General features: G+C 50.0%; 51 protein-coding genes (1 of these 51 running past the window's edge). 13 read left to right on the plus strand and 38 right to left on the minus strand.

What is annotated here, in order from left to right; all coding sequences use genetic code 11:
* The 27 genes from VFS25_RS23795 to VFS25_RS23925 all read right to left on the minus strand — a co-directional run.
* Window positions 1-216, minus strand: a 216-nt coding sequence (locus tag VFS25_RS23795; RefSeq protein ID WP_326464683.1) for an NAD(P)-binding protein, incomplete at its 3' end; no start/stop codon positions are given.
* Between the two features lie 179 nt (window positions 217-395).
* A complete protein-coding gene (locus VFS25_RS23800; protein WP_326464684.1) occupies window positions 396-4,262 on the minus strand; it encodes a 1-acyl-sn-glycerol-3-phosphate acyltransferase in 3,867 nt (1,288 codons plus the stop codon).
* Window positions 4,255-5,424, minus strand: coding sequence for a DUF2062 domain-containing protein (locus VFS25_RS23805; RefSeq protein WP_326464685.1), 1,170 nt, complete (start codon window positions 5,422-5,424; stop codon window positions 4,255-4,257). The genes VFS25_RS23800 and VFS25_RS23805 overlap by 8 nt, the downstream gene beginning before the upstream one ends.
* Window positions 5,424-5,795, minus strand: coding sequence for a 3-hydroxyacyl-ACP dehydratase (locus VFS25_RS23810; protein ID WP_326464686.1), 372 nt, complete (start codon window positions 5,793-5,795; stop codon window positions 5,424-5,426). Before VFS25_RS23810 ends, VFS25_RS23805 begins: the two co-directional genes overlap by 1 nt.
* Complete coding sequence (locus VFS25_RS23815) at window positions 5,795-6,475, minus strand: hypothetical protein (RefSeq protein ID WP_326464687.1); 681 nt, start codon at window positions 6,473-6,475, stop codon at window positions 5,795-5,797. Before VFS25_RS23815 ends, VFS25_RS23810 begins: the two co-directional genes overlap by 1 nt.
* Window positions 6,453-7,082, minus strand: a complete 630-nt coding sequence (locus VFS25_RS23820; RefSeq protein WP_326464688.1) for an outer membrane lipoprotein carrier protein LolA — start codon at window positions 7,080-7,082, stop codon at window positions 6,453-6,455. The genes VFS25_RS23815 and VFS25_RS23820 overlap by 23 nt, the downstream gene beginning before the upstream one ends.
* Entirely contained in the window at window positions 7,075-7,848 is a 774-nt protein-coding gene (locus VFS25_RS23825) for a polysaccharide deacetylase family protein (RefSeq protein ID WP_326464689.1), read from the minus strand. The genes VFS25_RS23820 and VFS25_RS23825 overlap by 8 nt, the downstream gene beginning before the upstream one ends.
* A gap of 5 nt (window positions 7,849-7,853) precedes the next feature.
* Window positions 7,854-8,921 carry a beta-ketoacyl synthase N-terminal-like domain-containing protein gene (locus tag VFS25_RS23830; RefSeq protein ID WP_326464690.1) on the minus strand — a complete coding sequence of 356 codons (1,068 nt, stop codon included), beginning with the start codon at window positions 8,919-8,921 and terminating at the stop codon, window positions 7,854-7,856.
* 30 nt (window positions 8,922-8,951) lie between these two features.
* On the minus strand, window positions 8,952-10,151 hold the full coding sequence (locus VFS25_RS23835; protein WP_326464691.1) for a beta-ketoacyl-[acyl-carrier-protein] synthase family protein: 1,200 nt from the start codon (window positions 10,149-10,151) through the stop codon (window positions 8,952-8,954).
* A complete protein-coding gene (locus VFS25_RS23840; protein ID WP_326464756.1) occupies window positions 10,148-10,462 on the minus strand; it encodes a phosphopantetheine-binding protein in 315 nt (104 codons plus the stop codon). Before VFS25_RS23840 ends, VFS25_RS23835 begins: the two co-directional genes overlap by 4 nt.
* Entirely contained in the window at window positions 10,431-11,030 is a 600-nt protein-coding gene (locus VFS25_RS23845; protein WP_326464692.1) for a hypothetical protein, read from the minus strand. Before VFS25_RS23845 ends, VFS25_RS23840 begins: the two co-directional genes overlap by 32 nt.
* A 22-nt stretch (window positions 11,031-11,052) precedes the next feature.
* Window positions 11,053-12,318 (minus strand): NAD(P)/FAD-dependent oxidoreductase, encoded by a 1,266-nt coding sequence (locus VFS25_RS23850; protein WP_326464693.1) that lies wholly within the window; start codon window positions 12,316-12,318, stop codon window positions 11,053-11,055.
* A 10-nt stretch (window positions 12,319-12,328) separates the two neighbouring features.
* Complete coding sequence (locus VFS25_RS23855; RefSeq protein ID WP_326464694.1) at window positions 12,329-13,396, minus strand: class I SAM-dependent methyltransferase; 1,068 nt, start codon at window positions 13,394-13,396, stop codon at window positions 12,329-12,331.
* Window positions 13,397-13,436: 40 nt separating this feature from the next.
* The gene (locus tag VFS25_RS23860; protein WP_326464695.1) at window positions 13,437-14,606 is read right to left on the minus strand and encodes a beta-ketoacyl-[acyl-carrier-protein] synthase family protein; all 1,170 of its coding nucleotides are present in this window, start codon (window positions 14,604-14,606) and stop codon (window positions 13,437-13,439) included.
* Complete coding sequence (locus tag VFS25_RS23865) at window positions 14,579-14,998, minus strand: acyl-CoA thioesterase (protein WP_326464696.1); 420 nt, start codon at window positions 14,996-14,998, stop codon at window positions 14,579-14,581. The genes VFS25_RS23860 and VFS25_RS23865 overlap by 28 nt, the downstream gene beginning before the upstream one ends.
* Before the next feature lie 18 nt (window positions 14,999-15,016).
* A complete protein-coding gene (locus VFS25_RS23870; protein ID WP_326464697.1) occupies window positions 15,017-15,658 on the minus strand; it encodes a hypothetical protein in 642 nt (213 codons plus the stop codon).
* 14 nt (window positions 15,659-15,672) lie between these two features.
* A complete protein-coding gene (locus tag VFS25_RS23875; RefSeq protein WP_326464698.1) occupies window positions 15,673-16,110 on the minus strand; it encodes a 3-hydroxyacyl-ACP dehydratase in 438 nt (145 codons plus the stop codon).
* Window positions 16,111-16,133: 23 nt separating this feature from the next.
* The gene (locus VFS25_RS23880) at window positions 16,134-17,009 is read right to left on the minus strand and encodes a lipid A biosynthesis acyltransferase (protein ID WP_326464699.1); all 876 of its coding nucleotides are present in this window, start codon (window positions 17,007-17,009) and stop codon (window positions 16,134-16,136) included.
* Complete coding sequence (locus tag VFS25_RS23885; protein ID WP_326464700.1) at window positions 17,009-17,266, minus strand: acyl carrier protein; 258 nt, start codon at window positions 17,264-17,266, stop codon at window positions 17,009-17,011. Before VFS25_RS23885 ends, VFS25_RS23880 begins: the two co-directional genes overlap by 1 nt.
* Before the next feature lie 195 nt (window positions 17,267-17,461).
* Window positions 17,462-18,688: a beta-ketoacyl-[acyl-carrier-protein] synthase family protein gene (locus VFS25_RS23890; protein WP_326464701.1), complete on the minus strand. Its 1,227-nt coding sequence runs from the start codon at window positions 18,686-18,688 to the stop codon at window positions 17,462-17,464.
* Window positions 18,689-18,694: 6 nt separating this feature from the next.
* On the minus strand, window positions 18,695-19,423 hold the full coding sequence (fabG, locus tag VFS25_RS23895; RefSeq protein WP_326464702.1) for a 3-oxoacyl-ACP reductase FabG: 729 nt from the start codon (window positions 19,421-19,423) through the stop codon (window positions 18,695-18,697).
* A gap of 160 nt (window positions 19,424-19,583) precedes the next feature.
* On the minus strand, window positions 19,584-21,119 hold the full coding sequence (locus VFS25_RS23900) for an aromatic amino acid ammonia-lyase (RefSeq protein WP_326464703.1): 1,536 nt from the start codon (window positions 21,117-21,119) through the stop codon (window positions 19,584-19,586).
* 135 nt (window positions 21,120-21,254) lie between these two features.
* On the minus strand, window positions 21,255-22,553 hold the full coding sequence (locus VFS25_RS23905) for a hemolysin family protein (protein WP_326464704.1): 1,299 nt from the start codon (window positions 22,551-22,553) through the stop codon (window positions 21,255-21,257).
* Window positions 22,554-22,580: 27 nt separating this feature from the next.
* Window positions 22,581-23,321, minus strand: coding sequence for a ZIP family metal transporter (locus VFS25_RS23910; protein WP_326464705.1), 741 nt, complete (start codon window positions 23,319-23,321; stop codon window positions 22,581-22,583).
* Entirely contained in the window at window positions 23,318-23,893 is a 576-nt protein-coding gene (locus VFS25_RS23915) for a phosphatase PAP2 family protein (protein ID WP_326464706.1), read from the minus strand. The genes VFS25_RS23910 and VFS25_RS23915 overlap by 4 nt, the downstream gene beginning before the upstream one ends.
* Window positions 23,894-24,005: 112 nt before the next feature.
* Complete coding sequence (locus VFS25_RS23920; protein WP_326464707.1) at window positions 24,006-24,749, minus strand: class I SAM-dependent methyltransferase; 744 nt, start codon at window positions 24,747-24,749, stop codon at window positions 24,006-24,008.
* Between the two features lie 53 nt (window positions 24,750-24,802).
* A complete protein-coding gene (locus VFS25_RS23925; protein ID WP_326464708.1) occupies window positions 24,803-26,815 on the minus strand; it encodes an LTA synthase family protein in 2,013 nt (670 codons plus the stop codon).
* 437 nt (window positions 26,816-27,252) lie between these two features.
* On the opposite strand from VFS25_RS23925, the gene glmM reads away from it, so the two are divergent.
* Both glmM and VFS25_RS23935 read left to right on the plus strand, forming a co-directional pair.
* Complete coding sequence (glmM, locus tag VFS25_RS23930; protein WP_326464709.1) at window positions 27,253-28,638, plus strand: phosphoglucosamine mutase; 1,386 nt, start codon at window positions 27,253-27,255, stop codon at window positions 28,636-28,638.
* Window positions 28,639-28,786: 148 nt separating this feature from the next.
* Window positions 28,787-29,914 (plus strand): cysteine desulfurase family protein, encoded by a 1,128-nt coding sequence (locus VFS25_RS23935; protein WP_326464710.1) that lies wholly within the window; start codon window positions 28,787-28,789, stop codon window positions 29,912-29,914.
* Window positions 29,915-30,065: 151 nt separating this feature from the next.
* Here the strand turns inward: VFS25_RS23935 and VFS25_RS23940 are convergent, their stop codons facing one another.
* Window positions 30,066-31,103, minus strand: a complete 1,038-nt coding sequence (locus VFS25_RS23940) for a hypothetical protein (RefSeq protein ID WP_326464711.1) — start codon at window positions 31,101-31,103, stop codon at window positions 30,066-30,068.
* Between the two features lie 56 nt (window positions 31,104-31,159).
* Between VFS25_RS23940 and VFS25_RS23945 the strand changes: the two genes are divergently transcribed.
* Both VFS25_RS23945 and VFS25_RS23950 read left to right on the plus strand, forming a co-directional pair.
* The gene (locus tag VFS25_RS23945) at window positions 31,160-32,386 is read left to right on the plus strand and encodes a parallel beta-helix domain-containing protein (protein ID WP_326464712.1); all 1,227 of its coding nucleotides are present in this window, start codon (window positions 31,160-31,162) and stop codon (window positions 32,384-32,386) included.
* Window positions 32,386-33,450, plus strand: coding sequence for an SO2930 family diheme c-type cytochrome (locus VFS25_RS23950; protein WP_326464713.1), 1,065 nt, complete (start codon window positions 32,386-32,388; stop codon window positions 33,448-33,450). The genes VFS25_RS23945 and VFS25_RS23950 overlap by 1 nt, the downstream gene beginning before the upstream one ends.
* 226 nt (window positions 33,451-33,676) lie before the next feature.
* Here the strand turns inward: VFS25_RS23950 and VFS25_RS23955 are convergent, their stop codons facing one another.
* The 4 genes from VFS25_RS23955 to VFS25_RS23970 form a co-directional block, all read right to left on the minus strand.
* Window positions 33,677-34,384, minus strand: a complete 708-nt coding sequence (locus VFS25_RS23955) for a LytTR family DNA-binding domain-containing protein (RefSeq protein WP_326464714.1) — start codon at window positions 34,382-34,384, stop codon at window positions 33,677-33,679.
* Entirely contained in the window at window positions 34,377-35,657 is a 1,281-nt protein-coding gene (locus VFS25_RS23960; protein ID WP_326464715.1) for a sensor histidine kinase, read from the minus strand. Before VFS25_RS23960 ends, VFS25_RS23955 begins: the two co-directional genes overlap by 8 nt.
* Window positions 35,658-35,838: 181 nt before the next feature.
* The gene (locus tag VFS25_RS23965; protein ID WP_326464716.1) at window positions 35,839-36,192 is read right to left on the minus strand and encodes a DUF4907 domain-containing protein; all 354 of its coding nucleotides are present in this window, start codon (window positions 36,190-36,192) and stop codon (window positions 35,839-35,841) included.
* On the minus strand, window positions 36,185-37,162 hold the full coding sequence (locus VFS25_RS23970) for a Kelch repeat-containing protein (protein WP_326464717.1): 978 nt from the start codon (window positions 37,160-37,162) through the stop codon (window positions 36,185-36,187). The genes VFS25_RS23965 and VFS25_RS23970 overlap by 8 nt, the downstream gene beginning before the upstream one ends.
* A 281-nt stretch (window positions 37,163-37,443) precedes the next feature.
* On the opposite strand from VFS25_RS23970, the gene VFS25_RS23975 reads away from it, so the two are divergent.
* The 6 genes from VFS25_RS23975 (at window position 37,444) to VFS25_RS24000 (ending at window position 46,934) form a co-directional block, all read left to right on the plus strand.
* Window positions 37,444-38,802, plus strand: coding sequence for a DUF4270 family protein (locus tag VFS25_RS23975; RefSeq protein WP_326464718.1), 1,359 nt, complete (start codon window positions 37,444-37,446; stop codon window positions 38,800-38,802).
* A 50-nt stretch (window positions 38,803-38,852) separates the two neighbouring features.
* Window positions 38,853-40,094, plus strand: coding sequence for a hypothetical protein (locus VFS25_RS23980; protein ID WP_326464719.1), 1,242 nt, complete (start codon window positions 38,853-38,855; stop codon window positions 40,092-40,094).
* Between the two features lie 176 nt (window positions 40,095-40,270).
* Window positions 40,271-40,822, plus strand: coding sequence for an RNA polymerase sigma-70 factor (locus tag VFS25_RS23985; protein WP_326464720.1), 552 nt, complete (start codon window positions 40,271-40,273; stop codon window positions 40,820-40,822).
* Window positions 40,823-40,903: 81 nt separating this feature from the next.
* Window positions 40,904-41,893: a FecR family protein gene (locus VFS25_RS23990; protein WP_326464721.1), complete on the plus strand. Its 990-nt coding sequence runs from the start codon at window positions 40,904-40,906 to the stop codon at window positions 41,891-41,893.
* 28 nt (window positions 41,894-41,921) lie between these two features.
* A complete protein-coding gene (locus VFS25_RS23995) occupies window positions 41,922-45,338 on the plus strand; it encodes a SusC/RagA family TonB-linked outer membrane protein (protein ID WP_326464722.1) in 3,417 nt (1,138 codons plus the stop codon).
* Window positions 45,339-45,350: 12 nt separating this feature from the next.
* Window positions 45,351-46,934, plus strand: a complete 1,584-nt coding sequence (locus VFS25_RS24000) for a RagB/SusD family nutrient uptake outer membrane protein (RefSeq protein WP_326464723.1) — start codon at window positions 45,351-45,353, stop codon at window positions 46,932-46,934.
* A 93-nt stretch (window positions 46,935-47,027) separates the two neighbouring features.
* Here the strand turns inward: VFS25_RS24000 and VFS25_RS24005 are convergent, their stop codons facing one another.
* On the minus strand, window positions 47,028-48,389 hold the full coding sequence (locus VFS25_RS24005; protein ID WP_326464724.1) for a GH1 family beta-glucosidase: 1,362 nt from the start codon (window positions 48,387-48,389) through the stop codon (window positions 47,028-47,030).
* A gap of 75 nt (window positions 48,390-48,464) precedes the next feature.
* Here VFS25_RS24005 and VFS25_RS24010 point away from each other — a divergent pair, with 75 nt between their 5' ends.
* Complete coding sequence (locus VFS25_RS24010; RefSeq protein WP_326464725.1) at window positions 48,465-49,529, plus strand: formylglycine-generating enzyme family protein; 1,065 nt, start codon at window positions 48,465-48,467, stop codon at window positions 49,527-49,529.
* A 170-nt stretch (window positions 49,530-49,699) separates the two neighbouring features.
* Here the strand turns inward: VFS25_RS24010 and VFS25_RS24015 are convergent, their stop codons facing one another.
* The 5 genes from VFS25_RS24015 to VFS25_RS24035 form a co-directional block, all read right to left on the minus strand.
* Window positions 49,700-51,283 carry a M56 family metallopeptidase gene (locus VFS25_RS24015; protein ID WP_326464726.1) on the minus strand — a complete coding sequence of 528 codons (1,584 nt, stop codon included), beginning with the start codon at window positions 51,281-51,283 and terminating at the stop codon, window positions 49,700-49,702.
* 6 nt (window positions 51,284-51,289) lie between these two features.
* Window positions 51,290-51,655 carry a BlaI/MecI/CopY family transcriptional regulator gene (locus VFS25_RS24020; RefSeq protein WP_326464727.1) on the minus strand — a complete coding sequence of 122 codons (366 nt, stop codon included), beginning with the start codon at window positions 51,653-51,655 and terminating at the stop codon, window positions 51,290-51,292.
* A 351-nt stretch (window positions 51,656-52,006) separates the two neighbouring features.
* On the minus strand, window positions 52,007-52,789 hold the full coding sequence (locus tag VFS25_RS24025) for a hypothetical protein (RefSeq protein ID WP_326464728.1): 783 nt from the start codon (window positions 52,787-52,789) through the stop codon (window positions 52,007-52,009).
* A gap of 30 nt (window positions 52,790-52,819) precedes the next feature.
* Window positions 52,820-54,100, minus strand: coding sequence for a hypothetical protein (locus VFS25_RS24030; RefSeq protein WP_326464729.1), 1,281 nt, complete (start codon window positions 54,098-54,100; stop codon window positions 52,820-52,822).
* 10 nt (window positions 54,101-54,110) lie between these two features.
* Window positions 54,111-55,286 carry an OmpA family protein gene (locus VFS25_RS24035; protein WP_326464730.1) on the minus strand — a complete coding sequence of 392 codons (1,176 nt, stop codon included), beginning with the start codon at window positions 55,284-55,286 and terminating at the stop codon, window positions 54,111-54,113.
* Between the two features lie 325 nt (window positions 55,287-55,611).
* Between VFS25_RS24035 and VFS25_RS24040 the strand changes: the two genes are divergently transcribed.
* On the plus strand, window positions 55,612-57,627 hold the full coding sequence (locus VFS25_RS24040; protein ID WP_326464731.1) for a sensor histidine kinase: 2,016 nt from the start codon (window positions 55,612-55,614) through the stop codon (window positions 57,625-57,627).
* Between the two features lie 11 nt (window positions 57,628-57,638).
* Window positions 57,639-57,671, plus strand: the start of a protein-coding gene (locus tag VFS25_RS24045; protein WP_326464732.1) for a response regulator transcription factor. Its footprint extends 609 nt past the window's final position; 33 of the gene's 642 nt are visible here — the first part of the coding sequence; its start codon is at window positions 57,639-57,641; its stop codon lies off the right edge, out of view.

A 57,671-nucleotide genomic window follows, 5' to 3' on the forward strand; every position in this document is an offset into this window, starting at 1 on the left:
GTGGAATATGCGGTTCAGCGCGCGTCCTTCGCCCAGGCCACCTATATAATGTACGCCGGAGTCAAAGATCACGCGGTTACGTACATAGGTTTGCAGGCAGCCGCCGATCTGTTTGTTCTTTTCAAACACTGCAACACGATACCCGTTACGGCTTAATAAAGCGCCGCAAACCAGGCCTCCGAGCCCGCTACCGATTATGGCTACATCGTATTGCATAAGACTTTGTTTAATTACGGATTACTCAATTACGAATTACGAATTAAGAGCGATGGGATTGCAGGTTAGTGGCGAAAGCAATTAGCAGTTAGCAATTAGCTTTTAGCGTTACGCATTAAACACTTTGCGTTAAACGTTCTGCATTAAGCCGCTGCATCCCATTCGTAATCCGTAATTAACTAATCCGTAATTCCATTTTGTTTGATCACAAATATTACGTTAGACGTGTACTTCGTATTGTCTATCTGTTCCAGGCTGGCTCCCATTTGCTCAATCAACTGTTTCAGGCGCTGGCCGGAGAAAAAGGACAGCTGTTGTTTTGTTTTATTAAATCCCAGTAAACGTGTGCTGAAAAACTCCGTGAGCCGGGTGCCTTCATGGCGCTTACCCATGTCGGCATCGCCGTCCCGCACAATAATGACCCCGCCCGGCTCCAGCTGCTGCAGGCAGCGCCGCAGCAGCTGCTCCTGCTCCTGTGGCTGCAGGTAATGCAGCACATCGCTGATAATAAAGGCGTCGTGCCTGTCAAATGTGTAGTTCGTCACATCTGCATGCACAAAATTCACCTTATCATTTTTCAGGTAGCAATGGTTGGCAGTGGTTATTTTATCCTCATCATAATCCACGCCGGTAATGGCGCGTGCCGGCGAAAGAAAGTGCAGCATATAGCTCATAAAGCCATAACCGCAGCCAATGTCCAGTACACACCCCTTTTCCGGCACCAGGTGGTGAAACAGGGCGTAATTGTTTTCCATGCGGGTTTTAATGCGCATGTACCATTCCAGCACCGGGCCTTTATAAATGTAATTATAGACCAGTTGCTCGCGGAAGTAAGCAGGCGTTTCTATAGAATGGCGCAGCTGCTCATACTGTTGTTTAAAATAGCGGCTTATTTGTTTGGTGCGCGCCGCATATCCTTCTCCCCAGGTTTTATCCTGCGGGGTAATACGGGGCAGGTATTGCGCGGTAAGCACACCGTTCTTTAACAGGAAATCGCTTTTGCTCATCGTATAGGCGGTACCGTGAATAAGCACCGGCAGTATATCCAGCTGCAGCTGCTCGGCCAGGTAAAAGGCGCCTTTATGAAAACGCTTGATCACCGGATCGGGTGAGCGGGTGCCTTCGGGGTATACTACTATGGAATATCCCTGCGCTACCAGGCCGCGCAGCTTATCCACACTGGCCTCCGCCCCTTCTGCTACCGGGTAATAATCGGCCAGCCGCACCACGGCGCCAAACACCGGGGAGCGCCATACCCATTCATTGGTAAGCAGTATTACCTTGGGATGCAGTGAAATAGAGATGAGTATATCCAGGAAAGATTGATGGTTGCTGATAATTACCGCTGGTTTCTCCAGCTTTTCATGCAGCGGGTTCACCACGCGTTTTTTTACATTGCCCATAATGTGCAGCTGCGACCAGGTGAACCACGAAAGGCATACATGATACAGGTATTTGCCCTTTTGTTTGTTAAAAGGGTTCAGGCGTATGCATATAAAACCTACTGCAGTGAGCAAAAAGCTGCCCAGGGTAAAGTAGGTGAATGCAAATACAGATATGCACCAGCCGCTTAACGTCCAGGGCGCCCGGCCGCGGCGGGTACGGGCTGTTATGAGCCAGTTGAAAAGCAGCGGTATCAGCACCTGTGATATGAGCACCACACAGCCAATACCGATCATGGAAATGAGCGCAATGGAACGCAGCGACGGATGTTTGGCAAATATGAGCACGCCCAGCCCCAGTATGGTGGTAATGGCAGAGAGGAAGATGGAGGAACGGAAAGAGGACAGCTGCTCTTTACCGGTACGGTATTGCTGCAGCAGCCCATCCATTGTAAAGATGCTGTAATCATCACCCAGGCCGAATATAAAGGTGCTGAGAATAATGTTTACAATGTTAAACTCTATGCCAAACATGCCCATGATACCCAATATCCATACCCAGCTCACGAGCATGGGAATAAAGGTGATCAGCGCCAGCTCTATACGGCCGTAGGAGATCAGCAGCGCAAAAAACACCAGCAGGGAGGTCATCCAGGCAATGCTGTTAAACTCGTTGCGGATCACCTGCACCAGGCGGTTGGCGGCATATTGCTTATCCAGCACAGTAGTATGCGGCTGCCCGGCCAGCGCCTTGTACACGGCTGCTTTATGCTGCGGATCTACTTTCAGTAAGGTTACCAGTGATACGCGGTCTTTCTTTTCCGTAATATAATCGCCCAGGGAGCTGTTGCGCAGGGCTGCCATATCTGCGGCAGACATTACGCTAAAGCCCTGTTGCAGCCATTGCGTGAAAGGCGCAAAGGCCGCGGCTTTAAAACCGAGCGCAGGGCCCTGTTGCTGCAGGTTGCTGATCAGCTGCTGTTTTTTTTCTGTTGTCCAGTATTGCCGCCAGCGCCGTATGCGGGCCTGCTGCTCCTGCTGCGACAGCAGCAGGCTGCCAACGCCTGCATATCTTTTTACAATGCCCTGCCGCTGTAATTGCTGCACTACCGGCAGCATTTGCTCATTGGCCTGCAGCGCTGCTTCCAGGGTGCGGCCTTCTGTTACCACGTATACCGACTGCGCCGCATAGGCGCTCAGGCGGTTCAGCTTTGCTTCTGCGACTTTCAGCTCCGGCGTCATGAAGTTCATGCGCATCATGTCGCTTTCAAAGCCTACTTTGCCTGCGGTAAAGAAAAATATGATGGTAAGCAGCACAATACCTGCTACCAGGTATTTATTCTTCTCGGGCCGGTACGCCGCCAGCTTATCCACCCAGGTACGGGAATGCGCGGCGGCGGCAGCGGGCTGCTTTGTTAATATCCAGTGCGGCAAAAAAATGAGCGAGAACAAGGCGGCGCCTACCAGGCTTAGCGCGGCAAACAGCCCTACATCTTTCAGCATGGGCGACTCTACAAACTGCAAACACAAAAAACCGCCAATAGTAGTGAAGCTGCCAATGGTCATTGGCGTGGCCAGGTCGCGTATGGTTTCCCGTATATCGCCCAAATGGCGGTAGTGGTTAAATACGTGCAGCGAATAGTTCACTGCTATGCCCAGCACCACTGCGCCTGCCCCCAGTGCAATAACAGACAGGCTGCCTTTCAGCAGGTAAATGCAGGCCAGTGAAAACAGGGCGCCAAAAACCACGGGTAACATTACCAGTACAGGCGCCCGTTTTTTACGGAAGAACAGGGCTATGAGCACCACCAGCAGCACCACTGCAATGCCCTGTGTAAACAGGGTGTCTTTGCGCAGCTGCTGTGCATTACCTTCTGATACGGCAGTAGCGCCAAAGAAAGCGGCGGTTGTGTAAGCATGCTGCTGCTCCATGGCCGCCAGCTGTTGCTGCAATAGCTTCAGAAATGTTGCATTTTTTCCTGTTGCATTGGGCGGATAGGCGGGCGACAGGAACATGAGCAGGTGCCGGTGGTCTTTGGTCATGATATAACCATCATACAGCTCATACTGCTCATCTATCTGCAGCTGCTGCAGCTTTTTAACGCCCTGCCACGACATGCCCACCGGATCGGCCTGTATCATTTTCTTGAGCACCAGGCCGGCGGGCGATATTAAGGTTTGATAATTATGTTCCAGGGTTTGGTGCAGGCGCCGGGGCTGTATCAGCGAGTCAATGGTGCGGTAATCTTTTTCGTCCAGGAATACCGGCAGGTGCGCCTGTATGGTGCCTATCAGCCCCAGTATGGCGGTATCTTCCACGCGGCCCTGCACCTGTTTGATATAGGGCTGTAAGGGGTTGGCGGTATCTGCAAAACCGGCGGAAAGCGCTGCCGCAAACCCGGTAAGGCTATCGGGCTGCGCTGCGGCTGTAGTATCGCGCTGGCCGATCATGAGCACCAGCTTGTCTGCAAAACGCGAGTCGTTAAATACCTGCTGCAGCTTATCCAGCGTTTTATCCTGCGGCAGTATTTTGGTAATATCCTCCTCCAGCCGTATGCGCGACGCAAAATAGCCGGTAAGCGCGAAAACAGCCACCACGCTGATCCACAGCCAGGCTTTACGCGCTGCAAAAAAGTTATAGATATGTACAAAAAAACTACCCATGCTTTTGTTTTCTGAAGATGGCCAGCAATACATAAGCCGCCAATCCAAATATCAGCCCCGCAGCTACTGCCAGGGTTACGCTGCCGTATAAATACTGTAAAATGTTCTGCCGTACATCTTCCTGGGTAATGTGCTTACTGAATACCAGGAATGTGGCGCCCGTACGTACCCATACACGGCCCATCAGAAAGCTCAGGAACACAATTACCGGTATCATGGGCGGTATGCTGATGTTGGCGGCAATCAGCACCAATGCCTTGTTTAAACGGAAGTAAGCTGCCAGCGCCAACGCCACCAGCATCTGGAAACCCCAGATGGGCACAATGCCCATAAAAACGCCTAACCCGATAGCGCATGCTTTTTTAGCATTGGACTCCCGCGGGTTCAGCAGCACCTCTTTCCACAACCATTGCCAGCTTTCTTTTTTTAAAAGAAAACGGATGAAGTCACGCGGCTTAATGTACAGCAGGGTAATAAGCACCAGCACTGTATTCAGCACGCTGATGCGGGAAAAATCGCGGAAAGGACGGAAATGCGATACCCGCTCCTCTGCCGGCGGGTAATATACCTGTACCGGCAGCCAGTTTATTTTAATACCGCGCCAGGCGCTGCGCACCAGCACCTCTACCTCAAACTCATAACGGGTACACCAGAAACGGATAGGCTCCAGCAGCCGTACCGGGTATAAGCGGTAGCCCGATTGTGTATCGGGAGCCCTTATGCCTGTTTCAACCCAAAACCAGAAGTTGGAAAATTTATTGGCAAAAGAGTTTTTGCCGGGCATATTTTCCTGCTGCAAATTGCGGGCGCCAATAAGTATAGCGTCTTTTTCGGTTTCCAGCCTGTTCATGAACGCCTGCAGGTCGGAGGCGAAATGCTGCCCGTCCGCATCCATGGTGATCACATATTCATACCCCTGCTGCCGGGCGTACTGAAAGCCCCTGCGCAGGGCAATACCTTTACCACGGTTAGGATTATACGTTACCTGCTGTACCGCCGGAAACCGGTCCAGCACTCCGGTAGTATTATCTGTGCTGCCGTCATTCACCACAATCACATGCGGGGTACAGGACAGCACATCTTCCAACACCTGCCCCAGGGTAGCGGCGTTATTGTAAGTGGGAATGAGAACAGCGATATGTGGTGCGGTGTTGTAATTCACTAATCCGTAATTAAAAATGTTCCCTGGAACTTCATGAAAATGGTGCTGTCATGCTTAATGCTTGCATTCACCTTCACTATATTATCCGGCAGCAAGGTATATTGCAGGGCAACGGTTACCTGCGGCTGCACCACGGGATTTATCATTACCAGGAACTTCATGTTAGTGGCCTTTTGCAGCAATACTTTCTGCTGCAGGCTTTTTTCCAGCAGCTCCTGTATGGTTTGCATCATACATACGCCCGGCACTACCGGCTGGCCGGGAAAATGCCCTTCAAACACCGGGTGTGCTGCGTTCAGCGCCAGCACCGCTTCAAATGAGGCGCCTGTTTGCGCTGATTGTGTAATTGTATAAAAGCTTCCTTCCAACATTATTTTTGAACACGTTGTAGTGAAATATTGAATTTAAAGTGCTGGTGCTGTATCAGGATAGTATCCGGCACATTCTGCACGTAATGCCGCATCCACACCTTTACAACAGGTTTGCGCTTCGATGATTTTTCTATCCGCTCCAACCGGGTGCAGGCCGCATCTGTAATATAATAATTGTTGCCTTTGGCGGTGGGAATGGCAACATACCGGTACCCGCTGTCCTGCAAAACCCTGGCCTGTGAAAGGCTGGCGCGCATCAGCACCAGCTCAAAATCGTTGCGCAGCGTTTTAACAACTGCTTTCTTATCCATTTTGGGCAGCATGTAATGTTTTACAAAACCGCTGTCTTTGGTAAACTCAAAATCAAAAAACTTAAACCCCATTTCATTGGCAAATACTACCCGGAGGCTGCTGTCGGGCATTTGCTTAAAGAACAGCAGCCCGCTAAGGTGATGTTTCAGCACGTTTACCTGCGTGCTGTACAGCGTATTGGTGAATTGCGGGCGGAACTGTGTAATACAATCCGCGCTGCCGCTGCCCGGCTGCAGGTGCCGGTAGGCAGATGCGCACCCGCCCAGCAACAGCGTGCAAACCAGCAACACGTAAAAGCCGCCGGCCGGCAGCTTTGCTTTGCCATGGCCCGGGCATTTGCGCACACTATTTAACAGCAAATACAGCATCCGGTATATTTATATTTACCTGTTTATGCAAAAAGCGGATAATGGTATTATCCCCGCCAGCCTCCAGCATTTCAATGGAGGAAACAGAAAAATCTTTCTTATCCACCAGCAGCTCAATGGTTGTAAAGTACTGCTGCAGGGCTTTTGATACAGGTGTCATTTCCAGCTTGTAATACTGGCTATTTTCCAGCACTTTGGTGGTAAAGTCGGGGTTGTTAAACACATTGCCCTGTACACAATCCACGGTGATGCGGTTAATCTGCTCAAACAGCTTATTGCCCCTGGTGCTTACCCGGTTTTGCTTTTGCCCGTCTTTGGTAATAATGTCTTTACCATTCATCACCATCAGGTAGTACGATGGCTGCAGGTACTCCATACGCACCTTGTTCTCTTTACGGAACCAGAATTTTCCCTTGGAAACAATCTTGTCCGCCAGCATGCTGAGGTTCTTTTCCTGTACAAAATCCGCCTGTATGGATTGCGTATTTTGCGAGGTTTTGGCAAACTGCTGTTTAAAGGCAACTGCATCCGCCACTGGTTTAAAACCGGTTTGCGCATATACATGCAGCACACTCACACAACAAGCCAGTAACATCCATCTACGCATAAGCAGGTATATTTAACATTTTATCAACTCTTTCAATAGTATAGCCGCTGTTGTGCAGGTACGCTATTAACGCAGGTAATACCTGCACGGTTACCGCAGCGCTATCGTGCAGCAAAATAATGCTGCCGGGCTTCAGTTGGCTGGTAATGCGCTCCAGCAGCGGGCTTTCTTCCTTAATCACGGTGTCCAGTGAGCGTATGTTCCAGCCCAGCGGAAAATAGCCGCCCCTTTGCACTGCTTTTTTCAGATTAGGATTGGTAACGCCGTATGGGGGGCGAAAGAACCGCGGGCGCAGGCCTGTTACCTGCTGCACCGCATCGTCTGTTTGCCGCAGCTCTGCCAGCATACGGGCCGGCCCAAACAGGTCGAACCAGAAATGATGGGTATAGCTGTGGTTGCCCAGCAGATGGCCCTCTTCGTGTGCCCGTTGCAGTATGGCGGCATTGCCCGGTATGTTTTTTCCAATGCAGAAAAAGGCTGCCGGCACTTTATGGGCCTGCAGTATATCCAGCACCTGCGGCGTAAAGTCCCGCAGGGGGCCATCATCAAAGGTGAGGGCCACCACCTTTTGCCGCGTTTGCACGCTGCAGGTAACCGGCATATAAAACCCGGCGGCAATATCCATGGAGCCCCATACTAACAGTAAGGTATATACGACCAGTAATACCGCAAATATCCACCAGGCCACGGGCTGCCATAAGTTGTGCAGGCAAAGCAGCCCTGCCAGCAGTAAAAAAGTGGTGATATTGGTAACGCGGTATAACAAGATATCTATGCTTTTTCCAACAATGCCATGGCATGGTGCGTGCCCTGGTACCGGTTATAAATTAATATCCTGTTCAGCTGCCGCGGCGCGGCGCCGCTGTACAGCACACCGGCCGGTACCTGTTGCTGCCGCAGCATGCCGGCCGCCAGCCAGGTAGCAAATGCGCTGGCAGTAGGGTACTCGCCGCACAGGTGCTTAAAGGCAGCCACGGGTGTTTGCGGAAACAAAGTTGCCGCCAGGCGGGTATAGCCCGCGTCTTCCCGCACATTGCCGTTACGCCCGGCCACCAGCAGGTCAATATCTGCAGCGCTTAGCCCGTGCGTTGCCAGAAAATCCTGTATGGCGCCGCTTACCTCCTGTTCGGATGCCGGTTTGTATACCGTGGCCAGGCCGGTTAGGCGGGCTACGGTACGCGCGCCCTTTTCAGCACCCAGCACAAAAAAGGCAGCGCCTTCCCCTGCAATGGTGCCGTGCGTGCTGCTTTGCAGCAGCGTGGTATTACTTATGGCCTCCTGCTTGTATAATCCAAAGCGGGATAAAATGGCATGGCTGTGATCTGTAATCTCATCCACACCGCCGGTTAGTACCTGCTGCGCGGCGTTTTCCCGTAGTATCATGATGCTGTCGAGCAGCGCGCTTTCAAAAGAAAAGCCCTTATGCACAAATGTGCTGTTGTAGGCATGGCAGCCGAGCAACAGCGCTATCTGCCCGCTCACGGTGTTATGTGTTGACTGTATGAACGGTGTGGGCGACAGTGATTTTTCCGCTCCCTGTATCATGCGGGTGAGGAAAACACCGGTATCGGCCAGGCAGCCGTATGCGGTGCCGGTGATAATGGCATCCGGCATGGCTATTCCCGCCTGCTGCATGCTTAGCCGGGCCGCTGCAATGCCCATTTTCACAACGCGGCCCATGCGGCGCATCATATTGGCATCGGCTATCCACTGCTTATAATCCGGGTCAACCACTTTGAGGCGGTTGCCTTCATACCCGCGTACCGGCGCCAGGAACGGGCCTTCCCCCGCAGTTTGCTGCGGTGATACACAACCCATACCCTGGATATATATGTTCATACTAAGTGTTAATAATTATTAATTCTGTTACTACTCCTTTGAAAATACCAGGCTGGAACAATTGCCTGCAAACCCAAAGGAGTTAGACATTACATGCGCCAGCCTGTTACCGCTTGAAAACGTGGTAACAGGCGCTACCGGCCACTCCTTCATGGGCGTGGTAAACCGTGCATTGGGATAGATAATGCCCTGCTGCGCGGCCAGCGCTGTAAACACCGCCTCTATGCCGCCGCTGGCGCCCAGCGTATGGCCGGTGAATGATTTGGTGGAGCTAACCACCGGGTAATGCGGCGCAAACAAACGTTCAATAGCTTTTGCTTCGGACGAGTCATTGTTTTGTGTGCCGGTGCCGTGCAGGTTAATGTAGGCAATATCCGCCGGCTGCAGCCCGCTCATATCCAGCGCGCCTTTCATGGCCAGGTAATTACCGGTGCCCTCCGGTGAAGAAGCGGTTTGATGGTACGCATCGCTGGTATTGGCATAACCGCTTAGCCGGCACCAGGGCCCATTGGGCAGGCGCTTAGCAACGGCGTCGCTTACCAGCACCACGTAACCTGCGCCTTCGCCCAGGTTAAGGCCCGCACGGGTATCGTCAAACGGCCGGCAGGGCTGCTGGTCCAGTATCATAAGCGTGTTAAAGCCATTGAGCGTAAAACGTGTAAGCGCGTCCGTGCCGCCTGCTAATACAATATCCACGATGTTATTACGGATCAGGCGCGCGCCATACATTAACGCATTGGCGCCGGATGAGCAGGCGGTGCTGATCGTAGATACATGATGCCGGATGCCCATGCTGTCTGCTACCAGCTCTGTAACGCTGCCGCATTCATGATGCACTACCTGCTGTAAACGGCCTTTACGCGGGTCCTGCAGGTAGGCGGCAAAAAAATCTTCTGTTTTGTCCATGCCGCCAACGGTGTTGGCAGACACAAAGCCTGCACGGTATTGCGCAATATTTCCCAGGCCGGTGCTGTCCCAGGCTTCCCGGGCAGCAATTTTACTCAACAAAGCTGTTCTGCTGATGTGTGCGGGCATGCCAGCCCGCGCTGCCAGCGCAGCATTATCAGCCTTCACTTCCGCTACGGGAAATACGCCGCGGTGCGCGGTATGCAGGTACTGCACATCATCCATACCGGGCTGCATACGGCGAAAAGCCTCCAGGCAGTCCGGCAGGCTGGCGCCTATACCGCAAATAACGCCGCCACCCGCTATCCATACCGGCTCACTCATCCCGGTTGCTTTTGATTAGCGGTGATATATTCGGCCATGCTGCGCACGGAATAAAATATTTCCGGTCCCTGCTCGGGGTTGGCAATGCGGATGCCGTAGTGCTGCTGCAGCAGTACAATCAGCTCCAGGGCGTCAATGGAGTCGAGCCCCAGCCCTTCTTTGAACAAAGGCTGATCATTTCCTATATCTTCAGGCTTTACTTCCTGCAGGTTCAGCTGCTCAATGATCTGCGTTTTCAGATCCGCCATCAATTTTTCCATAGTATAAACACAAGTAATTTTAAATTTTAACCGCCGGCTGCCGGTAAATATCCATTATCGCATCTGCAGTAAAAAGGGCGCTGCCCTCCCGCTGCTGCCGCTCTATCATGAACAATGCCGCCTCATACTGCTGGTCCATCACCTCTACCCAACCGCAAATGCAGGCGGTAGCCAGTCCGCCGCTCAGCAGCAGGCCGGCATAGCTGCTTACCAGCTGTGCATCAAAGCTGCCGGTGGTAAAAAAAATATGCTCTCCCTTAAAGCCGTGCCGTATGCATATTTCGCCTATTACAATATTGGGCAAAGTATATACAAACAGCGCGGGACTGGGAATATCCTTTACAGTATTATAGTAACGCAGGTCCGTATCAAGGCTGGCGCTGCGGTTGCTGAGCACCACTGCTACCTGCTCCGGCAAGTGATCCTCTACCGGCGCGGCGTTCAGCAGCACTTCTGCCGCCAGCCATCCCAGCTTGCTGAGCGGGTCCATTTTATGGAACTTGGGGTACTGGCCGGAAAAACGGTCGTAGCCCCTGCGCAGGAAATCCTGCAGCTCCACAGCCGGCGTGTGCTGCCACAGCAGGCTGCCGTTGCGGTACACCTGCTGATCCCTGATCACACAGCTTGCGGTAATATATGCGTTACTGTTGTTCAAGCTCGCTATTCAGTTTATCTATTTTTGTTCTCAGCTCAATGGTGCGCGCCAGCCTTTTCAAAGCCGTATCATGCTCCTTTACAAACGGATTGCTCATATCCCATACGTACCCTGCCAGCACAGAGCATATCTGCTGCTTTACCTTCGGGTCCGGATTTTCCTTAAAGAAAATGGTATCAAGCGTACCCTCATACCAGGCCATTACATAGGAACGGAAGGTATTAACCCCCTGCAGGGTAGGCGCCATGTACCCGGCCTCCCAGTCTACCGCCTCTCCTTTCAGCTTGCGGATAACCAGCTTGGCGGCTGTTTGGCTGGAAACACAGGCCAAAGTTACGCCGGATGAAAAAATGGGGTCCAGGAATTCCGTTACGTTGCCGGTAAGCACAAAACCATCACCATAAAATTTATCTGTGGTAGCGGACCATGACTGCAGCACGCGGGGCTCAAATACCAGCTCCACATCGCGGAAACGTTCGCGCGTATAAGGTTCCGCCTCCAGCAGGGCGCGGTACTGCTGCTCGGGCGTACCCGGGTATTGATCAAAAAACTCAGGATTGCCTACAAAGCCAAGGGAAGTTATGCCGGTGGCAAATGGGATGATCCAGATCCATACGCCTTTCTGGTGCACTACGGCTGTAATGCGGTTAGGCTCGTCGGCCATGGAGCGGCGTACATCATTGGTATGTGCAAACAGCGCTCTGCGCGGCTGCATCATGGAATGTTTTTCCAGGTTGAACAGGCGGGGTATTACCCGGCCGTAACCGCTGCCATCCACTATAAAGCGGGCCTGTATTTCGCTGCTGTTGCCCTGCGCATCTTCCACGGTGGTTACGCTATCCTGCCCGTTAAAGCGTATAGCAGTTACCGTAGTTTCGTATGCGATGGGTATGCCCATGCTTTCACAGGTGTCGGCCAGGGTTTTATCAAAATCGGCGCGGGTTACCTGCCAGGTCCAGTTCCACCCGGAGGTGTACTGCTCCTTAAAGGTAAAATCACACACGGCGTTCCCTTTTACAAACTTGGCCCCGGATTTTTCCTGGAAGCCCTTTTGTTTGATGGCGGGAATGAAGCCGGCTTCGTCCAGGGCCTCCATGCTGCGGGGCAGCAGGCTTTCACCGATTACAAAGCGTGGAAATTTCTGCTTTTCCACGATCTTTACTTTGTACCCTGCCTGATGAATAATGGATGCGGCCACCGTGCCCGCAGGGCCGGCGCCAATTACCAGCACATCCACCTGTTCTGTTTTCATTTATAAATGTTTATGCTTTTATACACTTTAATAACGTATAGCTTAACCCTACCTGGTTATTTTCATCCACCACCTTTAGCCCCGCATTTTCTATACACTGGAAAAATTCATCGGTATGGTACATCTGGCTGTTGCCATTGGCCATAGCGGTAAAGTACAGCGAGGTTTGCTGCAGGCAAAAAGCGGCTGATTTAAATACCTGCCGGTTCCAGAACGGCTCCAGTATAAAAATGGCGCCGTTAGGCGTAAGCGCTTCGCGGCAGCGTTTTAATATTGACTCTATTTCCGGTTCGGAAAAACAATCCAGGAACTGGCTCATCCAGATCACGTCAAAGCCCTGCGGAAAAGGCAGGCTTTCATCCAGGATGTTGGCTTCATGAAAAGATACGCGGTCCGCCACGCCGGCCTCCTGCACGCGTTGCTGCGCAATGGCTATTTCGCCGGGCAGGTCAAACATGGTTACCTGCACTTCTTTATCATAGGCCGTGCTGGCCAGTGTCCACTTACCGGTGTTGCCGCCGATGTCCAGCAGGCGGCGCGGCTTATCTGCAAATACAATGGGCAGCGCCTGCGGAAAGGCCAGGTCGGAATAATAGTGGTCAAAGTCGAACCAGCTTTTACCTATTTCGGGCGGCAGCAGCGGCAGGCCGGGGTAAATGGTGTCCCAGGGGCCCAGCTCCTTTAAGCCGGCAGGGCGGCCCTCCTGCAGGCTGTCTTTCAGGTGGTACATGCCTTTGTAGCAGATGTCCTGCACAAAATCCATGTTAATACGGGTAAGCTGGTCGTGCTCAATGAAATATCCTGTTTTGGTAAGGGAATATCTTTTATTGTTAACAATCAGCAGCTCCATGCCCAGGCCTGCTTCGAGCAGCACGCGGATGGCGTAGCGCGACAGCTTTACCTCCTGCATGATCTCGTCAATGGTAAGGCCGTTGGCGCCGCTTTTGCTCACCAGCTTCAGGATGCCAAAATCCCGCAGGGCCCTTGTTGCCTGGAAAGCGATGGGAGCAAATGCCAGCTGCAGGGCCGCTTCCTTGGCCTGCAATGCTGTTTTTGTTTCTTTGGTGAAAAATTCCATTGTTATGATTTACGATCTATGATCCTGTATCGCTGAATTGCTAAGCTGTTTTTGAAAATACCATTGCCGCATTACACCCGCCGAACCCTGATACTGTTTTCAGGTAATGCTGCATGGGCTGCTGCTCCAATGTGCTGCTTACCTTCACGGGCAGGCTTACGCCCAGCGTTTCAAAACCCAGGGTGGGTATAATTACCTGCTGCCGCAGCGCATGCATGCCTATGATGGCTTCTATTAACCCCGCGGCGCCCAGCGTATGGCCGTAATAGCCTTTAATGCTGCTTACCGGCGTGTGCTGCAAACCGGCCAGGTGCAGGGCTTTGGCCTCCATTTCATCGTTATACGGGGTGGCTGTGCCGTGGGCAGATACAAAGCCTATATCTGCCGGGGTAAGCCCGCTGTTGAGCATAGCCTGCCGCATGGCCATACCCAGTTCCGCGCCGGTACGGGAGGGCCCGGAAATGTGGTTGGCATCGTTACTCACAGCACCGGCATTTACCATTACTGCATTGGCCGGCGCCAGGGCCTGCCGATTGCTGAGTATTACCGTGGCAGCGCCTTCGCCCAGGGTAACGCCTTTACGCGCTGCGTCAAACGGGCGGCAGGGCTCGGGGCTTATGGCCTGGAACGACTGAAAGCCGGACAATACAAACTGCGTAAGCACATCGGCCCCGGTTACCACGGCATGGTCGTACCTGCCGGCAGCAATGAGGCGGCGGGCCGTTAAAATGGCCAGCAGGCCGGATATGCAGGCATTGCTTACCACCAGCGGCGCTGCATGGTAATGGAAATATTCCGCCACCTTTTTAGCCGTTGCGAACAGCTCCATTTGCGCCAGGGGCGGCTGCGCCGGCTGTTGCTCCAGCAGCGCTATATTTCCTTTTGTAGTTGATACAATGAACGCGGTGCGCCCATCTGTAATATCTATATTGGTTTGCGCCAATGCTTCCTGTACGGACAATATCAGCAGCTGTTCAAACTTCGTATATTCCTGCAGGTTACTACCGCCATACTCCTCCAGCTGGCCGGGGGCCATCATGGCGGCATAAAAAGCAGCAGGTGATAACAACGGATCATTATGCAGCCGTATACCGCTATGGCCCTGGCGCACCGTTGCAAAATTTGCGGCGGCGGTACGGCCCAGGGGCGCTGTAATATTATCCGCTATTACATATACCTTGCTCATAATAAACCCCACTGTTTCTTCCATGCTTCAAAAAAAGGAGGAATGGAGAGCTGTAAGGAGGAAGTGGCCGTATCAAGGAACACCTGTACGGACGACCCATCCGCCACCAGCTCGCCGGTGGCGGGGTTATACAGGCGGTACGTGAATTTAATTTTGGCAGCGGGCGTATCTTCATACTTCACTTCCACGATTACCCGGTCGCCATACCGGAGCGAGCGTTTGTAATTGCATTCCACTTTTACTACCGGCACTGTATAGCCATGATTAAAAATATCGAGATAGCGCAGACCGTATTTTTCGCCAAACGCTTCCCGTCCATCTTCAAAATAACGTACATAATGCCCGTGCCATACAATACCCAACGGATCTGCTTCATTGAACTTCACCAGTATGTTAGCCCGCTCTGTTAACTCCATGCTTTATGCTTTACACAATTAACGCTTTGCCTTCCACTCTTTATACTTATGTTTTTCCACATCTTCCAGCACTTTATGTATAGTATAGGCCCAGTAGTTACGGAAGCCGAAACCCTGCGCCTTGCCTTCCATTTTTTCCGAGAGCAGCACCTTTTTAGCGCCCATATCTATTAACGTTACATACATGGTGGCTGCTTTTTCCGCTTTGCTCATACCATCCATTACAAACAGCAGGGCCACGCCTTTTTTACCGTTGAAATTATAGCCTTTTACCACCTTTTCTACGTCAGCAGGCTGCAGGTGGTTGTAATCCGCGGCATTATCTGATTTCAGGTTTGCGGTGTTGATGGTTTCGTTGTGCTTGTTCACCAGCGAAAGGTCGGTAGTAACCTGGGTATGGAAAGCGCCGGCAATATCGTATTTCTTAGGCTCGTTCACTACTACGCTGTTAATGGATGGGAAAGCGCGGTCACGCATATCATTGGCATCCGCTACCTGCTCTCCTATTACCTTTGCCTGGGTAAAATCAATGCCCAGGTAAGTAAGGGGTGCGCCGGAAGAGAAAAATTCCCTGAGGGTTTGCGCCTGTGCGCTTACAGCAAACAGCAGGGCGGCAAACATTACAAACAAACTTTTTTGCGTAACGGATTGTTGTTGCATAACAATAACAGTATTTAGGGGGTTATGAAAATCTTCATTTCGCATTGGGCCACCAGCCTGCCGTTGAGGGTTACCTTACCGGTTACCATGGTAGCGTTGAACACCTCATGCCCTACTTCTGTAGTGGTTTCAATAAAGGCGCCCGCGGGGGGCAGCTCAAATATTTCCAGGTCTTTCACTGCGCCAATATAGCCCATAGGCACCGGCGTATTTTGCTGCATGGCCTGGTAACCGGCACGGGCAGCGGCTGTTTGTGCTATGTTTTCCATAAGGCCCGGCGGTGTAAACACACCGTCTTTCACGAAAATATTATCGGGGTCAATCTGCAGCCCGCTGCGGGTAAGCGGCCCTTCTGCTTCCAGTATACCTGTGACCATTACAAAGGGCGCCCTTTGAGGGATATAATGTATAATATGATCTGTATGAATGAACATTACACCTTTTGTTATCATTAGCAGTTAATTATCAATTATGGTTATTCCCAGAAATCATAATAGTTAAACCATTGCTCCGGGTACAGCCGCACTTTTTCTTCCATTACAGCCACAAAATCCTTTACGGCCTCCTGTACGCCCTGTTTCCGGCGGCCATGGTACTCCCGTGGCGGAGTAGCGTACAGGTGATAGTGGGTAGCAGACTCCTTAAATGCAAAAACCAGCGATACCGGTACACGGAAAGTGGCGGCCAGCAAAAAGGGCCCTGCCGGGAACCGTGCCTGGCTGCCGAGAAATGTTGCGGTTTCGGTTTTATTGCCCTCCAGGAAACGATCTGCATGCATACACACCAGCTCGTTATTACTCAGCGCGTCATTAATAGCGTAAATGTGCGATAAATCGTCCTTAATTACAATAACATTTACATTTCGCCCGCCGGTAACCGTGGAGAGATATGCTTTAATGCGTTCATGCTCGCCATCAAACATTACGATATTGATGGGACTTTCGAGCCGTTTAAACAGGTGGCCCGCTACCTCCCAATTACCCAGGTGGGCGCTTAGCAGCATGCCTCCGCGGCCCGCGGCTACCAGCTGCCGTAAATGATGCTCGCCCTCAAACTGAAAGGTGAATTTATTGGGAAGGCCGGCCATTACCACTACCTTATCAATCAGCGTTTGCCCGAATACGTAGTAATTACGGTACACACTCCGTAAAGAACGCCACCAGCCATACCCTATCCGGGTGCGAAAATACCGGAAGATGGGTTTTGATGAACTGTAGGAAAATAAAAAATAGTACCCTGCCACACATCTTAACAGCGCATAAGCCGGCCATATCCCCCCGTAACGTAAGATCTCAATGAAAATGCGGTAACCCAGCTTATTGCCTTTAGACTTCCCCTGCCACGATGGCATTATACCAGCTCTTTTGGTTTTAAACAACGGGCTACATAATCATAAAAATCCTGGAAGGTAACAATGCTTTGAAAATCTTCCGGGTTTACTTTAAACCCGAAATTGTTTTCGATTACAACAACCAGGTCAATATAGTCCAGGCTGTCCAGCTCCAGGGTGGTTTTGAGGTTAGCTTCAGGCGCAATTTTAGCGGGGTCTGCTTCAAACTCCTCAATCAGGAACGCATTTGTGGTCTGTATAATTTCTTTAATGTCCATAGTGTAACTAACTCTACCAGTATAGGTTGATTAAAAATAAAAGGTGAACGGTCGTCTATAAACCCAATTACAGTGATTAAATTGTACTCAAAGTTAATAATATATTATAAGTTATCACACAGGCTGTCAGGTGCAGATAAGGGGTTATGCCAATGCCAGGCTACACAATTTAGGCTGCAAGCAATTGATATACAATTATTTCCCCTCCCACTTCCGGACAATAAGGGACGAATTGGTCCCTCCAAACCCAAAGGAATTAGACAAAAATATATTAAAATCTTTATTAATGGTGCTGTCCACGATATTTAATCTGGCCGCATCCTCATCGGGGTTCTCCAGGTTAATATTCGGCGCTATAAACCCATGCTGCATCATGAGCATGGAGTAAACAATTTCACTGGCGCCTGCCATCCAGCATTCATGCCCGGTCATTGATTTGGTTGAGCTGATGTAGGGACGGGATTGCCCGAACACCTCATACAGCGCCCTGGCTTCACTGGCATCGCCGGCAGGGGTTGAAGTAGCGTGCGCATTGATGTACGTAATATCGCGCGGTTGCAGGCCGGCATCGTTCAGGGCTATCTGCAGCGACCTTACCGGGCCTTCTACCGTGGGGTTGGAGATATGCGCGCCATTGGAGGAAAAGCCATAGCCCAGCACCTCACCCAAAATAACCGCGCCCCTGCGTTGCGCCGATTCCAGGTTTTCCAGTATCACGGTGGCTGCACCGCCGCTGGGCACCAGCCCATCGCGGTCGCGGTCAAAGGGGCGGGAGGCTTTGGCAGGCTCCGACTCGCGGGTAGAAAAGGTGGCAATACCATCAAAGTTACCCATGGCATACACATTCACCTCCTGTGCGCCGCCGCAGATCACACAGTCCTGCATGCCGTTCTTGATAAACATATAGCCCAGGCCAATGGCGTGCGAGCCGCTTGCGCAGGCGGCGCTTACGCTGAAGTTAACGCCACGCAGCCTGAATATGGTGGCCAGGTTCATATTTACGGTAGAGTTCATGGTCTGGAATACAGAACCGGAACCTACCAGCATGGTGTCTTTCTTTTCACGGATCACATCCATGCTTTCTATTACGGCGCGGGCAGTGCTGTCGTTACCGAATAATAAACCTATATCTGTACGTTCAATATAATCGGGGCCTATTCCTGCCTGTGTCAGCGCTTCTACGGTGCTTACATACGCAAACTCCGCCTGCTCCGGCATGGTAAGCCTTGCACGGCGGTCAAGCTGGCCTTTCAGGTTGGGCCGCTCTACCGCGCCTGTAAGCGCAGAGCGGTAGCCAAAAGCTTTTCTCTCCGGGTCCATAACAATACCTGATTTACCCTGGTACAGCGCGTCCCGGACCTCTGCCTGGTTCTTGCCGATGCAGGAGTAAATTCCCATGCCCGTAATCACTACTCTGTTCATATTCAATTACGTATATAATCCACCGTTAACTGACAGCACTTCGCCGGTAATGTACCCGGATGCTTTGGAGGCAAAAAAGGCTACGGCTTCCGCCACTTCCGCTGCTGTTCCAAAACGGTTCATGGGTATTTGCGCGGCCAGCTCCTTTTCATTCAGCTCCGCCGTCATATCTGTTTTTATAAACCCGGGCGCTACGGCATTTACCGTTACCCCGCGTTTGGCCACTTCCTGGGCCAGCGCCTTGGTAGCGCCAATAACCCCTGCCTTGGCGGCGGAGTAGTTGGTTTGGCCCGGCAGCCCTTTTATACCGGAAAGCGACACAATGTTTATAATGCGCCCGTAACGTTTCAGCAGCATGCCGTTGAGCACCTGCTTGGTTACATAAAAAAAGCCATTCAGGCTGCTGTTCAACACATTATGCCATTGGGCGCTGTTCATCCAGAACAGCAGGTTATCTTCGCGGATGCCGGCATTGTTCACCAGCACCTTTACCTGTTTCTCTTTATTGTTCTCCAGCCAGGCGCCTAATACGGCCTGCACATCGGCCTCACTGCCTACATCAAACTGCAGCAGCTCGCCATCGCTGCCTTTGGCGCGCACGGCTTCCAGCGTTTCCTGCGCGGCAACGGCATTGCCTTTGTAATTAATAATTACATGATAGCCCAGCTCGGCCATCTTTATACATATTGCCCTGCCTATTCCTCTTGACCCGCCGGTTACTAAAGCACAATCCATGATCAATTACGAATTATTCAATTACTAAATGCGAAGCATTCATGAGCACCATTGAAAGTAATTATGAATGCGAATAATTACGAATTACAAAGCCTTTGCACACCGGCACATCTTTCCCGTTCCATCATCTGCACATCTGCATATTTGCACATCTGCACATCTACACATTTACCGGCACCTGCTGCACCAGGTATTCCTTGATCTTCTGCAGATCTTTATACCTGGGACTGTCCTCAATAAATTTAGGGAAAATAGCTCTTACTTCACTGTAAATGCGCTGTGAGAAAGAGGACAGCCTCTCCTGGCAACCCAGGTAATCTACTGCCTGCAGCATGGTCATTACCTGTATGGCCAGCACCTCAAAAGTATTTTCAATTACCTTGTTGGCCATGAGCGCCGCGTTGCAGCCCATGCTCACAATATCCTGGTTATCATTGTTATTGGGTATGCTGTGCACGTACATGGGGAACGACAGCGTTTGGTTTTCCGCTACAGTAGATGTAGCCGTAAACTGCACGCCCTGCATACCAAAATTAAAGCCCAGCTTACCCAGGTTCATGAACGGGGGGAACTTGTGGTTCAGCTTATCATTCATGAGGTAATTCAGCTGCCTTTCAGACAGCATGCTTAGCTTGGTGATGGCAATCTTCAGCTTATCCATTTCCAGCGAAATATAGTCGCCGTGGAAGTTACCGCCATGAAATACGTTCTGGTGATGATGGTCTACCACGGGGTTGTCGCTTACAGAGTTCAGCTCGTGCACCACAACTTTTTCTGCCTGCGCCAGCGTATCATACACCGGGCCCAGTATCTGGGGCACGCAGCGCAGGGAGTAGTATTCCTGCACCTTATCTTTAAATATCTCTTCTTCCAGCTCTTTATACAGGTGATCCGGGCGGTGGCGCACCATTTTACTGTCTTTCAGCACATCGCGCATTACGGCGGCCACACGGTTCTGCCCTTCGTGCTTTTTTACCACATTCAGCTCGTACGACAGGTGATCGTCAAACGCCTCTACAATTTCATTGATCATGGCCGAGAGAATGCAGCTCCAGCCCAGCAGCTTTTTAGCTTCTATGAGGTTTACCAGGCCAACGCCTGTCATGGCCGAAGTGCCGTTTATTACCGCCAGCCCTTCGCGGATATGCACTTTCATGGGCTGCAGGCCCAGGCGGGCAAATACTTCAGCTGCGGGCTGCTTTTCGCCTTCATACCATACTTCGCCTTCTCCTATCAGCACCAGCGCCAGGTGGGCCAGCTGTACCAGGTCGCCGCTGGCGCCTACCCCCCCATGCTCAAACACACAGGGATATACGTTTTTATTGATAAGGTCACGCAGCAGCTTTACCACATCCGGATGTATGCCGGAATGCGCCTGCATAAAGCTGCTCAGGCGCGCTATCATTAATCCTTTGGTTAACAGGGGCGGCATGCATTTACCGGCGCCCGAGCTGTGGCTGCGGATGAGGTTATACTGCAGCTGCAGGGTATCTGCTTCGGCTATACGGTATTGCGCCATGGGACCAAACCCTGTATTTATGCCATAGATCAGCTTTTTGGCTGAGAACTTTTGCAGGAACAAAAAATTCTCCTGTACCTGCTGTAAAGCCGCTTCTTCCAGCTCCAATGTTTCTTGCCCGAATAATATACGGTACACTTCGTCTAAGGAAAGCGCCTTACTTCCGACTAGGATCATTCTTTTAAATTAAATTATTTGTTATATGTAAAAACGCACAAAAATAATACAAAGCTGGAATTATCCTAAAAAATGTACATGACCCGCAGCGGGGCCGCGGTTCAGACAATTCCAGTAAACGGTGTAAAAATGCGATTATTCCCCCTCTTCCTCCCTTGGTACTGGTGTGTATACCAAAACTTTATCAATACGGTGAACATCCATATCCACGATCTCAAAGGTAAATCCTCTCCACTCAAATTTCTCACCCGTTTGGGGGATATGTTCCAGGTGGTGCAGTATAAAGCCGGCCAGGGTGTCAAACTCTTGTTCAAATTCCGCCATCCAGTCTTCCTTATCAAACTCGCTCAGGAAATCATAAAAGGGTATCTGCGCGTCTACCAGGTAGGAGCCGTCGTCGCGTTTGGTCATTTCATAATCATCCAGCTGCCCGGCATCCGGCATATCGCCTACAATGGCTTCCAGTATGTCGTTCAGGGTGATCATGCCCAGGAAAGTACCGTATTCATCCACAATAAAGGCGGCGTGTATCTGTGTTTCCTTGAATTTTTCCAGCACCTGGTAGGCGCTGTTGTTTTCCGGCACAAACAGGGGTTTGCGGATGATGGGCTTCAGCGCGTAGTTATTGCTGGCTGCCGCGCCGTACAGGTCTTTTATGGAGATAATGCCTTTTATGCTGTCTATCTGCCCTTCACATACCGGGTATACGGAGTGCAGGCTTTGGTTGATCTTGCGCTTAACGCTTTCTACCGACTCGTTAATGTCCAGCCATACAATATCCGTACGGTGAGTCATCAGGGAGGTAATGTTGCGGTCGCCCAGGTGAAACACCCGTTCAATGATCTCCTGCTCTGTTTCCTCAATAGCGCCGGAGGTGGTGCCTTCGCTGATCATGGCCTTAATTTCCTCTTCCGTTACCTGCTGGTCGGATTTTTTGAGGTTAAACACCTTTACAATCAGGTTGGTGGAAACGCTTAACAGGCTTATAAACGGAAAGGTGAGGCGCGATACCCAGGTCATGGGGCGGGCCACTGCCTTGGCAATAGCCTCCGGCCGGGCCATACCCAGGCGTTTGGGCACCAGCTCGCCCAGCACCAATGAAAAATAAGTGATCACAATTACAATGATACCGGTGGCAATGCCGTTGCTGTAGGGTTGTAACAGCTCTATACGCCCTACAAACGCCACCAGGTCGGACTTCAGCTTTTCGCCTGAGTAAATACCGGTTAAAATACCTATGAGGGTAATGCCAATTTGTACAGTAGAAAGAAACTTATCGGGGTTATTTGCCAGCTTCAGGGCCGCTTTTGCTTTCTCATCGCCTCTGTTGGCCTGGTGTTCCAGCCGGACCTTGCGCGCAGAAACCAGGGCGATCTCCGACATCGAGAACACGCCATTTAGTAAAATCAGGATGAGGATAATGACGACTTCCATGATAATATAAAGACTAAAAATAAAAAATTATTCAAATATTAAGGTAAGAAATGCCAAAACAATACCAGTTGCAAACGCCAGAATTTTGCGCTTGCTAAGCTCATGCCGCCGGGTGCCGCTTTCGTAGAAAATAGTGGTGGAGATATGTAAAAACGCACCGATCACCAGCGCGGTCAGGTATACCAACGACTTATTTACTACGGCAGAATGCAGGCCCAGCTGTTCGGCCAGTACAGCAGCCAGCGGGGTTACCAGGGAAAACGCCAGCAAAATGCCCCACAGGCGCTTTTTAGGCTGATGGGAGTGCATCATTACCGTCATGAGCGTTAAGGCTTCCGGCACTTTATGCGCGGCAATGCCCAGCGCCAGCGACGGCAGGGATGACTGGTCCTGGAACTGCAGGCCCATGGGAATACCTTCCATAAAAGCATGGATGGATAACCCTGCCAGCAACGGCACAACGGAAATATGGTGATGATGCTGCCCCTCTGCAGGCGGTAAGTGGGTATGCCCGTGTTCCATACCATGGGACAGCTGTTGCAGGAACACCTGCAGAAAAAAGCCTAACGACACATATACCCCGGCAGTATGGCCCAGCCCTTCATACACTTCCGGCAACAGGTGCATAATGGTAATGCCGAACAGGAAGGCCCCGGTAAATGCCAGCAGGTAAATAGGCAGGTTAGGATGCAGCCGCTTTACAGTTATGGGAATAATTCCGCCACCAATAGTAGCTGCCAGTATTATTATCAAATAGCTCCAGTTCATGTTAGATCTGCCTCCAGTCTGATACGGCGTTGAAAAAAGCTGCTGCTTAAAAGTCCTATCATAGTACCCAGTATTGCACCACCCATTACATCCACCGGGTTATGCACTCCTACGTACACCTGCGCATATGCTATTGCAAATGCCCACACATAAAACAGCCAGGCGTATTGCTGAAATGCCTGTTTTAAAGTTATGAAACAAAATGTTCCCAGCGCAAAGTGATTGGCGGCATGGTTAGAGGTAAAGCTGCCGCTGCTGGGGCAGTAGCTTACCAGCACCCGTACAAAATGCTGCAGCAGCGGATCGCGGCAGGGGCGCAGGCGGCCTACGGCGTCTTTAATAAAGCTGCTGGTTTGGTCGGCAATGCCAAAGGAAACAATGAACAGCACTATCCAGAAAAAACCGCGCCACCGGTAATTAATGGTTACAAACAACGCCAGGAACAGGTATAACGGCGCCCATACATAGGGCTCCCTTATCCACGGCATCAGGGCATCCAGCCAGGGCTGCTGCCATTTGTTGTTGATATGGAAAAACAATCTCAGATCCTGACGTAACAACCATTCTAACATAAAAACTTCGTTTTTATAATTACGAATTATTTAATTACGAATTGGGCGGTGTGCTTACGGTAAAGTAGCGCATGTTGTGATTCGCATTTCGTAATTAAATAACCCGTAGTTCTCATTTTTTTTCTCCTATCAGTATCATTCTGTGCGAGCGCTGTTCGTTATAGGCGTTAAAATGATAATCGCCGAAAACGTCTGTTATACGCAGGCCCTGCCGGTCAAACATTGCTTCAAAATCTGCCAGGGTAAAGGCATGTACGCTTTCCGTAAAAGTAGTGCGCACCATTTTTTCCCGGTCCAGTATATTGATCTCTTTCAGAAAGCAGTTGTCGTGCATTTCCCGTTTAATGTCAAACACCACCCCATCCAGCTCCTTTACCTCACTGGGCACCAGGTGCGCCGCTACATAAGGGCTGTTCAGGTAATCGAGCACCAGCCGGCCGCCGTGTTTAAGCGCATTTTTGAAAGTGCGCAGGGCATTGTCGTTATCCCGCTGCGTATCAAAATATCCAAAGCTGGTAAAGAAATTGAACACCACATCAAAGTAGTTAATACGGAAAGGGAGGCGCATATCATGCTGAAAAAAGCTGAGGTGATCGTTCTCCAGCTTTTTCGCGGTGTTAATACTGTCGATAGACAGGTCTATACCGGTAACCGTAAATCCTTTATCGGCCAGGTATTTCGCATGGCGTCCGCGCCCGCAGCCTGCATCCAGCATGAGCGCATTGGGTAGCGGCTGCAGGTAAGCCAGCAGCTTATCAATGAACATGGCAGCTTCCTTTTCATCCCGGTTGCTGTATAACAGGTGATAATACGGAGAGTTAAACCAATCTTTAAACCACTGCTTTTCTGCTTTCATATAAAAATCAGCTACCGGCTGCAAGCCTTTAGCTGTTAGCGGTCTGCTAACAGCTATTTTTTGTTATTAAACATCAAATATCGGGCGCTTTCATAAAACCCGTGCGTTAAATTATTGAGCGCACGGGCAGTATCTGCATGTTGCGCCTGTACGTCTTTCAGGGCATCGCCTTTCAGATCATACAAGGCGGTTTTGCCTGAGCCGTTGTTCACCTCAAACAAATACTGATCTCCTATTACGGCTGTGCAGAATTGCAGGTTCTTAATATAGGAAATAAAAGCGTAACGGCTGGTATAAGTTGTGTCCAGCAGGTCTACTCCCAGGGTGTAGTTCTTAAAAGGCACTCCTGCCAGCTTAGCTACGGTAGGGTACACATCCAGCAGGCTGCCGGCGCGGGTAACCTCCTGCGGCGCTACCTGGCCGGGCGCATACAGGATGCAGGGCACATGCTCTCCGCCGGTGCCCAGCTCATATTCGGGGAAGGGCATAAAGTGGTAAGGATTAAGGGTACAGTTATGATCCCCGAAGAAAACAAAAATTGTATTATCCAGGTAGCCGCCTTCCCTGGCCAGCTGTACCAGGTGGCCTATGTTATAGTCCAGGTAGCGCAGCGCATTAAACTGGTCAATGGATATAAAACCTGCCTGTTTGAACTTGTTCATGTCTATATCCTTTTCCGTTACCCGCTTAAAATCACCGGCGCCGCTGGTAGTGGTAAAGGGCGCGTGGTTATCGGCGGTTTGCAGGAAAGCAATGAAGGGCTGCCCGCGCCGGTGCGCATCTTTAAAAATGGCGCTGGACTCTGTGATCAAATCATAGTCGGAAACACCCCATACATCGGCCTTGGAGGCTTTGTAATAGCCCTCTTCATATATTTTAATACCCTCCACATTGTTGCTGAATATGGCGCGGATATTGGCCCAGTTGGTATTACCGCCTAACAGGTAATATTTTTCATAGCCGGCAAACTGCGACAGGATAATGCGCTGGTCAACCATTTGCGGGTGGCGGCTGGCGGTTTTTACGCGTGTTATATCCGGCAGGCCGGTGGTAACGCCGTATACGGTTTTAGCGGTGCTAACGGCCGGCACGTAAAAGTTGCGGAACAGGATGCCGCTGTCGGCCAGCTTTTTCATGTTGGGTGTTGCCTGCATGGGATTATTGAACATGCTGGTAACTGCCGCGCCGGTGGACTCCATCATGACCAGCACAATATTGGGCCTGGGCTTGTTTACACCGGGCACCGTGCGCACGTAGCTCAGCTTTTGCGCATCCGGCGTATCAACCCGCAGGTATTGGGCCATATAAGGGTAATACTCGCGGGTTTTTTGTATATCGTAGGTATCGCCTTTTACCGTAAAATTGGATATGAAATACAGCACCGGGTTCAGAGCCAGGCTGGTAATGCCGTTATCACGGGTAAACATGGCCTGGCTCCAGCGCAGGGGAAAGTAGGCAAAGTTGCCGTAAATGCCGGCGGCGAACAGCAGCACCAGTACGCTGATCCATGCTGCATAGCGGCCTTTGCGGATCACCGATGGCTGTTGCCGGGCATAGCGGCGGTAGGTATATACCAGCAGCCGGCACACCAAAAACAGGAATAGGGCAATGCCGGTAAGGCCTCTTACAACAGGATAGCTTTGCCATACCATGCGCGCATTATCAGCCCGCTCCCCGGATGCCAGGAAACGCGTAACGGAAGGGTCCAGCCGCAGCCCCAGGTAAGCATAGTGGCCCAGGTCCAGCACATACAGCAGCGTTAATACCAGGTACACCAGGAACAGGTACCCCAGCTGTATACGCCGCAGCACAGGCGACGTAAAAAAGCGGTTACGCGCAATAACCGCCAACAGGGCCAGTGGAATAATGATGATAAGGGTAAGGCGCAGGTCGAATTTAAGTCCCAGGTACCAGGCTTTGGCAATAATGCCGCTATCTGTAACAGCTGATTTAAAAAAGAAGAGGTAAAATATCAGGCGAAAGAGGGCCGTGAATAAAAACAGGTAAAATGTTTGAACAAGCACATACCGAATATACCGGGGTATATTCTTCCAAAAGTACTTCATGTAAACCGTAAGCGTTTATGTATTAATAAGCCTATTTATTATTAAAAAATTCCAAGCGTAGCTGCAAATATAGTTTATTTTAATGGTCCGCCGCTATGGTTATTCCCCATACTGGTAAGTTGAACATACAATGCGGCGGCGCATGTAAACAGCAGCATGCCCGGTGTTTTTAACGCTTTACTACGCTTATAATACGCTTTTACCGGCAATGGCGAACGCTTTTACTACGGGGCGCGAACGCTTTTACCCGCAGTTGCGCAGGGGTTGCTGCAGGGAGAGATAAGGTAAGCGGCAGGACGTAAGGCACAAAGCAGGCAGGGTAGCATGTAAGCATACCATGCAGGGCGCAGGAAATGGAATGCGAAGTATGCTGCCGGCAAATTAGAATTTTCTTGCTGCCGGATTTTTTTATCTTTGCCTTCCTTAAAATTGAAATTGTGGCACTGATCAAATCGATATCCGGCATTCGTGGCACCATTGGCGGCCGCCCCGGCGAAGGACTTTCTCCCCTTGATGTAGTGAAATTTACCGCAGCATACGGCACATGGTTAACCAAACAGCACCCTGACAATAAAAAAGTTGTAATAGGGCGCGATGGCCGTATATCCGGTGAAATGGTGAAAAACCTGGTAGTATCTACCCTGAACGGCCTTGGCCTGGATGTGGTAGATCTTGGTTTATCCACTACTCCCACCGTTGAGATTGCTGTAAAGATGGAACAGGCAGCCGGCGGCATTATTATCACCGCCAGCCATAACCCCAAGGAATGGAATGCGCTGAAGCTGCTGAACAGCGACGGTGAATTTATTTCCGGGGCCGATGGTAACGCGTTGCTGGATATAGCGGAACGGGAAGATTTCAATTTTGCAGATGTGAATAAGCTGGGCACTTATGAGCAGAACGACACCTACCTTCAAAAGCATATAGACCTGGTAGTGAACTATCCGCTGGTAGATGTAGCCGCCATCCGCGAACGTGATTTTAAGGTAGTGGTAGATGCGGTAAACTCTACCGGCGCCATTTTTATACCTGCCCTGTTAAAAGCTTTGGGCGTAAGCCAGGTAGAAGTGCTGTTTGATGAGGTGAACGGCCGTTTTAGCCACAACCCCGAGCCGCTGCCGGAAAACCTTACCGCCCTTTCCAATGAGGTAAACCGTTCCAACGCCGACCTGGGCATTGCTGTAGACCCGGATGTAGACCGGCTTTGCTTTGTATGTGAAGACGGCAGCATGTTTGGCGAAGAATATACCCTGGTGGCCGTAGCCGATTATGTGCTAAGCAAAAGAAAAGGCAACACGGTTTCCAACCTTTCCTCTACCCAGGCGTTAAAGGATGTTACGCTGAAGCATGGCGGCGAGTACCACCCCTCTGCCGTTGGTGAAGTGAACGTGGTAAAGAAAATGAAAGAGGTGAATGCCGTAATAGGCGGCGAAGGTAACGGCGGCATCATAGTGCCCGACCTGCACTATGGCCGCGATGCGCTTATTGGCATAGGCCTGTTCCTGAGCCATATGGCGCATAGCAAAAAGAACCTGAAGAACCTGCGCAACAGCTACCCTGATTACTTTATATCCAAGAACAAAATTGAGCTGGACAAAGGCGTGGATGTAAAGACCATCTTTGAAAAAATAAAGGGTAAATACAAGAACCAGCCGGCCAATACAGAAGACGGGCTGAAGATAGAGTTTGAAAAAGACTGGGTGCACCTGCGCACCTCCAACACCGAACCCATTATCCGTATTTACGCAGAAAGCCAGTTTGAAACCACGGCCGATAACATAGCCCGCCGTATTATGCAGGATATAAAAGAGTTTATGCATTAGCCAGCCGGCGCATGGCCAACCACCTGTTGCCGGTAAACCGGCTCCCGGTCGGTCTTTCATGCGCCCTGGTTTATTTATTGAAATTTTTCGGACATTTGTGGCGCTTTAAAGGCGCCTTTTTTTATTATCAAAAACCACCATCCACACCTTGAAAAGAATTTACTTTGACAATGCAGCTACCACGCCGCTTGATAAAGCGGTGCTGGATGCCATGTTGCCGTACATGACAGAACATTTCGGCAACCCGTCTTCTATTTACTCTTACGGGCGGGAAGCCCGGCTGGGTATAGAAAATGCGCGTAAAACCGTGGCTAAGATCCTGAATGCGCACCCCGGAGAGATCTTCTTTACCTCCGGCGGTACGGAAAGCAGCAATACGGCTATTAATGCCGCCATCCACGACCTGGGCTGCCGCCACATTATTACCTCAGAATTAGAGCACCACGCCACCCTGCACACCGTGGCGCACATGCACAAGTGCCAGGGCATCCGCCTTTCCTATGTGAAGCTGCTGCCCAACGGGCACATTGACATGGAACACCTGCGCGCGCTGCTGGCCGGCTCCGCTGAAAAATGCCTGGTAACGCTAATGCACGCCAACAACGAAATAGGTAACCTGCTGGATATACACGCTGTTGGCAACCTGTGCATGGAGTTCAACGCTATTTTCCATTCCGACACGGTGCAAACCGTAGGGCACTACCCGTTTGACCTGCGCAGCACGCCGGTGCATTTTATTAACGGCGCAGGGCATAAGTTCCACGGCCCTAAAGGCGTTGGTATTTTGTACATTAATGAGAACGTAAAAATCACCCCCTTTATCCAGGGTGGCGCGCAGGAGCGCAATATGCGCGCAGGAACAGAAAACCTGTATGGCATTGTTGGCTTTGCCAAAGCCCTGGAGCTGGCCACCACGCACTATGAAGCGCACAGCCAATATATTAACGGCCTGCGCATGTACATGGCGGATCAGCTGCAGCAGCACATACCCGGCGTATGCTTTAACGGCGATCTTTACGGACGAAGCCTGTATACCGTGTTGAACGCGTCTTTCCCGAAATCTGAAAAGAGCGAAATGATATTGTTTAACCTGGATATTAACGGTATCTGCGCCTCCGGCGGCAGCGCGTGCACCTCCGGCGCAGATGCGGGCTCGCACGTAATACGCGCGCTGAACGGCGATCCCAACCGCGTTAGCGTACGTTTTTCCTTTTCCAAAAACAATACAAAAGAAGAAGTGGACCAGGTGGTGGAAAAGCTGAAAGAGCTGGTATAAGTAATTGATTTATATGTAAAACATCCCGGTAAATTTGCCGGGATGTTTTTTTTGTTCGGAAAGAAATATTATTTTTTGGTGGTCTGTTACAATTGAAAGTCGCTCTCTGAGCGTGGCAGGGTACCCTGCTTAGGTTGCTGATTGGCCTTTTTTATTGCCGGTGCATATCAACCCATGCCAGTATCTTCTGCAGATAATCATGTGAAACCTGCTTCCCGTTATCAATACTTGTTAAGTAGTGATTGCAGCCCACACAAGGCTCATAGGTCAAATTTGTTTTTCCCAATCTTATAAAATCCAGTAAAACATAGTCAAGGCCGTAAACAGGGGAACTGGTATCATCAGTTGCTGCAACCATATAAATGGGTATGGTTAGTTTCCGTAGCTGCTCAAAGGGCGCAACAGCACAAAAACTTGCCCAGCGTTTATATGAATGCCCGTCAAACGCTTTGTTAGTAGCCGTGGGATTTTTATAAATATCCGCAATGTTTTTGAAGCTGGCATTAATGCTGTCTTGCGCCTGCCTGGATGTTATTTCTCCCTTTGCGGCTTTTATCCGCCATCCGGCAATATTGTCATAGAACTGATTAAGTCCGCTGCCTGCAATTGTAACTACGTGAGTAATCCGTTTGTCTTCAACAGCTAAGGCGGGAACCACCTGCCCTCCTTCAGAATAGCCGTAGGCAACAATCTTTGTATGATCCCAAAAATGATTTTTCACCAGGTAGCTGATAACTTTCCTCGTAGCTTCCACTCGCCACTGCAAGCTTAACCGCCGGGTGTATTCATCTGAAACCTTATAGCCTGCTATTAACTTATGCAGATCATATTCTTTTGCGCTTTGCAGTGTAGTAATCGTATCACAAAAGGGAGTACCGGGTTTGTCGAGGATGATATAGTGATATTTTTCCTTTGTTTTGGCCGTAATGTTTGGATCGAAGGTGTTTGATACCGCCCCAAAACCTTTGCCGTTTATATAAATACATAATGGCAATCCACCGCTTCCATTAATATCAATAAACAGGGGCGCTTTTTTAAACAGCCCCATGGTATCAACATAGAAATTGATACGCCCCAGTTTATTGTCATTTATTGAAAAAGCCTTTAAGCCGTAATCAGCGGGACGTGTTGGCTGGGCGCCCACGCCCATTCCCCAAAGCAACAGAACAGGCAGCAGTAAGTATTTCATTGCGGTGAATATAGGTTTTTTGCGTAAATTTAAATAGCCTGTAAAACCACGTTATTATGCGCATTATACCCCTTTTAACCCTCAGCGCGCTGGCTATTTGCCATCAACCTGTTTGTGCCCGGCAGGACATACAAAAACAAATACAACGGCAGCTTATAATGGCCGATGACAGCAGCGTGATTGAGCTGCCGGCCGGCCGTATTCAGCTATCCTCCACCCTTTCGCTGGAAGGCAAAAAGAACATCGTGATCAAAGGCGCCGGTATGGATAAAACCATCCTTAACTTTAAAGGGCAAAGCGAAGGCGCCGAAGGGCTGCACCTGTCCAATGCGCAGAACATCACCATCCGCGACCTTACAGTACAGGACACCAAGGGCGATGGTATTAAAACCATGAATGTTACCAACATTGCTTTTAAACAGGTGAAGGTAGAATGGACCGGGCCACCGGCTAAAGAAAACGGCTCATATGGCCTGTACCCCGTACAATGCCAGCAGGTATTAATAGACAGCTGCACCGCCATTGGCGCGTCTGATGCAGGCCTGTACGTAGGCCAGTCCAAAAACATTATAGTGCGCCACTGCATTGCCAAAAACAATGTAGCCGGTATAGAAATTGAAAACTCACTGCATGCGGAGGTGTACGATAATGAAGCATTTGAAAACACCGGCGGCATACTGGTGTTTGACCTGCCGGACCTGGTGCAGAAAAAAGGCGGCTATGTAAAAGTGTATAATAACAACATCCATCACAACAACTATCCCAACTTTGCGCCTAAAGGCAATACCGTGGCCAAAGTACCGGCCGGTACCGGGGTAATGGTGCTGGCCACCAGCAACGTGGAAGTGTACGATAACCGCATCCATTACAACAACAGCGCAGGCACCGCCATTATCAGCTACTTTATGACCGAGAACCCGATCAGGGACTCGTTATATATTCCTTACCCGGCTACCGTGTACGTGCATGATAATGACTACATCCGCGACCCGGTGAAGTTCCAGGGCAAAGGGCGTATAGGCCTGCTGTTCCGGTTCAAACTGCGCTTTGGAAAAAAAGTGCCGCATATTTTTTATGATGGCATCCTGAATAAAGCATGGACAGACAGCAGCGGGCAATATAAACCCGAATACCGCATTTGTATCAGTGATAATAAGAATGCCACCTTTGCCAACCTGGATGCGGGTAATAACTTCAAAAATGTATCGCGCAATGCGGCACAATATAATTGCAGTAACCCGGTGCGTACCCAAGTAACGGTGCGTGCCAAAAGCGGAGAGTGATGAAACGTGTGATCCGTTACCTTACCGGTTTTGCCCTTACAGCGGGCTTGCTGGCAGCATTGCTGGCATCGGGCATACAACCGCTGCAGCCCGCTTCCACGGCGCCCAAAGAGCAGCTGTCGGCCTACGGCTTTTTCTCCGGCAACATTGCCAACCAGGTACCGGCAGCGGGCATTATGCCTTACCAGCTGAATACCCCCCTTTTCTCTGATTATGCGGAGAAGCTGCGCTTTATTCAGCTGCCGGCAGATAGTGTGATCACATACGACAGCACGCAGGTAATGCATTTTCCTGTTGGCACCACCATCATTAAAACCTTTTATTACCCGGAAGATTTCCGCCACCCCGAAAAAGGAAGGCGGCTGATGGAAACCCGCCTGCTGCAGCATTTTCCCCAGGGATGGAAAGCGCTGGTGTACATCTGGAACGATGCGCAAACCGATGCTTTCCTGGAAGTGGCCGGCGACCGGAAACCCGTGCAGTTCACAGATCACAGCGGGCACACGGTATCTTTTGACTATGTAATACCTAACCTGAACCAGTGTAAAGGCTGTCATAACACCAATGAAGTAATGACGCCCATTGGCCCTACGGCGCGACAGCTGAACGGCGATTTCAATTATATCGGCGGCCGCGAAAACCAGCTGCAGCACTGGGTAAAAGCAGGCATACTGCACGGACTGGATAATGCATCCCGTGCCCCCAGGGCGCCGGTATGGAACGATCCGCAAACCGGTACCGTAGCCGAAAGAGCACGCATTTGGCTGGAGATTAACTGCGCGCATTGCCATAAGCCGGAGGGCCCTGCCCGTACCTCCGGCTTATTCCTGGATATTTACGAAAACGATCCTACCAAAACCGGCATTAACAAAACCCCGGTAGCCGCGGGCCGCGGCGCGGCCGACCTCCAGTTTGACATTGTGCCCGGCCACCCGGAAAAATCCATACTGGTGTACCGCATGGCTTCTACAGATCCGGGCATTATGATGCCGGAGCTGGGCCGCAAGCTTACACACAAAGAAGGGCTGGAGCTGGTGAAGGAATGGATAAGGGAGATGAAGTAGATGTGCGGATGTGCAGATATGCAGATGTGCAGATGGGGAACGAATAAAGAAATGAAGAGATGTGCAAATGTGTGGATATGCAGATGGAATGCTGCGATGGTTAGCTTCCTAAAAGCTAAATGGCGCTAAGCATAGCGCCATTACTGATATAACTACACAGCTGTACAGATGCAGCGCACAGCCTTCATTCATCTGCACATCTGCATATCTGCACATCCGCACATTGTCAGGAGTTTCTGGTGATCACCTCATAGAACCGTTCCCGGTAGCCATCGCTGATGGGAATAGACTGATTGGCGATCATCACGGTATTCTTTTCTACAGAGTTGATCTTGTTAAGCGATACCAGGTAAGAGCGGTGCACCCGTATAAACTTGTCGGCCGGCAGCCGGGTTTCAAACGACTTGAGGCTGCGCAGCGTTAATACAGGCTGGTAAGGAGTATAAATCTTCGTATAATCTTTCAGCGCTTCAATGAACAAAATATCTTCCAGGTTGATCTTGATGATCTTGTATTCTGTTTTAATGAAAATGTAATCATTTATCTGGCCGCCGCTGTCGCCGTTCTTCTGCTGGCTTACGGTCATAAATTCCTGCGCTTTGGTGGCGGCCCGCAGGAAACGGTCGAACGGGATGGGCTTCAGCAGGTAATCCACTACATCCAGGTCAAAACCATCCAGGGCATATTCCCCGTAAGCCGTAGTGAAAATTACCATGGGAGGGTGTTTCAGGGATTTCAGGAACTCGATGCCGTTAATGTCCGGCATTTTAATGTCCAGGAATACCAGGTCAACCTTTTCGTCCTGCAGGAAGCGCATGGCTTCGGCAGCATTCTCAAAAGTTTGCACCAGGGAGAGGAAAGGCACTTTGCGGGCAAAGTCTGTGATGATCTCCAGTGCCAATGGTTCATCGTCCACTGCTATACACTTAATCATTTTTCAACACTATTTTAAGATCAGCAATAAATTGGTGCTCAGTTTCTGTAATGGTTACTTCGTGTTTGTTGATATATAACAATTCCAGCCGTTTTAATACATTTTGCAGCCCAATGCCGCCCTGCTCCCCTACCCGCCGCGGAAACAAACTATTTTTTACCAGCAACCGCACCACCTGCTGCTCAATGGTGACTATAATACTGATAAAAGAATGGTCGGTATAGCTGATACCATGTTTGAAGGCATTCTCTACAAATGGTATCAGCAGCATGGGCTCTATCCACAATCCATCCGGCGACCCGCGCTCCTGGTAATCCACCTGTATGCCGGACGGCAATCTAAGCCGTTGTATATCAATATAATCCTGTAAATATTGGAGCTCGTCCTGCAGCTGCACCTTATCTTCATTGGACTCATAAATCATGTACCGCATAATGGTAGACAGCTTGATGATTGCGTTCTCCGTTTGCGCGGAATGCTTATGCGCCAGTGAATAGATGGTGTTTAGACAGTTAAAAAGAAAGTGAGGATTAATCTGCGACTTTAAAAATTTTAACTCCGCATGTAATTTCTCCACTTTCAGCGCCTCCCGCTGCTGCTCGCTCTTGAACCATTCCTGGGCAATTTTGATAAACCCGCTCATCAGCAGCATTAATAATGCGGCCAGCACCGACTTTCGCAGCGCTTCGGGAAACAGCAGCCGTTGCCAGAAAGGCGGCGGCCCCAAAGGTATGGCCATACCGGTCGGCCCGATGATAGAGTCCCTGCCGAATCCCGGGGGCGGAGGTCCGGCTATGAACCGCCCGTTCTGCGAATAAATACGCAACCGGGGCGCGGCAGCAACGGCATTATCCCCTCCGGCAAACGCGCGATAACGCATAAACGTACGACCTGGTATTAAAGTTACTTTCCCGGTGCTGTCAACTGCACTGCCCGGCAGGTTCAGCTCTACTTCATGGCTGGCCAGGTAGCGCATAAACAGGTGATCCATTACAGACTGCTGCAACGTAATGAAAATCAGCACTAAAATTACGCAGCCAAAATAATATACAATCTTCTTAAGGGTAAAGAAACGGGGTATGAGCACATAGATATTCAGGTAAAATACCCCTATAAGAAACAGGTTATCAATAATTTCACGTGTAAAAAACCAGGGGTGCAGTATGCGCAGGCGATAAATAAAGAAAGGAAGCAACAGGAAGCAGGTCCATGCAACAATATGTAGCCCGATTATAAATAGCCGGTTCCTGTAAATATTTTTAAAATTAATCATACACCGCCTGAAAAGCGGGGTAAACATACATCGTTATCCGGTTAAGCATCTGTTAAAATTTGCCTATCCGGTTTAAGTATATGTTAAAATTATCCACATTCCACCGCCGGGGCGGCGGTAGAAGGGTGCTGCAAGACCATTGCAACACGCAGTGCACAAAGGGTTATTTATTGTTTATCAATCACTTAACTATTCCCATTTCTTCCAGCTCCTCTTTGCTTACGGTAGGCAGCTGGTGCTTACGCAGCTTATCGGCTACCCGGTTGCCCACGCGCAGGGCGTCTTCCCTGCTCCGGAACACATTTCTGCCCGGCAGGGCCGGTATAATATCCTGGTAAATATATGTCCGGGCGCCAATATTCACGGAATATCCCCACCCATCGCCTGTTTGAAACGGTACAACCGCAATGCTGTCCTGCATTGCGGTTGTAGTATGCTCCCCGGCCGGTGGCCTGCCGTTGCATCCGGTTATAGCGGCTGCCAGCAGCAGGCATCCTCCTGCCAGGAGGATAATATGTTGCCTGGCCTTAGTCATTCTTGTTATAATCCCCAACCGGGTCAAATTCCCAGGTATCGCTCAGCTGTATGCTACCGCTGGAGCCGGTGGTTACAAAACCACGGTTCTTAATATTAAAGCCTACTGCTCCGCTGCGGGCAATCCCTTCAAAAGACTGTTTCAGGTCCCACAGATCGGTCACGGGGTCATATTCCCATACTACGCTGGATATGCTGGGCTTAGCGCCGGTAGCCAGGTAGGCCTTGTTGTTCATAACAAACACAGCGCAGTTAGTGCCGGCTATGGAAGTATAATCATTATCGTAGTCGTCGTCACTAACATTGGTGATCGAACGTTTTAATGTCCATGTTTTGGCTTTAAGGTCAAAACGGGACAGCTCATTAATGGTTGACTGGTTAGAAGTACCGGAAACGATGTATGCAGAGTCACCGATCACGAAAGCGGCGGCATCCTGCCTTTTAGAGTTGGGAACATCATCTGCAGCGGTCCAGCTGTCGGAAGCAGGGTTGTACTCGTACATATCATTCAGCCAGTTCCCATCATAACCGGTAGCAATATAGCCTAACCCGTTGCCGGCAAAAGCTACTGCGCCATACCGGGGCGAACCGGGGAAAGGCGCTTTGGCTGTCCATGTATTCAGGGCCGGGTCGTATTCATAAAAGTCGTTGAATTTGTTAATTCCGCCGTCGGTTCCCGTACCCATATAGCCTTTACCTCCTATTGAAAAAGCCACAGCGCTCTGCCGGCCAGGCGCCGCATCCGGTAAAGATGCCCGCTGCGTCCAGGTATTTTTATCTGCATTATAGGAATAGAAATCCTTTAAGCGGTTGGTTCCGTCATAGCCGGTGCCTACAAAAGCAGTATCATTAATGGTAAAGCTCACAGCTTCAGTACGGGCAGCGCCTTTAAAATCTACCTTATGGATCCAGTTCCCTACTGTTGTGGTATCATCGCTACTTTTGGAGCAGGCCATCCACGTCAAGGACATCAGCAAACAAAAACCTGTTGAATAACGCATTAGCATTTTATAATTTTTATAGCTGCCAAAATTATCCGCCCTTATATTAGCATAAATATAAAATAGACACAACTGCTGTTTCACCGGACAAAAGGCCATTTTTCATCTGCCAGTCGGTATCTTTGACCTATTACCTGGTTTTAAGGAACCCGGGGCTATATAAAGAACATTCCTACGGTTTCATCGACAAAAAACCGCTGTTGGTATATTAAATCAACGGAAAGTAGGGTTCCTGGCTAAAATTGCGCTCCATGAACAATATGATTTGCCGTGTCAGGTGCGCCCATGCCTACTTAAAAATTGGGGTGGCCATGCTATTGCTGGCCACTAGCAGCGCTTGTGAAAAGAACGGATTTACCTACGATCTGACGGGCAGTAACCAGCCGTCCAGCTATATAGTTACAGATACCTTAACTATTGATATGAACACCGTTGCGCTGGACTCTGTTCCTACCAACGGTACCGGCATTATGTTATGCGGTGTGCACCAGGACCCTTACCTTGGCAAAGTAACCGCTTCCTCCTTTTTTCAGCTGCAGCTGCCCTCCAATACCCAAACCAGCGCCCTGCAGAATGATCTTTCCGCCCAGTACGATTCTGTAGAGCTGATCCTGAAACCCAACCGGCAGGTGTATGGCGACACCACGGCCATGCAGGATATAGGTGTATATGAAGTGCTGGAAACCATCCAGAAATCCCAGAACAGCGCGTACCTGTACAATAACAGTAACTTCCAGACGGCCTCTCAGCCCCTGGCCAGTGTGCAACAGGTATATACCCCCAGCATTGACAGCAGCATACATATTAAGCTGCCGGCTGCTTACGGCGCTAACCTGTTCCAGCAGTTCAAGAACAAGGCGAACGAAGTATCCACCCAGGATATTTTCCTGCAGTTTAACCATGGCCTGGCCATTAAGCCCGGCCCGGCCAGCGCCAATATTATGGGTTTCTTTACCGCCGATACCTCTGTTATACTGCGTGTGCATTACCATGTAAACGAATTACTTATCACGGACCACCACCTGGATATACTCCTTTATAACCCGGATGTACAGTTTAACCAGATCACTGCCGACCGTACCGGCACCCCGCTGGCCGGCCTTACCGGCACCACAAAGAGCCTGCCCAGCACTCAAACCGGTAATATGACCTTTGTACAGCCGCTTACCGGCGTACTTACCAGGATAGACCTGCCCAGCCTCAAAACACTTGCTTCCATAGGGAAGTTCTTTAAGGTAATGCGGGCCACCCTTACCCTGCAGCCTATAGCCGGCACTTATGATAATTATTACTCGCTGCCGCCCCTGGTTACCCTGTGCGAAGCGGATAACAAGAACAATGTGGTTGACACGCTTACCGACATCACCGGCTCCCTGCAGTACGGGAACCTGAACATTGATAACCTGTACCACCTTAACACTAGCTATACGTACGACATTACGCATTATGTTATCAATAATATTAACAGCAACGGGTATAACAACTTCGGATTGCTGGTAATGCCCACCCATGGCGCCGCCACCACAAGCTTTAACCGGCTGGTGCTGGGAAATAACAAGCAAAAGGAAAACAAGATCCGAATACAGGTATATTATCTGCTTTATAATTAAAAGTTCACCACATTTGTGATTGCTTTCAATTGATCAAACAAACAGTGTAAATGTTCAAAATAAATAAATATACCGGTATATGTGGGCTGTTGCTGCTGGGCTGTATACAACAGGTAAGTGCGCAAAGCGGCAAAGGCATTAACTCCCTGTATTCTGCATTTGGTGTGGGCGACCTGGAAGACCGCGACTACAGCCGCAACTTTGGCTTAGGCAGCGCCGGTATTGCCCGCCCGTCCCTGTTTTACCTGAATGAGCTGAACCCTGCTTCCTATACCGCCATTCCGGCGCAGAACTTTATGTTTGACGTTGCCCTGCGCGGCACCACTGTTAGCTATAAAGGACAAAGCCTGAACCAAAGCGCGGGCGATGTGAATATTAAAAGACTGGCCATTGGCTTTAAGGTGAATAAGCGCTGGGGCATGAGCGCCGGCCTTACCCCTTACAGCACCGTGGATTACAAGCTGCTGAACGAGCGCTATATAGAGGGAACCAGCCAGCCGGTAGATGCTGTTACAGAAGGCACCGGCGGTATTAACCGGGTATATTGGTCCAACTCAGTAAGGCTTAGCAAGAATTTTTCCGTAGGGGTTTCTTCCGCTTTCCTGTTCGGCCCTATTAACGCCACTGAAACCCTGGGCAGCGATACCGTATCTACGGTAGATAAACGTTACGCCTATAATGTGAACTTTAACACCGGCCTGCAGTACCTGGGCAAAATAAAGGACTGGGAAATTGGCCTGGGCGCTACTTACCGCTTTAAAACCGTTATGCGTTTCCAGCATACCGTAAATGTGGTAAACGCCAACGAAACCGTGCTGTATAAGGATGACCAGGGCACGCAAAAATTTTCCCTGCCTGAACAATATGGCGCGGGCTTTTCTTTGTCAAAGGGCAATATTACCGTGGTGGGCGATTACCGCAAACAGCTGTGGAGCGGCATTAACTCCAGCCAAACCAATTACAAGCTTACAGATGCCGAACGCTATGCGGGCGGTATAGAATATGCTTTTAAACGCCATTATTATAACGGCATTATAGAAGGCATGGTTTTACAGGCCGGTTTCTCCCACAACAAAACCTACCTTACTGTAGGCGGCCAGCAGATAAAGGATGTAGCCGGCAGCATAGGCGTATCGTTACCCAGCCGCAACGGCGCATTACGCTACTACCTGGGAATTGAGGTAGGGCAGCGCGGCACCGAAGCCAACAACCTGATCAAGGAGAATTATGTAAGCGCCGTATTCCACTTCTCTTTCCGCGACATTTGGTTTATTCGCCGCATTTACGATTAATAGCTGCCTTATTAGTTAAAAAAGCAGCAGTAATTGTTAAGTTTCCATTAACGCAATATCCCGCGTTTACTAATTTTAGTTGCCCTGTGCCAACGTTGGCGCAACATCGCTAAACTCGTAAACAGAAGGGGGAAATAGTGCCTGTACACTATGCAGATAGGGAACAGCTATTGACAATGCGGCTACGGTCCGGTGATCACGTTGCTTTTAAGGAAATATACAGTATATACCACCAGCTATTATACGGGGTGGCCTGTAAATACCTGAAGAACGCGGCCATGGCCGAAGATGCCGTGCATGAGGTATTTGTAAAGCTGTGGGTAAGCCGCGGACAGCTGGACCCTGCGCAGGGCGTACGCAATTTCCTGTTCAAATGTTTAAAGTACCATATACTGAATGTAATACGCGATCATAAACGCGCGCTCATTAAACAATTCACCCTTCTGCGCCAGGCGCCGGTAAGCCATGAAGAGCCGGAAGCCGCCGTACTTTTCAACGATTATAAGAAGGCCATGGACCAGGCCATAGAACAGCTTTCTCCCCGCAAAAAGCATATTTTTAAATTAAGAACCGTAGAAGGCCTGAGCAATGAAGAGATAGCCGCCAGGCTGGGCATCTCTATCCATACCGTTAAGTTCCAGTTTTCGCAGGCCAGCCAGCTGCTGCGGCATTACCTTAAACTATTCAGCAGCACCCTGCTGCTGGTGATCGTGCGCCTTTTCCTCTAAAAAAAAATTTTCGGCACGTATAATACTTTGCCTTGCGCCAGGTGTAGTACCTCATAAGGAGGCGAATTATATATGCACGAAATGGACCCTGCACTATTAGAAAAATTCTTTAACAACCGGTGTACCGCTGAAGAACACCGCCAGGTGCTGGAGTGGCTGAATACAGATGAAGGCCGCCGCTACCTGCTGAACGCGGTGCAACGCGATCTTGAAAAAGGCGATGCGCAGCGGGAGCTGGCGCAAACCAGCCGCTCAGAAGCGCTGTTCCAGCGCATATTAACCACTGCACAGCAACAGGAGATACCGCTTCGCCGCCGCCGGCGATGGCAGGGCTATGCCCTGTTAAAAGCAGCAGCTGTTATTACCGGCGCCCTGGCGCTTTCGTTTGCGGCCTGGAAAATGTACCTGCAAAACCGCCTGGTTACCTATAAAACCGCTTACGGCGAAGTGCGCACCCTTACCCTGCCCGACCAGTCGGTTGTTACGCTGAATGGTAACAGCACCCTCCAATACCGCCGGTACTGGAATGCCGCAAAAGACCGGGAGATATGGGTGCAGGGCGAAGCTTTTTTTGACGTAAAGCCCGCAGCCCGCAAACGTTTCCTGGTGCACACCTCCCACCATATTAACGTGGAGGTGCTGGGCACCACCTTTAATGTGCTGGACCGTGAAGGCCGCACCCAGGTGGTGCTGAACAGCGGCAAGGTACGTTTAAGCAGCAACAGCAGGGCCATTCCGGCGCCCATTATTATGCGGCCCGGCGAGCTGGTAGAGGTAAAAGCCAATACGCTTTCTTATCACAAAAAGCATATTAACGCGGCTGCATACGCCTCCTGGAAAAATCACAAGCTGGAATTCAGCAACACTGAGCTGGTACAGGTAGCGCAGGTATTGCGCGAAACATATGGTATTACAGTTATAATTAAAGACTCCACGCTCTTACACCAGCAGCTCTCGGGCACTGTGCCCAGCGAAAATGCCAACATGCTGCTGGACGGCCTTTCCCAATTATTTGATTTAAAGATTACCCGGCAAAATGCCACTGTGAACATTGAAAAGAACCATCAATAAACATTAGATAACATTCAACCAAAGTATTATGAACAGATACTTGATGTCCTTCGTAACAGCCATGGGCGTGGCCTGTTACTGCGGACTCCCTGCCCGCTCGCAGGATATGGCAGCCATTCCACGCCAATCCCAGCCTGTGTCCACTTCCCCAAAAAAGCTGCTAAAGAATGTATTAAGCCAGCTGGAATTAAAGTACGGCGTATCATTCCTGTACAAAAGCCAGCTGGAGAAAAAACAGCTCAGCACCTCCACCATGGAAAACCAGCCAACACTGGAAGCAGCGCTGGAGTCGCTAACCAGCGCCAACGACCTGCAATACCGGAAAATAAGGGACAACTTTTATATTATTTACAGCAAAGACGAAACGCCTCCGGCGCAGCTTGTAAACAACAACATTAACAGCATTCCTGCACAGCAGCCGGGCAGCATACCGTTCCAGTTCAGCTTCAGCGGCATGCAGCAGATAATTGTAAAAGGCCGGGTTACCGATGAAAAGAACCAGCCGGTGCCGGGTGTAACGGTATTATTAAAAGGTACCACCACCGGCACCACTACCGATGCTACCGGCGCTTATACCTTACCGGTACCCGATGGTAACGGTACCCTGGAGTTTTCTTACCTGGGTTACCTGAAACAGGAAATATCCATTGGCAACCGTACCAGCATTAACGTACAGCTGCAGCCCGATGTTAAATCCATGTCGGAAGTAGTGGTAGTAGGTTATGGCACACAAAAGAAAGTAGACCTGACCGGCGCTGTTACCGCTGTTTCCGGCACCGATGTGAACTGGAAACCGGTAGGCCAGGTATCTACCGCGTTACAGGGCGTGGCCTCCGGCGTAACCGTAAAACAATCAACCGGCCAGCCGGGCAGCGACGAAAGCACCATCCGCATCCGCGGCAGGGGCACCCTGAACAATAATGATCCGTTGGTGCTGGTAGATGGCGTACAATATAACATTAATGATATAGACGTTAACGACATTGCCTCTATGTCTATCCTCAAAGATGCCGCTGCCGCATCTATTTATGGCGTACGTGCAGCCAACGGCGTTATATTGATCACTACCAAAAGAGGCAGCACCGGCAAGCCCCGGGTTACCTACTCCAACTATTTTGGATGGCAAAACCCGGCCCGCCTGGCCAAATACGTAGGCGCGCAGGAGTTCATGAAGCTGGTGAACCTGATGCGTATCAACTCCGGCGCCGGCGCGCAGTATTCCGATGCGCAGATAGCGGCGTATAATGATCCCAACCGCGACAAAAACCTGTACCCGGATAACTACTGGATGAACGACATCCTAACCGGCAGCGGTTTCCAGCAGTCGCACAGCATAGGTGTTGGCGGCGGTACGGATAATGTGAAGTACCAGTTCTCCGCCAACTATTTTGACCAGAAGGGTTTGATTAAGAATATGGATTACAACCGTATTACCGTACGTTTAAATACAGACATCAAGATCAATGAAAAGCTGAACTTCAGCGCCGACATCTCCACCCGCCTGGGCGACCAGCAGGAGCCACAGGGGCAGGAAGGATCTGCATGGTACCAGTTTGGCCAGGCTGCCATTATAAACCCTTTAACGGTTAACAAGTATACCGATGGCACCTGGGGCATTGTAAGAGGCGGCCAAAACCCCATTCGCCTGCAGGAAGAAGGCGGTTTATACGTGTATAAGAACAACCTGTTCACCGGCAATTTCAAAGGCAACTACGAGATTGTAAAAGGCCTTACCCTTACCGGTATGGCAGCTGTAAATTATCGCTCCGTTTACAACAGCATGCATAACAGGGCGCTGGATTACTTTACCGATTACCCGGACAATACCAAAACCCTTACCATAGGACAAAACAACATTACCAAGGAATACCAGGGCTACTGGTTCCGCAACTTCCAGGGACTGCTGCAGTATGAGAAAAGCCTGGGCCAGCACGCCTTTAAGATCATGGGCGGCGTGTCGCGCCTTACAGAAACCAATGATGACCTGAGCGGCTACCGCACTAACCTGCCCAACGGCGATATTGAGCAGATCAATGCCGGCGCAGCCGACGGCCAGCAGGCAAAAGGCACGGCGGATGCTTACAGCCTGCTCTCTTTCTTTGGCCGGTTGAACTATAATTTCAAGGATAAATACCTGTTTGAAGCCAACATCAGAAGGGATGGCTCCTCCCGCTTTGCCGACGGGCAGCGCTGGGGATGGTTCCCCTCCTTCTCCGCCGGCTGGCGTATATCCGGTGAGGAGTTTATGCAGGATGTTACCTTCATCAATAACCTGAAGCTGCGCGGCAGCTGGGGCGAGCTGGGTAACGATGTGTTCCAGGGCAACAACATCAACATTAAAATGAACTATCCTTACCAGTCGACCTACCAGTACAACAGCTATCCCTTTGGCGGTTCGCTGAACCCCACTGCAGGTATAACCGTATATCCCAACTCGGGCTTAACCTGGGAAACCACCCGTATGACGGATGTGGGCCTGGACCTGACCGTGCTGAAAAACCTGGATGTTACGTTTGATTACTATAAGAAAAGCACCTACGACATCCTCCTGGACCTGCGTATACCCAACACCGTTGGCCTGGACGCATCTGTGCAGAATGCCGGCAAGGTGCAGAACACCGGCTGGGAATTATCCCTGAACTATCATAACAAAATAGGAGATGATTTCAGCTATAACATTGGCGCCAACCTGTCTGACGTAAGGAACAAGATCGTGGACCTGAAAGGCTCCGACCTGGTATCAAAAGACAACAACAACATTTACACCGGCAATGTAACCGGCGTGCCCATTGGCGCATTTTACGGCTACCAGGTGGAAGGTATTTTCCAAACGCAGGAACAGGTAGATAAGCATGCCACTCCGCCTATATCCGGCACCGGACCCGGCGACCTGATGTACAAAGATGTGACCGGCGACGGCACTGTGAAAGAAGGCGATGCCACTGTTGGCGGCGATATGGTGTACCTGGGCAGCGATATTCCCCGCTATACCTACGGCGTGAACCTGGGCGGCGCTTACAAGGGATTTGATTTGTCGGCCTTTTTCCAGGGCGTTGGCAAAGTAGCTATACAAACACTGGTAATGGAAAGAGCGCCTACCAACAGCGATAATAATTTTAAAGCCGTACATGCCAACAGCTGGACACCGGAGAACACAAATGCTCCTTTCCCCAGGCTGGTAACCAGCACACAAAACTACCAGTCATCCTCTTACTGGGTAAGAAGCGGCGCTTACCTGCGCTTAAAAAGCCTGCAGCTGGGCTACACCCTGCCCAAAGCATGGATGCAGCAGGTGGGCCTCAGCAGGGCCCGCGTATATGTGAGCGGCCAAAACCTGCTCACCTTTACCAGCCTGCCCAGCGATATAGATCCGGAAGCACCGAACGACAGCCGTTATTATCCACAGGTACGGACTTTCACCTTCGGTTTAAACGTAGCATTCTAAATACAAGCAACCATGAAAAAATTAAGCATATTTCTTATAGCAGCAGTTGCCTGTATGTACTTTACAGCCTGCAAAAAAAGTTTCTTAGACGAGCAGCCGCAGGACCAGGTGAGCACTGCGGATTACTGGAAAACACAGGCCGATGCCGTAAATGCGGTGAACAACTGCTACCGGCGCCTGGGCGATGTAGATAACCGCTTATTTATTTCCTGCGCTACAGACGACAGCTACTCCTGGAGCGACTGGCCCAGCGATGTGCGCCTGGTAGGCAATGGCAGCGCCAGCGCAGGCACCGGCATGTTTGCCAACTTCTGGAGCAATTTTTACCGCATGATTGCCTCCTGTAACGATGTAATAGGCAATATTGACCGTGTGCCCAATATGGACGACAGCCTGCGTAACCGCCTGAAAGGTGAGGCCCGCTTTATCAGGGCTTATGCCTACCAGCAGCTCATTGGCCTGTACGGCGATGTGCCTTTGATCACACACATACAGGCTATAGATGAATTTGATGTAACCCGCACACCGCGGGCACAGGTAGCGGATTTTATTGTAAAGGAGCTGGACACGGTGAGCAACATGCTGCCGGTAAGCTACGACGCCTCCAATTACGGCCGGGCTACCCGTGGCGCGGCACTGGCGCTGAAAGCCCGCACCTACCTGTATGAAGGTAACTGGACGGAAGCCGCCAATGCCGCCAAAGCAGTGATGGACCTGAACAATTACATTATTGACCCCGATTACCAGCGCCTTTTTAACGGCACCAACAAAACCAGCAAGGAGATCATATTTGCCGCGCAGTATTTAAAGAATACGCTGCCAAACGCCACTGCCACGTGGATAGGCGGTCCTTCGCTGGGCGGCTGGTCGCAGGTAGTGCCCACACAAAAGCTGGTAGATGCGTATGAAGATATTGAAGGCAATCCCATAGATCAATCCACCATCTACGATCCTGCACACCCCTTTGCCAACCGCGACCCACGGTTACGTTTAAACGTAATTACGCCCGGCGATACGGTGAACGGGCTGGTGATTGATGTAACTGCAAAAGGCTCCATTGATGCGCTGAGCAAAAACAACGCTTCCTTTACCGGCTACTACTACAAAAAATATGTACCGGCAGATATTGACGGCAGCTGGGACCGCAACTCCTATAACGACATTGTGCTGATACGCTTTGCCGAAGTGCTGCTGACCTATGCAGAGGCAAAAATCGAGAACAACCAGGTTGATGCTACTGTATATGACGCTATTAACCGCGTACGGCAGCGCCCCGGCGTAATGATGCCGGCCGTTACACCTGCCAAAGCAGCCACCCAGGCGGCATTACGCGCTATTGTAAGAAGAGAAAGACATGTAGAGTTCCCGGTTGAGGATAACCGCCTGTTCGACATCCGCCGGTGGAAGATTGCTGAAAGCGTGATGCCCGGCCCGGTGTATGGCATCCTGAACAATTTTGACAACAGCCGGGAAGATTATGGCAAGCATGTGCTGGTAGAAACCCGCTCCTTTAACGCAGGGCGTGACTACCTGTGGGCTATTCCGCAAAGTGAAAGATCCATTAATACAAACCTGGGACAGAACGGTGGCTGGTAATGTTTTCTATTGACAGTGAACAATAATCATGCAGCTAACAGCTTTGCGCAGGCAAAAGCAGCCAACAACAAAAAGGAGGATGGAGCATATGCTTCATCCTTCTTCATTTAACAGGGCCCTGAACCAGTAGCCGGAGTCTTTAATGGTACGGCGCTGCGTTTCAAAATCAACATGCACCAGGCCAAAGCGGGCGCGGTAGCCCTCTGCCCACTCAAAATTATCGGTGAGCGTCCAGGCAAAATAACCTTCTACCGGCACTCCTTCCCTTTTTGCCTGCAGCACGGCGCCCAGGTAATCCTGGAAATACTGTATGCGGGCAGTATCTTTTATACGGCCATTTTCCGGCACATCATTAAAAGCGGCGCCGCCTTCGGTAACAATAATGCGCTTTACGTTACGGTAGGCCGCAAACTGTTTAAGCACGGCATACATGCCGCCCGGGCTGATCTCCCAGCCCAGGCCTGTAACCGGTACCCTGCGGTAGCGCGGCTTTACTTCTGAAATGCCTATCACGGGCATAAAGGCATTGTAGCGTACCACCAGGGGAAAATAGTGCTGCAGGCCAATAAAGTCAAAGTCAAACGCCAGCTTATCCCAGTCGCGCCACAAGGCATAGCGGCGCTCTATACGTTTTAGCAGGGGCATATCGTGCACCGGGTAACCCATGCCCAGCGCGGGTTCCAGGAACAGGCGGTTAAACAGGGCATCGGCCTTGCGGGCGGCCTGCAGGTCGCGCTCATTTTGGGTATAGGGAATAATATGCGAGCAGGAATACGTGGTGCCTATAACCGCATCCTTCACTTCTTCCCGTATTACACGCCCGCCGGTAGCCTGCGCCAGCGCTACATGGTGCACGGCCGGTAAAAAGTACGACAGGCCAAATTTGCCCGGCGCATGCACGCCCAGCATATAACCTAAAGAGGTAAAGCCAAAGGGCTCGTTCAGTACAATCCAGTGCTTTACTTTATCGCCATATTCACGCATGCATATACGCACATACTCCTCAAATGCAAACACCACGCCGCGGTGGCACCAGCCGCCCCTGCTTTCCAGCGCCTGGGGCAGATCCCAGTGGTACAGCGTAACGTAGGGCACCAGCCCTGTTTCCAGGCAGGCATCTATCAGGCGGTGGTAAAAGGCTATGCCGGCGGGGTTTACCTCACCGGTGCCGTTAGGCAGTATGCGGGGCCAGGAAATAGAGAAGCGGAAAACCGAAAAGCCCATCATCTTCGCCAGCTGCAGGTCCTGCTCGTAACGGTGGTAAAAATCGCAGGCAACGCAGGCATTGCTGCCATCCTTTATTTTACCCCTGCGCAGGGTAAAAACATCCCATATAGATTTGCCCCTGCCGTCTTTATCATGCGCGCCTTCGTTCTGAAAAGCGGCAATGGTAACGCCCCATAAAAAATCATCCCCAAAGTCATGACGGCTAAATGGTGCAGTAAATGGTTGCATACAACCGCAGTTTACAATTCTTTATTTAAAAAAATCATTATTTAATTGTTAATAATAGCTTTTTAATTTTAGGGTATGGATGCACGTAAATTGATATACCTGCTGATAGGTGCGGGCTGCATGGCAGCCTGCGGCAACGGTACGCACACACCGGCTGTAACAGCTGTAACAAAACACCGTACCGCTGCTGCTGCTCCGGTCATAGACAGCCTGAACCCGATGGTGCTTATTCCTGGCGGCAGCTTTGCCATGGGTACGGATGAAATGCCGGCCCAGGCCGATGAACAGCCCGTGCATACGGTGCAGGTTGACAGCTTTATGATGGACGAGCATGAGGTGACCAATGCGGAGTTTGCGGCTTTTGTGGCAGCCACCGGTTATGTGACCGTTGCTGAAAAACCCATCAGCAAAGAGGAGCTGCTGAAGGAAATGCCCCCCGGCTCACCGGACCCCGACAGCAGCCTGCTGCAGGCCGGCTCCCTGGTATTTTCTCCACCGGACCACCAGGTACCGCTGGATGATGTATCGCAATGGTGGGCTTTTGTACCGGGCGCCAGCTGGCAGCACCCCGAAGGGCCGGACAGCAATATTAAAGGTAAGGAGCACTACCCTGTAGTGCATATAGCCTGGGTTGATGCGCAGGCCTATGCCAGGTGGGCCGGTAAACGCCTGCCTACAGAAGCGGAATGGGAGTATGCCGCCCGCGGCGGGCTGGCGGGCCAGCCCTATCCCTGGGGCAACGAGCCATTAACAGCCGGCAAGCCTAAAGCCAATACCTGGAACGGGCATTTCCCCTACCAGAATACAAAAGCCGACGGGTTTTATAGCACCGCGCCGGTAAAATCGTTCACACCTAACCGTTATGGGTTGTATGATATGTCGGGCAATGTATGGGAGTGGTGCGCCGACTGGTATGATGCCAACTATTACAGCGCAACTCCGGCAGGGGCGCATAACCCGCAGGGCCCCGGCAGGGGCTTTGACCCGGCAGACCCCTATGCGCCCAAGCGGGTAATAAGGGGCGGCTCTTTTATGTGCAGCGATGAGTATTGCAGCGGCTACCGGGTAACGGCCAGGATGAAAACCACGCCCACTTCCGGGCTGGCTAACCTGGGTTTCCGCTGTGTAAAGGACCTGTAAACATATTTAAAAGAACCGGCCAGAGGGAATGTAAAATGTAAAATTTTAAATGCTAAATGTAAAAGTAAAGCCACGAAAGCGGGTACAGTATTAAATAAAATCGGGATTACTTTTACATTTTACGTTTAGGATTTTACGTTTCCTCTGGCCGGCTCCGGTGCTTGCCCTGTTTACTTTACAGTAATAGTGCTGTCTTTTGTGGTTACCAGTATTACGCCATTACGGCCGGCGTTGCCATACAGGGAGGTGGCTGTTTTATCTTTCAGCACGCTGATAGCCGTAATGCTGCCGGGCGACAGGCTTTTTACGGCATTGACTTTTGCCGGAACACCATCAATAATCACCAGCGGCTGCGGATGCAGGCTGTCTATTCCTGTAAACGTAACAACACTGCTGCGGTTTGTATGCCTGTCTACAACCCGTACTGTATCGGCTTTACCCTTATACCCCAGCACTACTATGTTATTTTCGCCGGAGCCGGGTATGTTAATGGTTTGCTTTCCTTTTTTAGTGGTAATGAATAACACCCCGTTCTTTCCATCTTTGCCATACCGCTTTACTGCTTCATCACCTTTCCAGACGTTTACTGATTCAATATCGCCTTTATCCAGGCGTTCCAGCGCGCTGTTCTCTGTACGCACACCATCAATGAAAAGAATGCCTTTAAAATTCTTCAGCGATATTTTTGGTGCAGGCACTGTATCTGGTACAGGAGGCGGTGGCGGCGGGGGCACGGGCGCCGGCGCCGGCATGGATTTGGATGATGGTGAAGGCGGCGGAGGCGGCGGTGGTATTTTACCCGTTGCTTCAGGAGCCGGTGGCGGAGGCGGAGGTGCAGGCGTAGCTATTGTATCTGCCGCCATTGTATTTTTTACATTTGCTGTTTGCTTTTGTTTAAAGGCCGCCCGGCTGTAGTTAAGCGATAGCAGGGCTATTGCTACTATGCTGCCCAGTACTACGTAGCGGAGCATATTATATTTAGCGGAACGCTTGCTGTTCATCATTTTAATTCTGTTTTTCAGGTGTGAAAGATTGAAGTTGTTTGCGATGGCCGTCGCATATGGAATTCCACTAACTTTTATCAGGTTGTATTGATAAGCTTTCGGATCTACCCCCTGCCGCAACATCTGCCGGTCTGTAATAAACTCCAGGTTTTCCTTTATAGCAGTGCGCATTAGCCAGGCGCCCGGGTTAAACCAGTAGAAGATGTTATTCAGCTCTGCCGCCAGCACATCCAGGGTATGCCATTGCTTCACGTGCACCTGCTCATGCCGCAAAATGGCATCCAGCTCCAGCGGCGAGTGCTGGGAGGGATTGATGTAAATATTCTTAAAGAAGGAAAAGGGATTTACCGGCTGCTTTAACGCTTTTACCGGCTGTTGCTGTATAACTGCCGCCTGCGCCTGCCGGTGCAGCTTCCACAATGACAGGAGCTGTATAATAAAACGGATGGCCATGGCCGCTACCCCGACCCAGAAAATATATACCAGCACATTCCAAACCGTAAAACGCTCTGTTTGCAATGTGTTCAGGTCAGGCACATAAATCACTACCACACTGCTGATGCGCTCATGATGCTCCAGCAGCGCATTCACATCTATTAACGGGAACACCGCCGCGCATACAATACCGGCAAGCAAAAAGAAACGGTTCAGCACATAAAAGGTAAGCCTGCGCAGCCCAAAGCGGTAGGCCAGGTAAAACAGTGTAAGCGCTATATTGGCTTTTAACAGGTATATTAACAAGGCCGGCATATCTAATTATTTTGTGTCGTTTTGTTCTATCATACGGATAATCTCCTTCAGCTCGTCGGGACTGATCTTTTTCTCTTTGGCAAAAAAAGTAACCAGCTCCTTGTAGGAGTTCTCAAAGTAGCTTTGCACAAAACCGTTCATGAACTTCTTCTTATACTCCTCTTCCGCTATCAATGGCGTATATTCATATACGTTGCCTGTTTTGCGGCTTTGCAGATAGCCTTTCTTTTCCAGGTTTTTAATGGTGGAGGCCAGCGTGGTGTAGGGCGGTACAGGTGCGGTGTGCACCTCCAGGAAATCTTTTACAATACCTTTTCCTTTTTGCCATACCGCCTGCATGGCAGCTTCTTCCTGCTGCGTGAGCTTTTCCATATAAATCTGTTTACAATACTAAGTTACGACATTTTCGTAATTCTACGAATATTTCGTAATTATTTTTTTTGGGGAGAGCGATTTATTGGTGGAAAGGGGTTGGGGAGAAAAGGGTTAAGGCTACGTTTTTACCCATCGTAACTAATTAGCAACGGTTGAGAGCGGGCCGGCCAGAAGCGGAATAGCGGAATATAAAACCGGACGGATAGCGGTCATACTATAGCGTGAAAACAAACTGCCGGTGCAACGAAACCTTAAATGCCGGATGAACGCAGCGGTCTTATTATGGTGTGAAAACAAGTGGGGCTGACCCAAAGTAGCGGTCAGCCCCATTTTGTTTTACAGGTTTCCTTACGGCTTTTCCACCTTTGTTAATTCCGTTACAGTAAGCACTCCTGTATTCATGTTCGTTTCTTCTGTTTTTATTACACCTAATCCTGGTGTGTACCATTCTTTTTCGTCAAACTCCACTCCCTGGTCAACCACTGTCTGGCTGCCATCATAGTCGGTGGCAACACTGTGCAAATGGGTTTTTCTTATGTGATGCACCCTTACACAATCGAAAGCGCCAAGTTGAATGGTGATCTTCCCGATAGAATCTATTTCCGCGGTCATTTCTGTTTGTGTATAATCATTCACCAGTGAAGCGCCGTTATCATTTTTTTCTCCATGGGTTTGGGTAAATACCGTTTCGGGGAATACAACGGCGTGGAGCTGGCTGCTGTGCGGAATGGTAATGATATAGGGATGCTCCTCATGGGTAAATACATCGTACTGTGCGGCCGCTAATGAAAGGCTTTCATAATACGCGGCCACCGGGCGAACCGTGTTCACCGTTTTTTCCTTGTTATGAATAATATAAACCGGGTTGCCAATACCTGCTGCAGCTGCCATTCCTTTGGCTATCGTGTACCCGGATGAGTCATAAACATCGGTTATTTTCATTACTGAAGATGCCCCCATTTCATCACCTTGCGTGATGGTGTAAGTAAGCTCCATACCTTTTGTTCCGGGCATATAGCCTGCTGTGACATCAACATCAGGCAGCGGGTTATTATCGTCTTTATCTTTATTGCAGGCTGTTGCTAACAGTATAATTGTAAAAGCAAAAAGAAAAACAGCATTGATTCTCATGGTGAGGGTTTTAGTTTATTGAATATGTATTTACAGGGCTTTGCTGCACATTTTGATTTCGGCTGATTGTACGCGGTCGTACATAAACCACACCAGGTAGCTTTTGCCCCCGTATTCAATTTGCCTTGGATGGTATGCTTTGGAAACACGGGTGCCATCTTTAAAAACAAGGTCTTCCACCTCACCCAGTGATCCGTACGCCCAGCTGGTAGCATCGGCATTGCACCATGCATGCCCTTCGTGGGGCTTGTCATTGGCTATCTTTTTCCCGTTCAGGTAAAGCCCTGCTTCCCAACCGCCACCGGCATCCGTTTTGGTGGAAAACAAGTTGTTGCCGCTGTTATCGAGCCATTTGTATTCCGTTATTACGCCTTTGAGCTCCCGGCCGCTGAAAAAGATCACATCATTTTCGTTCTGGTGATTCATCATGGCATCGGTCATTTGCTGTTGCAACACAGCCTGCTTTTTCTCGTCTTCTTCTTTGGCAAGCCGGGAGGCAATGGCGGTAACAGGCGATAAGATCATGCAGCCGGTTGTAAAGCGCCTGTTGGCCAGCAGGTCGCCGCCGAATGCAATGGGCTTTAGCTTTCCATCATTGGAAAGCAAATAATTTTTTTGCTGTTCCAGGTCATTTATAGTGGGGCACACCGTTGCAAAAAACTTTGTGTTATCCTTGCTGATGATCATCTGCGTTACCGCTTTATAGGGACCGTATTTTTTCCCGTTGAATACTATGCTCACACTCAGCGCTGATTTTTTAATGTACCTGCTTTCGTTGCCGGTGTTTACAACATTGTTCATTGCGTACCAGTCATACTTTTTATTGAGGGTCAATAAGCTGCCATCCAGCTTACCTACTGTTGTAGTTTGGGTTTTCCGGCCGTTTTCATAAATATAAGCCACGTCGTTACCGGAACCTTCGCCCAGCTCACTCAACCGTTCCTTACCGGTCATAAGGCCTACTGCCACTATTGCTTTGAGGCCGTTGACTGAAGGCGTTACAGAAGAATATTGTTCAATGAAATATTGTCCTGCATTATAAGCAGCCGAACCTGCATCCATCACGGCAATGCCCTGTTTTTCAAAGTCCGGCGCAGGCGCCTTGAGCGCTGCCTTGCTTCCCGGCGTGGTATGATCCGTTGAAGATGTATTTGAATACGGGGCATTATCGGCGGAATTGTCATTGGAAACAGCTTCCTTAGCTACCTGCTTTACGGAATTGCCCAGCTTTTTAAGGAATTGCGCCTTTGACGCTGCCGGCACCATAAAAAAGGGGAAAACAATGCAAATAAAGATGCGATAAGTGTTCATCGGTTTATTTTTATTTTGAAATTTTCACAAATTCCACCCTCCTGTTATTGGCTTTACCTTCGGCGGTTCCATTGCCGTCAACCGGTTTTGTTTCGCCAAACCCTTTGGCGGTCAGGCGGCTTTCATCAATACCCATGGAAACCAGCTTTGCCCTTACCGCGCCGGCCCGCGCCTGCGACAATTTCATATTGGCATCGTCGTTCCCGTCACTGTCGGTATGCCCGTCTATCTCAAACTTCAGGTCACCATGGTCCTTCATCAACCTGGCTATTTCATTCAGCGTACCCATTGATTCGGGCCTGATGGTAGACTGGTTAACATCGAACAAAATTCCATGCGTGATGAATTTTCCATCGGTCACTATTTTGTTGTATTTGTCATCGCCCCCGGCGGCAATACGTACATTCCTGATTTTTATGCCATAGCGGCCGTCGGCCTTTATATCTACGTAGCCAAATCCGCCGGGCATATTGTTGGAAGCCGCTATACGGTATTGATCTATATAGCCCTTGGCAATATTTTTACGCACATAAATGGCAATATGATGCCAGGTGCCGGGCGTGGTGAGGGATTGCTTCAACTCTTCGGGAAGCTGGTACCTGACGGCGTTTACACCTCCCCATTCATATTGGGTGTTAGACACAATCATCAGGTTATATGGCGGTGTGGCGCTCAGGTTTCTTTCTCCCGGTTTCCTTAGCTCTATTCTGAAAGTATTGAAGCTGAATTGGTTCCCGTCATTTTCATACATCATGTCCATCTCTATGGTGAATTGCTCCGGGAGATAGTGGTCGTTATTCATTAAAGGCGTAATAGTAGCGCCGCTTCCCTTATCAATGTGCAATACCTTTTCACCATTATCATCCTGTATTTCCGCATTACCGTTATTTACCGTAAAGCGGGCCGGCAGCTCGTTATCGGATTCGGCGCTCATATCGGGCTGGAAAATGATCTTATCGCCGGCAACAAAATCATAATGCTTATAATCGCCGGTGGTTTTTGTTTCCGGCTGCCCTGATGGCTGCGCACTGCTGACCGCCTCTTTTCCCGCGCCTTTATTTTCCTTTGCGGCGCCTGCAATCTCCTCTTCTGATTTATTCAGCACTTTGGTGGTAGCCTTTTCCGATTCATTCACTACATGATCTTCTACGGTATGTTTTACCCCGTTTTTTACTTTCTTCCACAATTGCGCATGCAGATTTGTATTACAGAGCATAAAACAGCAGAGCAATAACAAAGGCCGTTTTCTTAAAATAGAACCTCGCATTTTTTTTATTTTTATGATGGAAGGAAATGACCGGCGATGCTGTTAACATCCGGTAAGCTTTTTAACGCTGTAATCACCACGGCAAATCTCCGGCAGTATTATATCGGAGGCAATCACCTTAAAACAGGTTTTATCTCCACTCCCCGAAAAAGGGGTTTTTTCCCGGATGCTTGGATAGCTGTGTTTTTTTAAAGACTTTTACTTATTGCAGATCCCTGGCGCCGGTTGTATAAAAACATTGCAAATGCAAAAAGCTTTATTCACATTGTTGCTTGCCGCGCTGTTGCTACCCGGTTTCCCGGAAGATCTGCAGGCGCAGAATAAGTACCTGGACAGCCTGAAAAGTGAGCTGCAGCAAAACGGCCTGCCGGACAGCACACGTATCAATGACCTGCTGCTGCTGGGCAATGAGCTTGGATATTCAGACAGCAGGCTTGCACGCGGTTACTTTGAAAATGCGTTCCGCCTCTCATCAAGGGAAAGCCAGTATGAAAAAATGGGAGATGCTGTTTCGGGCATCGGCCTTACTTACTATCGCACCGATAATCTTGATACCTGCCTTTATTTGTTCCGGAAAGCCGACACCTTTTACATGAAATCCAACTCAGCTACCTCACTGGCGTCCCAGATAACCAGTAAAATGAATATTGCTACTGTGCTGCGGACCATGGGTAATTTCCGGGATGCCCTTACCATGTATTTTGAAGGTATAGATGCTTTTAAAAAAGCCGATTTTCCCGGCAAAGACAAAAAGCTGCTAACAGCCTATCTCAACATAGGGCTGGTGTATAATGAGTTTAACCAGTACGATAAGGCCTTGTTTTACCACCGGAAAGGACTGGCGCTGATAAACAAAGGACTGGAGAATTACATGAGCCAGTATTACCTGCGGATGGCGCGTATTCACGACTTTATTGAACTCAGGCAGTACGATTCAGCGAAATATTATCTTACTGCCGAGGAAGGCCTGTACCGGAAGCTAAACCAGGCCGATATATTTTCATCGTTATATTCCAACTGGGGCATGTACTATCTTGGTATTAAAGATACTTCAGCTGCGCTCACCGCTTTTAATAAAGCATACCGGTTTGCAGTGGATTCTAAAAATAAATTCCGGCAGAACCAGCTATTATCGCGCATCGCTACTATTTATCTTAACAGGAAAGCATACGGGCAAAGCGTAAAAGCCTATGAGAAAGCCTACCTGCTGAGCCACGCTATAAAAGACAAGCCCAGCGAAATGCACTATCTGAAAAAGCTGGCCGACGTGTATGGCAACAACCTCCATAACGACCACCAGGCCAGCCGGTATTATAAACAGTATGTACTGTTGGCCGACAGCCTCAATGAAACAGATGTACAAAAAAAAATAAACGAGATAGAAGCCAGGTATCAAACACAAAAAAAAGAAGACAGCATACTCGTGCTAACCAAAAACGCCCAGCTGCAAAAAGCCGAACTGCACAGGAAGCGCACACTCTCCACCTCATTGCTGATCATGTGCGGGCTTTTGGGCACCCTGGCCGGTGCCATTTATCTTAACTTCAAAAGAAAGAACCAATTGTTAAAACAGTCGGAGCAACTGAAAACACAACAGGTGCGGGAAATGCAGAAGCAGCAGCAATTACTGGCAATGCAGTCAGTGCTGAAGGGGCAGGAAGAGGAACGCAGCCGTTTGGCTAAAGACCTGCACGATGGTGTGGGCGGTTTGCTATCCGGGGTAAAACTGTCATTATCAACCATGAAGGGAAACGTAATCTTATCTGAAAAAAATGCACAAATGCTGAACAATGTGGTCGTTCAGCTTGATCAATCCATGAATGAGCTGCGGCGTGTATCGCACAACATGATGCCTGAGTCGTTAATAAAATTCGGCCTGGCTGAAAGCCTGCTGATTTATTGCGACAGCCTGAATGAAACAGGGTTGATAAAGGTACAGCTGCAAACTTATGGAATGGAGGAGCGCATGGAGCAGAATACGGAAATTGTGCTGTACCGTATTATCCAGGAGCTGCTTAACAATGTAGTAAAACACGCGGAGGCAAAAAATGTGCTGGTGCAGCTGGTCCGTAAGAACAACCGGTTTAACCTTACGGTAGAAGATGACGGCAAAGGCTTTGACCTTAACAGCATTGCGAAAAACGGGGGTGCGGGGTTAAACAACATCCGCGCCCGTGCGGAATACCTGGGAGCTACGGTAGATATTCAGTCGGCGCCGGCCGAAGGTACTTCTGTTAACATTGAAGGCGGTTGCGCTTAAAAACCAGGAATATGGCAGCTCAAATTTACAATATACTCATCGTT

The organism is Chitinophaga sp. (assembly GCF_035761305.1).
Classification (GTDB): Bacteria; Bacteroidota; Bacteroidia; order Chitinophagales; family Chitinophagaceae; genus Chitinophaga.

Excerpts from the sequence above, each read along its gene's own strand:
- VFS25_RS23955 (WP_326464714.1), bottom strand. The coding sequence starts at position 34,384 with ATGATTAAGTGTATAGCAGTGGACGATGAACCATTGGCACTGGAGATC.
- VFS25_RS23995 (WP_326464722.1), top strand. The coding sequence starts at position 41,922 with ATGAACAGATACTTGATGTCCTTCGTAACAGCCATGGGCGTGGCCTGT.
- VFS25_RS23950 (WP_326464713.1), top strand. The coding sequence starts at position 32,386 with ATGAAACGTGTGATCCGTTACCTTACCGGTTTTGCCCTTACAGCGGGC.
- VFS25_RS23860 (WP_326464695.1), bottom strand. The coding sequence starts at position 14,606 with ATGGAAGAAACAGTGGGGTTTATTATGAGCAAGGTATATGTAATAGCG.
- VFS25_RS23835 (WP_326464691.1), bottom strand. The coding sequence starts at position 10,151 with ATGAGTGAGCCGGTATGGATAGCGGGTGGCGGCGTTATTTGCGGTATA.
- VFS25_RS23990 (WP_326464721.1), top strand. The coding sequence starts at position 40,904 with ATGGACCCTGCACTATTAGAAAAATTCTTTAACAACCGGTGTACCGCT.
- VFS25_RS23925 (WP_326464708.1), bottom strand. The coding sequence starts at position 26,815 with ATGAAGTACTTTTGGAAGAATATACCCCGGTATATTCGGTATGTGCTT.
- VFS25_RS23920 (WP_326464707.1), bottom strand. The coding sequence starts at position 24,749 with ATGAAAGCAGAAAAGCAGTGGTTTAAAGATTGGTTTAACTCTCCGTAT.
- VFS25_RS23830 (WP_326464690.1), bottom strand. The coding sequence starts at position 8,921 with ATGAACATATATATCCAGGGTATGGGTTGTGTATCACCGCAGCAAACT.
- VFS25_RS24010 (WP_326464725.1), top strand. The coding sequence starts at position 48,465 with ATGGATGCACGTAAATTGATATACCTGCTGATAGGTGCGGGCTGCATG.
- VFS25_RS23855 (WP_326464694.1), bottom strand. The coding sequence starts at position 13,396 with ATGGAATTTTTCACCAAAGAAACAAAAACAGCATTGCAGGCCAAGGAA.
- VFS25_RS24020 (WP_326464727.1), bottom strand. The coding sequence starts at position 51,655 with ATGGAAAAGCTCACGCAGCAGGAAGAAGCTGCCATGCAGGCGGTATGG.
- VFS25_RS23905 (WP_326464704.1), bottom strand. The coding sequence starts at position 22,553 with ATGGAAGTCGTCATTATCCTCATCCTGATTTTACTAAATGGCGTGTTC.
- VFS25_RS23820 (WP_326464688.1), bottom strand. The coding sequence starts at position 7,082 with ATGCGTAGATGGATGTTACTGGCTTGTTGTGTGAGTGTGCTGCATGTA.
- VFS25_RS24025 (WP_326464728.1), bottom strand. The coding sequence starts at position 52,789 with ATGAGAATCAATGCTGTTTTTCTTTTTGCTTTTACAATTATACTGTTA.
- VFS25_RS23800 (WP_326464684.1), bottom strand. The coding sequence starts at position 4,262 with ATGGGTAGTTTTTTTGTACATATCTATAACTTTTTTGCAGCGCGTAAA.
- VFS25_RS23865 (WP_326464696.1), bottom strand. The coding sequence starts at position 14,998 with ATGGAGTTAACAGAGCGGGCTAACATACTGGTGAAGTTCAATGAAGCA.
- VFS25_RS24005 (WP_326464724.1), bottom strand. The coding sequence starts at position 48,389 with ATGCAACCATTTACTGCACCATTTAGCCGTCATGACTTTGGGGATGAT.
- VFS25_RS23945 (WP_326464712.1), top strand. The coding sequence starts at position 31,160 with ATGCGCATTATACCCCTTTTAACCCTCAGCGCGCTGGCTATTTGCCAT.
- VFS25_RS23915 (WP_326464706.1), bottom strand. The coding sequence starts at position 23,893 with ATGTTAGAATGGTTGTTACGTCAGGATCTGAGATTGTTTTTCCATATC.
- VFS25_RS23870 (WP_326464697.1), bottom strand. The coding sequence starts at position 15,658 with ATGCAACAACAATCCGTTACGCAAAAAAGTTTGTTTGTAATGTTTGCC.
- VFS25_RS23890 (WP_326464701.1), bottom strand. The coding sequence starts at position 18,688 with ATGAACAGAGTAGTGATTACGGGCATGGGAATTTACTCCTGCATCGGC.
- VFS25_RS23970 (WP_326464717.1), bottom strand. The coding sequence starts at position 37,162 with ATGTCCTTGACGTGGATGGCCTGCTCCAAAAGTAGCGATGATACCACA.
- fabG (WP_326464702.1), bottom strand. The coding sequence starts at position 19,423 with ATGGATTGTGCTTTAGTAACCGGCGGGTCAAGAGGAATAGGCAGGGCA.
- VFS25_RS23910 (WP_326464705.1), bottom strand. The coding sequence starts at position 23,321 with ATGAACTGGAGCTATTTGATAATAATACTGGCAGCTACTATTGGTGGC.
- VFS25_RS23880 (WP_326464699.1), bottom strand. The coding sequence starts at position 17,009 with ATGCCATCGTGGCAGGGGAAGTCTAAAGGCAATAAGCTGGGTTACCGC.
- VFS25_RS23985 (WP_326464720.1), top strand. The coding sequence starts at position 40,271 with ATGCGGCTACGGTCCGGTGATCACGTTGCTTTTAAGGAAATATACAGT.
- VFS25_RS24015 (WP_326464726.1), bottom strand. The coding sequence starts at position 51,283 with ATGCCGGCCTTGTTAATATACCTGTTAAAAGCCAATATAGCGCTTACA.
- VFS25_RS24030 (WP_326464729.1), bottom strand. The coding sequence starts at position 54,100 with ATGAACACTTATCGCATCTTTATTTGCATTGTTTTCCCCTTTTTTATG.
- VFS25_RS24040 (WP_326464731.1), top strand. The coding sequence starts at position 55,612 with ATGCAAAAAGCTTTATTCACATTGTTGCTTGCCGCGCTGTTGCTACCC.
- VFS25_RS23975 (WP_326464718.1), top strand. The coding sequence starts at position 37,444 with ATGAACAATATGATTTGCCGTGTCAGGTGCGCCCATGCCTACTTAAAA.
- VFS25_RS23810 (WP_326464686.1), bottom strand. The coding sequence starts at position 5,795 with ATGTTGGAAGGAAGCTTTTATACAATTACACAATCAGCGCAAACAGGC.
- VFS25_RS23875 (WP_326464698.1), bottom strand. The coding sequence starts at position 16,110 with ATGATAACAAAAGGTGTAATGTTCATTCATACAGATCATATTATACAT.
- VFS25_RS23900 (WP_326464703.1), bottom strand. The coding sequence starts at position 21,119 with ATGATCCTAGTCGGAAGTAAGGCGCTTTCCTTAGACGAAGTGTACCGT.
- VFS25_RS24000 (WP_326464723.1), top strand. The coding sequence starts at position 45,351 with ATGAAAAAATTAAGCATATTTCTTATAGCAGCAGTTGCCTGTATGTAC.
- VFS25_RS23980 (WP_326464719.1), top strand. The coding sequence starts at position 38,853 with ATGTTCAAAATAAATAAATATACCGGTATATGTGGGCTGTTGCTGCTG.
- VFS25_RS23960 (WP_326464715.1), bottom strand. The coding sequence starts at position 35,657 with ATGATTAATTTTAAAAATATTTACAGGAACCGGCTATTTATAATCGGG.
- VFS25_RS23965 (WP_326464716.1), bottom strand. The coding sequence starts at position 36,192 with ATGACTAAGGCCAGGCAACATATTATCCTCCTGGCAGGAGGATGCCTG.
- VFS25_RS23850 (WP_326464693.1), bottom strand. The coding sequence starts at position 12,318 with ATGAAAACAGAACAGGTGGATGTGCTGGTAATTGGCGCCGGCCCTGCG.
- VFS25_RS23815 (WP_326464687.1), bottom strand. The coding sequence starts at position 6,475 with ATGCTGTATTTGCTGTTAAATAGTGTGCGCAAATGCCCGGGCCATGGC.
- VFS25_RS23940 (WP_326464711.1), bottom strand. The coding sequence starts at position 31,103 with ATGAAATACTTACTGCTGCCTGTTCTGTTGCTTTGGGGAATGGGCGTG.
- VFS25_RS23885 (WP_326464700.1), bottom strand. The coding sequence starts at position 17,266 with ATGGACATTAAAGAAATTATACAGACCACAAATGCGTTCCTGATTGAG.